Genomic DNA, 57,671 nt, shown 5'->3' on the forward strand with positions numbered 1-57,671 from the left:
ACTGCTCTTCGCCCTGGGCGCCGACCCCAGAGTCGTCCAGGAACGCCTCGGGCACTCCAGCCCAGATGTCACCTACACCACCTACGCGCACCTGATGATCGCCACGCGGCAAGGTGCAACGAAGTGGCCGGACTACCTCGGCGAGGCCGTGTGACCTAGGCGGGCACTTTCCGATCCGTCAGGGGTGCTGTTGACCCGCGACTCCCCGCACCGGTAAGCCAGACCGTTGTTCCAACCCTAGCCATCAAGACCGCGTCGCAGAGACCCCCTGGACTAGAGCGATCAGGGGGTCTCTGCGCTGCCGCGGGGGCGCGTCGGTACTCCAGGGAACGGCCAGGTCCTCGTCGACGCCTCGGCACGAAGCGGGACCTCCAGGCCCATCTGGGGACGTCTCGGCGCATTCAGCCGGCGAGCGCCATGCATCACGCGATGAATCACCTCCCCGCCTTTCGGCCCGTTTTCGGGGCCTAGTCGCCGAGTTCAATGCGTCGAAAAGCGCGTCATTCCGCCAGTTACGGCTCTCAGCAAGCGTCCGTTGATTTCATGTCCCACAGGACGGCCTCGGGCAACGCGGGGACCTCGGGACGCCCGGCAGAGCGCTGACCTGCGGACGTGCTGTCAGGACGAGAAGGCAAAGCGGTCTCCATCAACGGTCATGCGACGAACCCCTGCACCCTCGACCCTAACCGGGCGGCTCCGCTGCGGGCGCGCGCAGCCGTTCTCGGCGTGCGGTGGCGCGCGACGGCTTCTGGCGACGCCGCTCCCGAACCCGCGCGCCGGTCGACAGAAGCGTGCGGCTTCCCTAGGCTGCTGAGCACCCGCCACGGCCGTCGGGCCCGACGAAGGAGTCGCCATGTCCGCACCCCCCGTCCGCCGCCCGCTCGCGCTCGCCCTCGCCGGGGTGCTCGTGCTCGCCGGGACCGCGCTCCCCGCGAACGCCGCCGTCCCCGACCCCGTGGTGACCGGCCCGGTGCCCACGACGACGGCGCCCGGCGACCCTGCCCACGGGTACCCCTTCCTCGCGACCGACTACGACCTGGCCGCGCGCGGCTACGTCGAGGAGGAGTTCTTCGTCGAGGGCGAGGCGACCCGCTACCAGGCGGACGGCGTGACGGACGCGACGGTCCTCAGCACCGGGCACGCGTTCCGCACGCGCGTCGTGGTGCGCCGGCCCATCGACCCCGCGACGTTCAACGGCACGGTGATCGCCGAGTGGTACAACGTCTCGAACCAGTGGGACCAGGAGGTCGACTGGTTCCAGACGCACGAGCACCTGGTGCGCGAGGGCTACGCGTGGGTCGGGGTGTCGGCGCAGCGGGCGGGCGTGCACTCGCCCACCGGCCTGCGGGCCTGGAGCCCCGAGCGCTACGGCACGCTCGACCTCACCGACGGCGGCACCGTGACCGACGACACCCTCTCGTGGGACGTCTTCAGCCAGGCCGTGGCCGCGGTGCGCGACCCCGCGGGCACGGCGCCGCTCGGTCCGCTCGAGGCGGAGCGCGTCGTCGCGACCGGGCACTCGCAGTCGGCGGGGCGGCTGTGGTCGTACGTGAACTCGGTCGACCCGCTCGCGGGGGTCGTCGACGCCGTCGTGCTACACGGCGGGGGCGGGCTGCTGCGCGACGGCCTCGAGACCCCGGTGTTCAAGATCAACAGCGAGACCGACGTCGCGATCGACCTCCTCGGGGCGGCGCAGCGCCAGCCCGACACCGACCTGCGGCGCACGTGGGAGGTCGCGGGCGCGTCGCACGGCGACTGGAAGCTCATCACCGACTACGGGCGGCTGCGGATCCGCGACGTCGGCTCCGCGCCCGGCGGCTACCCCGGGACGCCGCAGACGTGCGAGGAGCCGTCCGGCTCCCGCGTGCCCCAGCACCTGGTCCAGGCGTCGGTGTACGACCACGTGGCCGCGTGGGTCGCGGACGGGACCACCCCGCCGTCGGCGGCCCCCATCACGCTGTCCGACCAGGCGCCGCGCCAGGTGGTGCGCGACGAGCGCGGCTTGGGCCTGGGCGGCGTCCGGCTCGCGCAGCAGGACGTCCCGACGCGGATCAACTCCGGCGCCAACGCCGGGCCCGGGTTCTGCTTCCTCGACGGCGGCTCGCGCCCGGTGGACGACGCCACGCTCGCGGCCTGGTACCCGGACGCCGAGGACTACCGCGACGCCGTCGTCGCGTCGACCCGTGCCGCGGTGGAGGCGGGCTTCGTGGGTGCCGACGTCGCGGCCGACCCCTCCTGGTACACCGACGTCGTCGACCTCGTCGACGAGCGCGTCGCCGCGGGCACGGTCGAGCCGGAGGCCGGGGCGCAGGTCCAGGTCCCGATGCGGCGCGCGCTCGAGGCCGCGGACCGGCGTGACTGGGACGCGGCGCAGACCCTGGTCCAGGAGGCGCTCGCTCTCGGCTCCACGGCGATCGAGGACGCCGGCGCGTCGGCGAGCGTCGTGCGCTCGACCACGGCCGTGCTCGGCGTCCTCGCGCTGTCCGCCGCCCTCGACGGCCCCGACGTCTCCGCGACCGCCGTCCCGCGGTGCCTGGCCGGGCGGGCGTACGTCGCGGTCCGCGCGACGAACGACGGCGCGGTGCCCACGGACGTCACGCTGAGCACGCCGTTCGGCGAGCGCACCGTGGTGGGCGTCGCGCCCGGCGCGTCCGCGTACCAGTCGTTCTCGGCGCGCTCGGACACGCTCGACGCGGGCAGCGCGCGGGTGACGGCCACGGGAGACGGGCGGTCGTCGTCGGACGACATCGCCTACCCGGCGCTCGACTGCGGCTGAGGCGGCTACGCCGGGCGCGAACCCGCCCCGACGCCGCCGGGCCCGGCCGCATAGGCTGGGGTGATGACCGAGAACGCGACCGAGGGCACCCGCCAGACCGTGATGATCGCGGCGTTCGAGGGCTGGAACGACGCCGGGAGCGCCGCCACGGCCGCCCTCCAGCACCTGCACGAGGTGTGGGGCGCCGAGGACGTCGACGAGCTGGACCCGGAGGAGTACCACGACTTCCAGGTGAACCGCCCGGTCGTCACGACCGACGACGACGGCCGCCGCGAGATCACGTGGCCCACGACGACGATCGCGTCGGCGGTCCTGTCGCCGACGGGTCGCCGCGTGGTGCTCGTGCACGGCATCGAGCCGTCCATGCGCTGGCGCCGGTACTGCCGCGAGCTCCTCGACGTCGCGGAGGAGCACGGCGTGCGCACGGTCGTGACGCTCGGCGCGCTGCTCGCGGACGTGCCGCACACGCGGCCCATCCCCATGACGGCGACGTCGGAGAGCGTGGGCCTGCAGGCCGTGCTCGACGTCGAGCCGAGCACGTACGAGGGGCCGACGGGCATCGTCGGCGTCCTCCAGCACGCCGCGGCGGAGCGCGGGATGCAGTCGGTGTCGCTCTGGGCGGCCGTGCCGCACTACGTGGCGCACCCGCCGTCGCCCAAGGCGACGCTCGCGATCCTCGCGCGCATCGAGGAGCTGCTGTCCGAGCCGATCCCGCTGGGCGACCTGCCGGAGGACGCCGAGGCGTGGCAGCACGGCGTGGACGAGCTCGCCGCGGAGGACGCGGAGATCGCGGAGTACGTCCAGCAGCTCGAGGAGGCGAAGGACACGGCCGAGCTCCCCGAGGCGAGCGGGGAGGCCATCGCGCGCGAGTTCGAGCGCTACCTGCGCCGCCGCGACCGCGGCAACCCGGGCAAGGGCCCGACCGTCTGACGCACGGCCCGCCTGGCGGGCGGCGGTGCCAGCGCGGGGCGGCTCGTCAGAGCCGGACGCCCAGCAGGGCGTTCACCGCGCGCGCGACGACGCCCGGGGCGCCCTCCTCGTCGCGCGACGTGTCACGACCGGGCCGCAGCGACTCCGCGGCCCAGGCGTCCACGGCGGCGAGCGCCGTCGGGGCGTCGAGGTCGTCGGCGAGCGCGGCGCGCACGGCCGCGAGCGTCGCGGTCGCGTCCGGGCCACCGTTGCCGGACACGGCGTCGCGCCACGTCTCGAGACGTCGCACGCCCGCGGGCAGGTCGTCGTCGGTCCACTCCCACTCGCCGCGGTAGTGGTGCGCGAGCAGCGCGAGGCGGATCGCCATCGGGTCGACGCCCGTGGCCCGCAGGTTCGACACGAGCACGAGGTTGCCGCGCGACTTGCTCATCTTCTCGCCCTCGTACGCGACGAGTCCGGCGTGCACGTGCGCGCGGGGCGCACCGCCGCCTGCGAGCATGCGGTCGTGCGACGACGACATCTCGTGGTGCGGGAACAGCAGGTCCGCTCCCCCGCCCTGCACGTCGAACGGCAGGCCGAGCCCGTCGCGCGAGATGACGGCGCACTCCACGTGCCAGCCGGGGCGGCCGGTGCCGAGCGCGCCGCCGTCCCACGCAGGCTCGCCCGGGCGCTCGCGGCGCCACAGCAGCGGGTCGAGCGCGTCCTTCTTGCCCTCGCGGTCGGGGTCGCCGCCGCGCTCGGCGAAGAGGTGCTCCATGACGTCGCGCGCGAGGCGTGAGACCGAGCCGAACGCGCGGTCGGCAGAGAGGTCGGCGTAGACGTCGCCCAGCCCGGGGTCCGTGCCGCCGGCGCCGGGCTCGACCGGGACGCGGTACGCGAGGCCCGCGTCGAGGAGCTGGGTCACCGCGTCCACGACGGCGGGGATCGTCTCCACCGCGCCCTCGTAGACGTCGGGCGGGACGACGCCGAGCGCCGTCATGTCCTCGGCGAACAGCGCGGTCTGCTCGACGGCGAGCGCGCGCCAGTCGACGCCGGTCGCGGCGGCACGCTCCAGCAGCGGGTCGTCGACGTCGGTGACGTTCGACGCGTAGCGCACGCGGTGCCCGGCGTCCGTCCACGCGCGCACGAGCAGGTCGAACGCGACGTAGGTGGCCGCGTGGCCGATGTGCGTCGCGTCGTAGGGCGTGATGCCGCACACGTACAGGGTGGCGTCCTCGCCCGCGGCGGCGACGACGAGCTCACGGGTCGACGAGTCGTGCACCCGGACCGGGAGGCCTCGTCCGGGGAGCTCGGGGATCTGCGGGGCGGGCCAGCTGTGCACGCGTCAACCTTAGCCGCCGGGGCGCCGCCGTCGGACCGCCGTCCGGCACGCGAGCGACGCGCGGAGCCGCGCCCGACGGCGACCGGGCAGGTCCGTGCGGGGCGCGGGACAATGCGGACGTGACGAACCCCACCGAGCCGCGGACGGGGACCCCGCCCGACGGCGCACCCGCCCCTGCGCCCCGACGACCGACCGTGCGCGCCGTCGCGGCGTGGACGGTCGAGCCCGGCGCCGACGGAGTGCACCCGGCCGATCCCGACACCTTGGACACGCCCGGCGACCGGCACGCCGCCCGCGCCACGGTGACCTGGGCGCGTCTGGAGGACCTCGACGCGGTGCTCGACGCGGCGGCCCAGGTCACGACCGGGGTGGGCCCGACCCGGCAGGACGTCGCGCGGCACAACCGCCACCCCCTGGCGCACGTGCGCCGCGTCGCGGCGGACTGGCTCCTCCTGGTGACGCCGACGGCATGGTTCACCGAGTCGGACCGCCAGGTGCACACGGGCCAGTTCGCCGCGCTGCTGGGGCCGGGCCTCGTCCTCACCGCCGAGGAGGGCGACGCGGACGTGCACGCGATCATGCTCGACAAGGTCGCCGCGCCCGGCGACCCCCACGGCTCGCCGGTCCAGCGGATCGTCTCCGCGGCGGTCCTCGCCATCGTCGGCGGCGCCTCGCAGGTCGAGCTGGGCCTGGGCGACGCCGTCGCCGACACCGAGCGCGTGGTGTTCGACCAGCAGCGCGAGGACCCGGTCGAGCGCATCTACGACCTCAAGCGCGAGATCACCGAGGCGCGGCGCGCCCTCATGCCCGTCACGGCGGAGCTGCCCGAGCTGCTCGACCCGGACGTCCCTGACCACCTCGGGGTGAACCGGCGCATGCTCGAGCGCGTCGTGACGACGGTCGAACGGATCGACCGGCACCTCGACGCGCACGACGACCTGCTCTCGGACATGCTCCAGGTCCACATGACCCAGGTCTCGGTGCGGCAGAACGAGGACATGCGCAAGATCTCGGCGTGGGCGGCGATCCTCGTGTACCCGACGATCGTCGCGGGCGTGTACGGCATGAACTTCCGCAACATGCCGGAGCTGCACTGGGCGTTCGGCTACCCCTTCGCGCTCGCCCTCATGGCGGGCGGCTGCGTCGTGCTCTACCGCGTCTTCAAGCGCGTCGGCTGGCTCTGACCGCGGCGCGAGAGGCTCACGGCGTCGAGACGGCCGTCCCGCCCGGCTCCAGCACGCCCACGAGCAGGAGCAGCACGACGAGCGCCGCGAGCACGAGGCGGTAGACCACGAACGGCGTGTAGCTGAAGGTCGAGACGATCTTGAGGAACGCGATGATGACGAAGTACCCGACGACGAACGCGACGAGCGTCGCGATGAGGGTCGCCCCGGCGCCGGGGGCCCCGGGGGCCGGCTCGTCCGCAGACTTGAAGAGCTGGTAGAAGCCCGAGCCCATGACGGCCGGGATCGCGAGGAGGAACGAGTAGCGCGCCGCCGCCTCGCGCGTGAAGCCCATGAGCAGGCCGGCGGTGATCGTGCCGCCCGAGCGCGAGACGCCGGGGACGAGCGCGAGCGCCTGCGCGAACCCGAACGCGACCGCCTGCCCGGCCGAGAGCTCGCGCAGCGTGCGGCGCTTGGCGCCGACCCGGTCGGCCCAGCCGAGCAGGAGCGCGAACACCGCGAGCATGAGCGCCGTCAGGTAGAGGTTGCGGAACGTGTTCTCGATCGCGTCCTGGAACAGCAGGCCGAGCAGCACGATGGGCACCGAGCCGAGCGCGATGTACCAGGCCATCGCGGCGTCGTGGTCGTGCCGGCCGAGCCGCGCCCGCCAGTCCGTGCCGTGGTCGCCGCGCACGGAGCGCCACCACGCGGCGCAGATGCGCGCGATGTCCCGCCGGAAGTACAGCAGCACCGCCGTCTCGGTCCCGATCTGCGTGATCGCCGTGAAGGCGGCACCCGGGTCCTGCGACCCGATCAGCTCGCCGACGATGCGCAGGTGGGCGCTCGACGAGATCGGGAGGAACTCGGTCAGGCCCTGGACGAGGCCGAGGAGGACGGCTTCCCACGCGTTCACGAGCGGTCACGATACCCGCTCGGGGCGCCGCAGCCGCGCACGTGCAGGCCCGAGGACGAGCGGGTGAACCTGGGCGGACCCGACCCCCGACCGCGCGCCCCGACGGTCGCCCGCGGGCCCCCGCCGGTACCCTCGGCAACCATGGAGAACCGCCACCTCGGCAGCACCGGCCTGCGCGTGTCCGAGCTCGGGCTCGGCACCATGACGTGGGCCCGGGACACGGACGAGCTCGACGCGGCCGAGCAGCTGCGGGACTTCGTGGACGCCGGCGGCACCCTCGTGGACACGGCCGCCTCCTACGCCGACGGCGACGCCGAGTCGCTCCTGGGGTCGCTCCTCGGGGCGAAGGTCGACCGGCGCGACGTCCTGCTGTGCACCAAGGCGGGGGTGCGCCACACGCCGTCGGGCCCCGTTGTCGACGCGTCCCGCGGTGCGCTCCTCGACTCGCTCGACGACTCGCTCGCGCGCCTGGGCACCGACCACGTCGACCTGTTCCTCGTGCACGCGCCCGACCCGCGCACGCCGTTCACCGAGACGCTGTCGGCGCTGCGCCACGCGGTGACGTCCGGGCGCGCGCGCTACGTCGGGCTGTCCAACCACCCGGGGTGGGCGACGGCGCGGGCCGCGACCCTGCTCGGCGGGACCGACGACGTCGGCCTCGCCGCCGTCCAGCTCGAGTACTCGCTGCTCCAGCGCGGCGCCGAGCGCGAGGTCGTCCCGGCCGCCGAGTCGCTGGGCCTGGGCCTGCTCGCGTGGTCCCCGCTTGGGCGCGGCGTCCTCACGGGCAAGTACCGGCGCTCGCTGCCCGCCGACTCGCGGGGCGCGTCGCCGCACCTCGCCGGGTTCGTCGAGCCGTACCTCGACCAGGCGTCGTCGGGGATCGTCGAGGCCGTCGTGACCGCCGCGGAGGGCCTGGGCCGCGCGCCGCTCGACGTCGCGCTTTCCTGGCTCCTGGGGCGCCCCGCCGTCGCGAGCGCGGTCGTCGGTGCGCGCACCCCTGCGCAGCTGCGCACGTCGCTCGCCGCGACCGACCTCGTGCTGCCCGACGCCGTGCGCGCGGCGCTCGACGACGTGAGCGCGCTCGACGTCGGCTACCCCGAGCGGTGGTGACCCCGCCCCTCCCTCGGCGACCTCGGGCGGCTCAGCGCGCGCCGTCGGTCTCGAGCTCGCCGGAGAGGACGTCGTCGTCGAGCGTGTCGTCGAGGTCGTCGTCCTCCTCCGCGTCGTCGTCCTCGTCGTCCTCGTCGTCGTCCTCCTCCGCGAGGTAGAACGGCGTCGCCTCCCCGTGCACCTGTCCCAGCGCCTCGTCGTACACCTCGAAGGCGTCCCCGAGGACGTAGTAGGCGTCGTCGACCGCGGGGTCGTCCTCCCCGCGACGTGCGGCGACGGCGTTGTAGTGGGCTTCGAGCGCGGCGATGAACCGGTCGAGCGCGGCACGCGGGTCAGCGGTCATACCCTGACCGTAGCGCCGAGAGGGGCACAATGGCACTCGTTGGCCGGGTCGGTCCCACCACCCGGCCCGCGACCGAGACAGGCGAGAGAGGACGGTGGCACGTGGAGGAGAGGCCGACGTCACGCCGGAGGTCCGGATGGGCCGCGCACGGCGGGCAGTACGAGTACCGCGTCCTGACGATCGACCGCTCCACGAGCCGGTCGGACGCGAGCAGGCTCCTCACCGACGAGGCGGAGTACGGGCGCTGGGAGCTGGCCCGCACCCGGCTGTACGTCGGGGGCGAGCGCCGGGTCTGGCTGCGGCGCAAGATCATCCGGGTCAGCTCGACGCTGTGAGCACGATCCGGTGAGCGCGGCCTCATGAGAGCAGCCCGGTGAGAGCGGCCCGGTGAGCGGCGAGCACGAGGCGGCGCCGGCCGTCTTCACGAAGTCGCGCGCCGCGGCCCCGGCGGAGTTCTTCCGCTGCGAGGCCGCCGGGCTGGCGTGGCTCGCCGTCCCGGGCGGGCCGCGCGTCGCCCGCGTGCTCGACGTCGGCCCCGACCACCTCGACCTGGAGCGCGTGCCGACGACCGCGCCGACCCGCGAGGCGGCCCGGGCGTTCGGGCGGGCGCTCGCCGTCGTGCACGACGCCGGGGCGCCGGCCTGGGGCGCGGCCCCGCCCGGGTGGTCGGGCGAGGCGTTCTTCGGCCCGCTCGACGACCCGCTGCCGCTGCCCACGGGTGCGTGGCCGGACTGGCCGACCTTCTACGCCGAGGCGCGCCTCCTGCCGGTCGCGCGGCAGGGCCGCGACCGGGGTGCGCTCGACGCCGAGGACGCGCGGCTCCTCGACCGCCTCGCCGCGCGCCTGCCCGACCTCGCCCGCCCGGCGCTCGACGACGCGCCGGCGCGCGTGCACGGCGACCTCTGGTCGGGCAACGTGCTGTGGGCGCCAGGCCGGGGCGGCGGGCCGGACGACCGCACGGGCGGCTCGGCGGGCGCGGTCGAGGCGGTGCTCATCGACCCGGCCGCGCACGGCGGGCACCGCGAGGCCGACCTCGCGATGCTCGCGCTGTTCGGCGCGCCGTTCCTCGACGAGATCCTCGCCGCGTACGACGCCGCGCACCCGCTCGCGCGCGGGTGGCGCCACCGCGTCGCGCTGCACCAGGTGTACCCGGTCGCGGTGCACGCGGTGCTGTTCGGCGGCGGGTACCGCGCGCAGCTGCGCTCCTCCGTCCGGGCGCTGCTCGGCGAGACCTGACCGCGCGACGCCCTCCGGTCAGCAGGTGCGCAGGAGCCGGTCCAGGACGCGCACGCCGAACCGCAGCGAGTCGACGGGCACGCGCTCGTCGACGCCGTGGAACATGCCGGAGAAGTCGAGGTCGGCGGGCAGGCGCAGCGGCGCGAAGCCGTAGCCCGTGATCCCGAGCCGGGCGAGCGACTTGTTGTCCGTGCCGCCCGACAGCGTGTACGGCAGCACCGTCGCCTCGGGGTCCTCCGCGAGCAGCGAGTCCACCATGGCGTCCACCAGGTTGCCCTCGAACGGCACCTCGAGCGCGATGTCCCGGTGGATCTCCTCGACCCGCACGTGCTCGCCCGCGAGCGCACGGAGGGTCGCGAACCCGTCCTCCTCGTGGCCCGGCAGGAGGCGCGCGTCGATCGCCGCCTCGGCGCGGCCGGGGATGACGTTCGCCTTGTAGCCCGCGGAGAGCTGCGTCGGGTTCGACGTGTGCCGCACCGTGGCCCCGACGAACCGCGACGCCGGGCCCAGCGCGGCCACGAGGGCCTCGATCGACCGGGAGTCCTCGGGGTCGTAGCGCAGGCCCGTGAGGTCCGCGACGCCGCGCAGCAGCTTGTCGACCGTCGGCGTGAGCGTGTTCGGCCAGTGGTGCGTCCCGATGCGCGCCACCGCCTCGGCGAGCCGCGTCACCGCGTTGTCGTCGTTCACCTGCGACCCGTGCCCGGCGCGGCCCTCCGCGACGAGGCGCAGCCAGGCGATGCCCTTCTCCGCCGTCTGGAGCAGGTAGGCCCGCCGCCCCCCGACCTCGACCGAGAACCCGCCGACCTCGCTGATCGCCTCGGTCGCGCCCTCGAACAGCTCGGGCCGGTGGTCGACGGCGTAGCGCGCCCCGTAGGCGCCGCCCGCCTCCTCGTCCGCGAAGAACGCGACGACGACGTCGCGCGCGGGCTTGCGACCCTCGCGCACCATCTGGCGCACGACCGCGAGGACCATCGCGTCCATGTCCTTCATGTCGACGGCGCCGCGCCCCCACAGCAGGCCGTCGATCTCCTCGCCCGCGAACGGGTCCACCGACCAGTCCTCCGCCTGCGCGGGGACGACGTCGAGGTGCCCGTGGAGCACGAGCGCCGGTCGCGTCGGGTCCGCACCCTCGAGCCGCACGACGACGCTCGCCCGGCCGGGCTCCGACTCGAACAGCTCCGGCTCGAGCCCGACCTCGTGCAGCAGCCCCATGACGTACTCGGCGGCGGCCCGCTCCCCCGGGCCCGACCCGTCGCCGAAGTTCGACGTGTCGATGCGCAGCAGCTCGCGGCAGATCCGCACGACCTCGTCCTCGGCGCGGGGCACCGCGCCGGGGGTCGCGTCGGTCGCCGCGGGGGCGCTGGCCAGGGAGTCCGGGTGCGGGGCGGTCATGAGCGACACGCTACCCGCCGCCGTCGGGCGCGCGGACCGCCCCGCCCGACGTCCCGCATCCCGGACGCGCCGTCGCCCGCCGGCCACACGGTCACGGCTCGCGCCCCGGGGCGGACGGCGACCCCTGCGCGACCCAGGTGGGTCAGTGACCGCCGTGCGGGTCGGGGTCGAGGCGGCGGGGTCCCGTGCCGTCGCCGGGGAGCGCGTCGCGGTCGTGCTCGGGGTGGACGCCACCGCCGGGGGCGGCGATGCGCGAGGGCGCCTGCTCGCCCGGGGCGACGACGACGAGCTGGCCCATCATGCCGCGGTCCTCGTGCGTGAGCAGGTGGCAGTGGAACATGAAGGGGGTCGTCGGGTCGGTCGTGCCCTCGGCGGCGTCGAACCGCACGAGGAGGCGCGTCACGCGGCCCGGCTGGACGTAGACCGTGTCCTGCCAGCCGGCGAGGTCCGGCCCCGGCGGTTCGCCGGCGACGTCGAGGACGCGGAACCGGACGTCGTGCACGTGGAAGTTGTGAGGGGTGTCGTCGAGACCGGTGACCTCCCAGATCTCGGTCTCGCCGACGGTGACGACCTCGTCGATGCGGGACATGTCCATCGACCGCCCGTTGATCGCGGTCCCGGCGAGCTGGAAGCGGCGCGTGCGGACGGCGTCGGGCTCGTGGAGCTCGTCTGCGGGGTCGGTGGCCCCGAGCGCCTCGGGGACGGCCGGGCTCGGCGCGAGTGCGACGGCGGCGCGTAGCTCCAGCAGGTCGAAGGTGTCGTCGCCGCCCGAGAACCGCTCGAACAGCGGGTTCACGTCGAGCTCGGGCGGGAAGCTGCGCAGGACGGCGCGCTGCCCGGGCGTCATCGTCACGACGACCTCGGCGCGGTCGCCCGGAGAGAGCCGCACCCGCTCGACGGTCCGCGGTGCCGGGAGCAGGCCGCCGTCGGTGCCGACGAGCTGGACCGTCCCGCCGTCGGCGAGGCCGACGTCGTAGACGCGCGAGTCGGAGCCGTTGAGCAGGCGGAGCCGGACGCGCTCGGTCGTGACGTCGAGGTAGGGGCCCGGGGTGCCGTTGACGAGGATCGTGTCGCCGAGCGTGCCGACGGGCGACAGGAACGACACCGCGTCGTCGAGCCGGCCGTCGGCACCAAAGCGCTTGTCCTGAAGGATCACCGGGACGTCGTCGACGCCGTACTCGTGGGGCAGGTCGGCGGCCGGGCCCTCGGCTCCGGCAGGTTCGTCGAGGAGGAACATCCCGGCGAGGCCGCGGTACACCTGGTCCGCCGTCCGGCCGTGCAGGTGCGGGTGGTACCAGAGCGTCGCGGCGGGCTGGTCGACCGTCCACGTGGGCGACCACGTCTCGCCGGGCTCGACCATCTGGTGCGGGCCGCCGTCCATCACGGGCGGCAGGTGCATCCCGTGCCAGTGCAGCGTCGTCGTCTCGTCGAGCCCGTTCGTCACGTCGACGCGCACCCGCTCCCCGCGCACGGCTCGCAGCGTCGGCCCGAGGTGGTCGCCGTTCAGGCCGATCGTCGGCGTGGGCGCGGACGCGCCGAGGTCCGCGACGCCCGCTCGCGCCTCCAGCGCGAAGACGCGCACGCCGTCCTCCATGCGCGACTCCGCGAGCGGCGGGACGGCGAGGGGACGCGTGAACTCCACGGCGCCGGCCGTGCTGGTCGCCGCGCGCGCCCACGCGACGCCGAGGACGGCGACGACCGCCCCGACGAGCAGGACCGCGAGGAACCCGAGCACCAGCAGGGCACGGGCGAGCGGACCACGGCGCCGACGAGGGAGACCGCCCGGCGGACCGGCGGGCACCGGTGGGACGGCGGGACGCGGGTGGGTGTTCGTGGCCGTCATCGGTCTCTCCCGGGGGGCGGTCGGCGGGGTGGTGCGGTGCGGTGCGGTGCGGTGGGGTGGGGTGGGGGGCGACGGTCGGCGACGGGTCCGAGGGACCGGGAGCGCGTGGCCCGGCCTCTCAGCGCCGCCGGACCGCGAGGACGCCGAGCGCCACGGCACCGGCGAACGCGCCCCAGAGCGCGTTGGTCAGCAGCACGGGGACGATCGCCACGGGACGGGCGACGGGGCCCTGGAGCTCCCCCGTGAGCACGGGCGACAGCGCGGCGCTGAGGACGATCGCCAGCATCCCGTAGACCAGACCGACCGCGACGCCGGTCGCGAGCGGGTGCGCCGGGCGGGCGACGACGATCGCGGCGACCCACACGACGGTGAGGACGAGCGTCACCAGGAGCGGCGCGGCGGGACGACCGATCGCGCCGTCGACGCCGAGGACCATGAGGAGCGGGCGCACGAGCGCGAGCGCACCGAGCCCGAGGACGAGCGGCCAGCTCAACGAGCGCACGGTCTCACCGAGCGTCGGACGAGGAGGCGGGACGGACGGGACGGGCGGGACGGGCGGGACGGGCGGGCGCCGGCGGTCCGGTGCGGGACCAGGAGACGTGTTCATGTCGCCGACGCTACGGAGCGCGGCAGGTCCGCCGCGTCCGCCCTGGCGCCCGACCTGGTGCGTCGTCGCGCGGCCCCGTCGTACGCGTCTCGACGTAGCCGACCCCGAGACGTCCCCGCCCCTCGGCGGACGCGGCCACGAAGGGTCCTTCCTAGACTCGGTGGACGTGGCACCCCTCGAACCGCCGCGGGAGCGGACCGACGACGACCCGGCCCGGCCGCGCGCGTCACGGTCGGCGCCGCCCTCGTGGCTCGTCGACGCGCTGCTGGGGTTTGCGGTGTTCGACGTCGTCGCGTTCGCCATCGCGGCCGACGTCGGCGGCACGGGCGCGGACCCGTGGGCCGCGTACCCGCTCGCCCTGCTGCTCGGGTCGCTCGTGCTCGGCCGGCGCCGTTTCCCGGTCGGCGTCCTCGTCGCGACGGCGCTCGTCATCTGCGCCTACTACACGCTCGACCTGCCCGCGATCGGCCTGGCGCTGCCGGTGTCCGTCGCGCTCTACTCGGCCGCCGCCGCAGGACGCCTCGGGTGGGCGGTCGGGGTCGCGTCCGCGCTCGTCGTCGTCTCGACGTCCTTCCGGCTCGCCGAGGGCGACGACGTCCGGTACGTGGTCGGCTACGAGCTCGCGACCACCGTGGCGCTCATGGCCGCGGCGATCGCGCTCGGGCACGGGTCCTTCGCGCGGCGCGGGCGCGACGAGCAGCGACGGCACGCCGACGCGTTGCGCGAGCAGACGCTCCGGCTCGAGGCGGCGGACCGCCTCGCGCGGGACCGCGAGGCCGTCGCGCGCGACCTGCACGACGTCGTCGGGCACCACCTCGCCGTCGTGTCCCTGCACGCGCACGTCGCGGGCGAGGCGCTGGACGATCTCGCCTCTGCCTGCCCCGACGACGAACACGGAGCCGCGCTCGTCACCGCACGGGCGGAGCTCGGCCTGGTCCGCACCGCGACCTCGGCCGCGCTCACGGACCTGCGGGCCACGGTCCGCGCGCTGCGCGCGACGCCCGGGTCCGAGGGCGTCGCCGAGCAGGCGCGGCTCGACCGGCTCGGTGACCTCGCGCACACGGCCCGCGCCGCGGGTCTGGACGTGACGCTCGACGTCGACCTGCCCGACGCGGCGGTGGACGGGACGGCCGCGGGCGCGGCGGTGTACCGCGTCGTCCAGGAAGGGCTCACCAACGTGCTGCGCCACGCGGGCGCGCGGGTCGCGGTCGTGCGCGTGGCGCTGGAGCCTTCCACCGGCGCGTCGGGCGACGTGCTCGTCGCCGAGGTGCGCGACGACGGCCACGGCGCGCGGGGGGCGGCGGGCGCTCCGGTCCGCGGCGGGTTCGGGCTCCGGGGCCTGCGCGAGCGCGTCGCGGTGCTGGGCGGCACGGTCGAGACCTCCTCGCCCGACGGCGGCGGTTTCCGTCTGCGCGCGCGCGTCCCCGTGGCACCGGGCGCTCCGGCGCACGCGACGGGCGCCACGTCGAGCCCTCGGCTCCCGGGCGAGGGCGCCCCGTGATCCGTGTCGTGCTGGTCGACGACCAGCCCCTCGTGCGGACGGGCATCCGCGCGCTCCTCGAGCGCGCGGACGACGTCGAGGTCGTCGGTGAGGCCGCGGACGGCCGGGAGGGCGTCGCGATCGTCCGCCGCACCCGGCCCGACGTCGTCCTCATGGACCTCCAGATGCCCGTGCTCGACGGGGTCGCGGCCACGCGCCAGATCGCCGGAGCCACGGTCCACCCGGTGCTCCCGGGCGGTGCGACGGGCACGGACGACCGCCCGACCCGGCCGCGCGTCGTCGTCCTCACGACGTTCGACGACGACGCGAACCTCTTCGCCGCGCTGCGGGCCGGGGCCTCGGGCTTCCTGCTCAAGGACGCGAGCCCGGACGAGCTGCGCGCGGCCGTGCGCACGGCCGCCGCGGGCGACGCTCTGCTCTCCCCCACGGTGACGGCACGGGTCGTCGCGCAGGCCGTCGACGCCGGGCGACGAGACGACGCTCTCGTCGCCGCGGTCGCCGCCCGTCTCACGGACCGCGAGCGCGAGGTGCTCGCACACGTCGGGCGGGGGCTGACCAACGACGAGATCGGTGCGGCGCTGTCGATGAGCCCGGCGACCGCCCGCACGCACGTGGGCCGCGTGCTCGCCAAGCTGGGCGTGCGGGACCGGGCGGGTCTCGTCGTCGTCGCCTACGAGGCCGGCCTGGTCCGCCCGGGCACCTCGCCGACGTAGCCGCGAGGTCCGCGAGGTGGAGGCGGCGTCAGGACCACGCCTCCACCTCGCGGTACCGGGCTCTCTCCCGCGTCCCGGCTCAGGCGTCGAGGCCGCGGCGCGCGAGGAGCGGCGCGATGTCGGCGTCGCGGCCGCGGAGCTCACGGAACGACTGCAGCGGGTCCTGCGAGCCGCCGCGCGCGAGCAGCACGCGGCGGAAGCGCTCGCCGTTCTCGCGCGACAGGCCGCCGTTCTCGCGGTACCACTCGACCGTGTCGGCGTCGAGGACCTCGGACCAGATGTAGGAGTAGTACCCGGCCGCGTACCCGCCTCCGAACACGTGGTTGTAGTACGTCGTGCGGTAGCGCGGCGGGACGGGCGCGAAAGCGACGCCCGCCGCCTCGAGCGCGGCGGCCTCGAACGGCACGACGTCCGCCTCCGACGCGGGGACGCCGTCGGGCCCGACCTGGTGCCAGGCCTGGTCGAGCAGCGCCGCGGCGAGGTACTCGGTCGTGCCGAAGCCCTCGTTGAACTGGCGCGAGGCGAGCATCGTGTCGACCCACTCGGCGGGCATCGGCTCGCCCGTGACGTGGTGCACCGCGTAGGAGCGCAGGACCGTCGGCTCCCACGCCCACATCTCGTTGACCTGCGAGGGGTACTCGACGAAGTCGCGCGGCACCTCGGTGCCGGACTGCGACGGGTAGCGCACGTCGGAGAACAGGCCGTGCAGCGCGTGCCCGAACTCGTGGAAGAGCGTGATGACCTCGTCCCACACGAGCAGCGTGGGCTGGCCTGCCGGCGGCTTGACGATGTTGAGGTTGTTGACGACGACCGGCTTCTGCCCGAGCAGGTGGTTCTGGTCGACGAGGTTGTTCATCCAGGCGCCGCCGCGCTTGGACTCGCGCGTGTACCAGTCGGCGAGGAACAGCCCCAGGCCCTGGCCCGGCTCCCCCGGCGTCTCGGCGTCGAACACCTCGAAGACGCGCACGTCCGGGTGGTACCCGACGAGGTCGTGGCGCTCGGCGAAGGAGATGCCGAACAGGCGGTTCGCGGCCAGGAACACGCCGTCGTGCACGACGCGCTCGAGCTCGAGGTACGGGCGCAGCAGCGCGTCGTCGAGCGCGTAGCGGTCCTTGCGCACGCGCTCGGCGTAGAACGACCAGTCGGACGCGCGCAGCGTCGCGCCCGGCTCGTCGGCCCGCAGCGCCGTCTCGAGGTCGGCCGCCTCGCGGTGCGCGTTCGCGACGGCGGCGGGAGCGAGCCGCGCGAGCATCGCGTTCACGGCCTCGGTCGTCTTGGCGGTCGCGTCCTCCGCGACGTACGCGGCGTGGTGCTCGTAGCCGAGCAGGCGCGCGCGCTCGGCGCGCAGCCGCACGGTCTCCAGCACGATCTCGCGCGTGTCGTGGTCGTCGCCGGTCGCACCGCGCGACTCCGACGCCTGCTGCACGCGCTCGCGCACGTCGCGGCGCGCGAGCGAGGCGAGGACGCCCTGCTGGGTGGGGAGCTGCATCTCCAGCAGCCACGCGCCCTCGTGCCCGCGCGCGGCGGCGGCCGCCGCCGCGCCCGCGAGGGCGTCCTCGGCCAGGCCGTCGAGCTCCGCACGGTCGGTGACGAGCACGCTCGCGGCGTTCGCGCCCGCGAGCAGCTTGCGGCCGAACGCGGCCTCGAGCGTGGTGAGGCGGCCGTTGAGCGCGCGCAGGCGCTCCTGCTGCTCGGCGTCGAGCTCCACGCCCGAGCGGCGGAACCGGACGAGCAGCGTGCGGAGCAGCCACGCGGCGTCGGGCTCGAGGGTCTGCTCGCCGGCGTCCACCGCGTCCTGGAGCGCGCGGGCGCGGGCGTAGAGGCGCGCGTCCATGTAGATCGCGTCGTGGTGGGCCGCGAGCTCGGGCGCGAACTCCTCCTCGATCTGCTCCAGGCCCGGCGTCGCGTCGGCCGAGAGCTGGTTGTAGAACGCGTTGAGCACGCGCGCGAGGTCGCGGCCCGACCGCTCGAGCGCCTCGAGCACGCTCGCGGCGGTGGGCGGCGCGTCGTCGGTCGCGATCGTCTCGATCGCCGCGCGCTGCGCGGCCGTCGCGGCCCGCAGCGCCGGGAGGTAGTGCTCCTCACGGATCGCGTCGTAGTCGGGCAGCTCGTACGGCAGCACGGACGGCGCCGCGAACGGGTTGGCGGGGTCGAGGTCGAGGAGGGCCGGCGCGGTGGTGGGCGCGGGCGCGTCGGCGCGCGTCGTGGGCTCGGAGGTCATGGTGCCCATCTTGACCCCGCGGGCAGGCGCGACGGAAACGGACACCCCGCCGTCCGGAGCACGGCGGCGGTAGGGCGTCAGGCCGCGCGGCCCGACGACGGCGCGTCCCCCGGCCACGGCTCCGCGGGCTCGCGCGGGTCGTCGGGCAGGAGCGTGCCGAGCCACGCGTCGCGTCGCTCGCCGCGCTGCAGCGCGAAGCCGCGCACCGTGCCCTCGACCCGGAACCCGAGGCGCCACGCGGTCCGGCGCGAGGGCCAGTTGCCGACGTACGCCTGCCAGAAGAGCCGCGCGAGACCCGCCCCCTCCGGGTCGAACGCCCAGTCCACGACGAGGCGGCCCGCGGCCGTCATGAGGCCCCGGCCCCGGGCGCCGGGGGCGGTCCAGTAGCCGATCTCGGCCGACCGCCGTCCCTCGGGCGCGTCGTCGAGGCTGAGGCCGATCATGCCGAGGAGCGGGCTCACGCCGTCGGGGCCGGGGATGCCCGAGCGGCCCGCGCTCTCGCGCACGCCCCACGTGAGGACGTCCCCGCGCTCCCACCCGGGACCGACGTGCTCCTGCACGAACTGCACCGCGTCCGCGCGCGTGTACGGCGACGGCACCACCGTCCACGCGGCGACGTCCGGGTCCTGGCACGCGGCCGTGATCGCATCGACGTCGTCGAGGGTCGGGGTGGACAGGTGGACGCGGCCGTCGTCGAGGGCGAAGGGGTGCACCCGCCCGAGCCTGGCACGCCGTGCCGCGCGGCGTCACCCGGACTCGCCGCCCGGGTGATCGTAGCGACGGCCGCTCTCGACCGTGCCCGGACCCGCGAGGGTCACCGGGGCAGGGCGTCCTCCACGGGCGTCCACGGCAGGTCGTGCGCGGCGGCCACCGCCGCGTTGAGGAGCGCGCCGCGGTGGGTGGACGCCCCCGACCGCAGGAGCGGGTCCTCCCGCACCGCGTCGACCCCGCCGTCCGCGAGCGCCGCGAGGTACGGGAGCGTCGCGCTGGTCAGCGCGAGCGTGCTCGTCACGGGGACCGCGCCGGGCATGTTCGCGACGCAGTAGAACGTCGTGCCGTGGACGGCGAAGGTCGGGTCGTCGTGGGTCGTGGGCCGCGACCCCTCGAAGCACCCGCCCTGGTCCACGGCGACGTCCACGAGCACGGCGCCGGGCCGCATCCGCGCGACGAGGTCGTCGGTGACGAGGCGCGGGGCGCGCGCCCCCGCGACGAGCACGGCGCCGACGACGAGGTCCGCCTCCAGCACCTCGCGCTCGATCGCGTACGCGTTCGACACCACGGTGCGCACGTGCCCGGAGAACTCTCGGTCGACGGCGCGCAGCACGGGCAGCGCGAGGTCGACGACCGTGACCTCGGCGCGCATGCCCACGGCGATCTCGGCGGCGTGGCGTCCGGCGGTGCCGCCCCCGAGCACGACGACCCGACCGGGTCGCGTCCCGGGCACGCCGCCGAGCAGGACGCCGCGGCCGCCTGCCGGGCGCTGGAGGAGCCACGCGCCGACCTGGGTCGCCATGCGTCCGGCGACCTCGCTCATGGGCGCCAGGAGCGGGAGGGTGCCGTCCGGGGCCTGGGCGGTCTCGTAGGCGACGGCGGTGGTGCCGGCGTCGAGCAGGGCGCGCGTGCACGCCGCGTCGGCGGCGAGGTGGAGGTAGGCGAAGAGCAGCAGGTCGTCGCGCAGGAAGCGGTGCTCGCTCGCGACCGGCTCCTTGACCTTGCAGACGAGCTCCGCCTCGCCCCAGACCTCCTCGGCGGTCGGCACGATGCGCGCGCCCGCGCTCTCGAACTCCGCGTCGGGCAGGTGGGAGCCCGTCCCGGCCCCGGACTGGACGAGCACGTCGTGCCCGGCCCGCACGAGGTGGTGCGCGCCGGCGGGGGTGAGCGCGACGCGGTCCTCGTGGTTCTTGACCTCGGTGGGTATCCCGATCCTCATGGTCCAGTGTGGCCGCAGGCGGCCTTCGTGCGCAGGGTGGCAGGATCTTGTGCCTGCGTGTCTTGACTGCCACTCGTCCGGCCCCGCCGTCGTTGCCAGGGTGGGCGGGTGGACCCGACGACCTCCCGCACGACAGCACTGCCCGCCCCGACGCGCGGCGCGGCCTCCCGCTCCGGACGGGATCTGCCCACCAGCCCGCTCGGCTCCGCCCCGGCCCCGGCCCCGGCCCCGACCCCGACCCAGACCCCGACCCAGACCCCGGCGGGCACGCTGGGCCTCGCGCGCGGCAGCGCGCTGTACGTCGCGAGCGTCCTCGGGACCGGCGTCCTCGCGCTGCCGGGCCTCGCGACGCGCGTCGCCGGGCCTGCGTCCGTGCTCGCCGTCGCGCTCGTCCTCGTGGCGAGCGTGCCGCTCGCGGGGACGTTCGCCGCGCTCGCCGCACGGCACCCGGACCGGGGCGGGGTCGCGAGCGCGGTGCGCGCGGCGCTCGGCCCGACGGCGGCCCGCGCCACCGGGTACTGGTTCTTCCTCGGCGTGTGCGCGGGCGTCCCCGTCGTCGCGGTGCTCGGGGCCGAGTACGTCGTCGCCGTCGTCGGGGCGGACCGCGCCGTCGTCCCGGTCGTGGCGGTCGCGCTGGTCGTCGTGCCGGCGCTCGCCGTCGCGCTCGGGGTGCGCGTGGCCGGTGCCGTCCAGCTCGGCCTGACGACGCTCCTGCTCGGGGCCGTCGTCGTGGTCGTCGCAGCGGCGGCGCCGGCGACGAGCGCCGAGCGCTTCACGCCGTTCCTCAGCGAGGGGTGGTCCGGCGTGGGCTCCGCCGTGAGCCTGTTCGTGTGGGCGTTCGCGGGGTGGGAGGTCGGCACGCACGTCTCGGCCGACTTCCGCGACCCGCGGCGCACGATCCCCGCCGCGACGGGCGTGGCGCTCGTCGTGGTCGGCGTCGCGTACCTGGCGCTCCAGGTCACGACGGTCGGGGTGCTCGGCGCGGACGCGGCGACGGGGACGGTCGCGCTCCTCGACCTCGCGCGCGTGGGCGCACCCGGGGCGGGTCCGGTGCTCGTGGGCGTCGTCGCCGCGGTCGTCACGTCCGGGGTGCTCACCGCCTACCTCGCCGCGTTCGCGAACCTCGGGCAGGCGCTCGCCCGGGACGGCGACCTCCCGCGCCCGCTCGCCGCGCTCTCGGGCCGTGCGGGGGTCCCGCGCCGCGCGCTGGCCGTCACGCTCGCGCTCGCGACGGGCTACCTCGCGGTGCTCGTCGCCACGGGGCTCGACCTCGAGCCGTTCGTCCGGGTCCACACGAGCAGCATGGTGGCCGTCTACGCGCTTGGCATGGTGGCGGCGCTGCGCCTGCTCCCCCGACGCTCTCCCGGCTGGTGGCTCGCCGCGGTCGCGACGGCCCTGACGGCGGTGCTGCTGCTCCTCGCGGGGGCGTCGCTCGTCGCACCGGCACTGCTCGCCGCGGCCGCGGTCGTGGTGACGCTCGTCCGCCGCGGCACCGGGCGCGCACGAGCCGACGGCCGGTCGGCCGGGCCCGAGGCCGGCTGACCGGGCCGCGCGGAAATCGCCCGGGCGGCCCGTTCCCCGCGTCCGCGCTCTCCGCTACGGTCGACGCCATGCCCACGTGGACGGACCCCGGCCCGGTGGAGTTCGACGCCGTGGTGGTCGCCGCCGGGACACGGTCGGGAGCGTTCGTCGCGCTCCCCGTCGACGTCCTCGACCTGTTCGGGACGCGCGGCCGGGTCCCCGTTCTCGCGGCGATCGACGACGTCGCGTACCACGCGTCCCTCGTCGCCTACGGCGGCCCGCACCTGCTCGCCGTGCTCCGGTCCGTGCGAGCCGCGACCGGCAAGGACGTCGGGGACACCGTGCACGTCTCGGTCCGGCTCGACGCGGGGGTCTCCGCCGTCCCGCGGTGATCCCGGTCCCGGCCCCGCGGCGCGGCAGCGCACGGGTCGACGCGTCCCGGCCGGGCGCCGTCCGGGCGGGGACGGCGCGGCGGTCAGCTCGTCGCGCCCTCCGGGGGCGGCGTCACGCCCGGGCCGACGTCCCCGAGGGCGATCTCCTTCGCCGTCGGCAGCTCGTCCTCCATCGGTGGGTCCTTGTGCCGCAGGTGCGAGAACACCGACCACGCGACCGCGACGAGCGGCACCGACACGACCGCGCCGAGGATCCCGGCCAGCAGCGTGCCCGCCGTCACGGCGATCGCGACCACCACCGGGTGGAGCGACACCTGCTTGCCCATGACGAGCGGCTGCAGCACGTGGCCCTCGAACTGCCCGATGAGCGCGATGCCGATCGTCACGATCAGCGCGATGAGGAAGCCCTTGGCCGCGAGCGCGACGATCGCGGCGATGATCATCGCGAGCGGGGCGCCGATGATCGGGATGAACGCCCCGATGAACACGAGGACGGCGAGCGGGGCCGCGAGCGGGACGCCGAGGATCGCGAGGAAGACCCCCGCGAGGATGCCGTCGACGAGCGCGATGATCACCGTGCCGCGCGCGTAGCCGGAGAAGGTGTACCAGCCGGCGCCGCCCGCGATCTTCCAGCTGTCGCGCGAGCGCGACGGGAGCTGGTTGAGGAACCACGTCCACATGTCCTTGCCGCGGGCGAGGAAGAACACCGTGCAGAAGATCGCGAGCGCGATCGCCGCGAACGCCTCGAAGACCGAGCCCGCGCTCGCCGCGGCCTGGCTCGCGATGTCGCCGCCGTGCTCCGTGAGCCACTGGCGCCCGTTGTCGATCCAGCCGTTGACGTCGTCCGCGGTGATCGTGACCGGCAGCGGGCCGTTCTCGAGGAAGTCGAAGATCTGCTCGATGCCCTGGTCGAACTGCTCCGCGAGGCTCTGCCACTGGCCCGCGACCGACGTGATGACGTACGTCAGCAGGCCCGCGAAGAAGAGCAGGGCCGTGAGGATCGCGAGCCCCGTGGCCAGGCCGCGCGGCATGATCCTGCTGTAGAAGTCGGTCACCGGTCGCAGCACGGACGTGATGACGAGCGCGAGGAAGACCGCCACGAACACGAGCTGCACCTGCGCGGTCGCGAAGAAGACGAGCGCGACGGCCGCGACGATCATGAGCAGGCGCCACGACCAGCCGGCCGTCGTGCGCAGCCAGGCGGGGACCGTCTCGTCGTACCCCACCACCGACGGGTTGCGACGCGCCCCGGCGACCTTGCGCGCCGCGCTCGACGCCCCGGCGAGGTGCTTGACCGACGCCGCCGAGCGGTCGGAGCCGGAGCCCGGCCGAGGTGTCGGTGCCGGGCCTGCTGCGGGTCGCTGCTCGTCCGTCACGCGTGCCTCCGTCGCGTCGTGGCCACCATCCGCCCAGTCTGCCCCAGGTCGTCCCCGCACGCCGGGCGCCGCGCACGGCCTCGCCCGAGATCACGTCGAGGTCGCGGTCGAGGTAGCGGTCGAGGTCGCGGCCCTGGTCCGGGCCGTGACGGCGATGTGAGGACCACCCCCGAACCGTGCTATGTTTTTCCCCGCACCCGAACGGCGGAAACGCCGGGAAGGTCCACTCGTCCGGGTGGCGGAATGGCAGACGCGCTAGCTTGAGGTGCTAGTGCCCTTTATCGGGCGTGGGGGTTCAAGTCCCCCTCCGGACACCATGATCGAGGCCTCTGGCCTGCGGAGACGCAGACCAGGGGCCTTCGTCGTCCCCGCGGCGCGCGCCAGTCCCCTGGCGCGCACGTGGTGTCAGCGCCCCGGCGGGAGGACGACGTCGTCGCCCGAGGTGAGGATCATCACGGCCTCGTCCGCGGGCAGGCCGGGCACGACGACGACGCTCGTCGACGGCGCGGTGTCGAGGGTGCAGGGGCGCTCGTCGGTGCCCGCCCGGCGACCGAGGCGGAAGCTCAGCGCGCGCTCCTCGGCGTCCCACGTGTAGTCGACCGGGACGAGCGGGCACGAGCTCGACCCGAACGTCACGACGTTCACGGTCTGCGGCTCGCCGCCGCGCGCGTAGCCGACGGCCGGGGTCTCGGCGTCGGACCACGGGTGCACCTCGCCGCCCTCGGCGGGCAGCCCGAGATACGTGCGGTCCGCGACGGACGGGTCGATAGGGTCGGTGGCTGCCGCGCACGCGACGAGGGCGACCGCCGCGCCGATGCTCAGCACCAAGGTGCCGACGAGACGGGCCGTGCGGACGAGGACGGGCAGCTGCGGGTCGATGGCGGGCATGGTGCTCACGCTCGTCCTGAGGCGCCCCGTCCCGGATCGGTCGAACGCGCCGTCCCGACCCGCCCCGGGGCCTCAGCGCGCGCCGCACCTCCTCAGCCCCGGGTGCTCCGAGCCTGAGGTGCCTGAGCACCGGAGGGGCCGCGCCCCGCGCGTCGGCTCACGCCGTGACGTTGGCGCTGTCGCCGCCGGTGACCGCGAGGCTCGTGCCGCTGATCATGGACGCCTCCGGCGAGGCGAGGAAGACGACGGCCGGGGCGACGTCCTCCGGCGCGAGCCACGGCACCCCGAGGGGGAGCTTGCTCGCCAGCCCGGCGGCGGCCGCCTGCTCGTCGCGGGCGACGTCGCCGGTGGGCGCCTTCCCCGACGACTCCAGGGCCTGGGCGTACCGCTCCTCGTGGCGCGTCAGGGCGGTGTCGATCAGGCCGGGGATCACGGCGTTCACGGTGATCCCGTGGGGGCCGAGGTCGAGCGCCGCGGACTTCATCAGGCCGATGAGCCCCCACTTGGAGGCCGAGTACGCGCTGCCCTCGAGCGTGCCGTGCTGACCCTGGGTCGACGAGGTGAGGATGATCCGCCCGCCGCCGCGCTCGACGAGCAGCGGCGCCGCGGCGCGCAGCACGTTCGCGGTGCCGGTGAGGTTGACGTCGATCGTGTCGTGCCAGAGCTCGTCGCTCATGTCGAGGACCGAGGCGAAGCCCTGGATCCCGGCGTTGGCGAACACGACGTCGAGGCCGCCGAACCGCTCGACGACCTCCCCGAGCGCCGCGCGCACGGCAGCGAGGTCGCGCTGGTCGGCGACCAGCGGCAGCCACGACGCCCCGGCCTCCTCCACGAGCTCGCCGGTCCGCGCGAGGTCGGCCGGGCTCGCGGGCTCGTACTCGAGCGCGCGGCTCGCGACGGCCGCGATGTCGAGGCCGGCGACCCGGTAGCCCGCCCGCGCGAACGCGACCGCCGTCGCGCGCCCGATCCCGCGCGCCGCGCCGGTGACCACGACCACTCGTCCCTGGCTCATCCCGCTCTCCCTCCGAGGGTGCCGTCCCGCGAGGCTAGCCGCGGGACCGAGGGCTGGCAGCCGGAGCGCGGCTGAGGCGCCCGGCGAGTCCGTCGGGCGCGTCAGCGCGGCGCCACGGCGTCGTGGCGGCGGGCCAGGGCGAGCGTCGTCGTGCCGACCGCGACGAGGAGGCCCGCCAGCAGCAGGCCGGCCGCACCGGACCACGACCGCACGACGACGGCGCCGACGGCCGCGCCCGTGCCCATCGCGAGCACGGCCCCCGCGCGTCGGGCCGCGCCCTCTCCGGACCCGCCCGCGAGCGGCCTGCTGAGGGCGAGGTTCACGAGCGTCGTGGTGACGACGACGGTCGAGACGTCCTGGACGTGGGCGCCCCGCGCGGCGACCGCCTGGGCGCCCATCACGAGCGCGAGGGCGGCGGTGAGGGCCAGGACCGCGGGCGTGGGCAGGCGCCCGACGGCGAGCCACAGCGCGCCGCCCGCGACCACGAGCACCGCTCCCCCGGCGAGCACGCCGAGCGCGCGCCGCGGCATCCGCGCGTCGTCGGCGCGCCCGCGGAGCAGCGCCCCGCACAGGGCGGCGCCGAGGACGAAGGCGACGAGCGCGACGACGTTGTTGAGCAGCGGGATCCCGCCCGCACCGGCGGCGGCGAACCCGACGAAGAGCACGTTGCCCGTCATGTTGCCGGTGAACACCTGGTCGAGCGCGAGGTAGCTCACCGCGTCGACGACGCCCGTCGCCACGGTCAGGACGAGCAGGCCGGCCACGTACGGCCGGTCGCGCGGGTCGGTCATCGTCCGACCGTACGGGCCCGGTCCGGCCGCGGCGCGTCGGCCGGGCGCCGCCCCGAGCCCGCGTGCGGCGTCACGCGCCGGCCGCGCGGTCCTCCACGTCGTCCGCCGGACGGTCGGCGATGACGACGGCGTCGTCGACGAAGCGGGGTCGGCAGGCGAACCAGCCGGCCACGACCCCGGGGACGGCGGTCGCGGCGAGCACGACGAGCGGGACGGACCACGAGCCGGTCGCCTCGCGCAGCAGGCCGAGCCCGAGGGGCCCGAAGCAGGCGATCCCGTACCCGATGCCCTGGACGAAGCCGGACACGGCCGACGCCGCCTGGGCCGTCCGCGTGCGCCGGTTGATGAGCGTCATGCACAGGGGGAAGGTGCTCACCCCGATGCCGAGGGCGCACACCCACACCACCGTGCCGTCGAGCGGGGAGAGCAGGAGACCCAGGTACCCGGCGACGAGCACCACCGAGCACGCGACCACGACGACGAACGGGTTCGTCATCCGGGTGGCGACCTGGGGCACCACCAGCGCCGCGAGCACTCCCCACGCCGAGTACAGCGCGACCATGGAACCGCCGAGCGCCGCGCTGCCCCCGGCGTCGGTGAGGACGGCCGGCACCCACGTGATGATCGCGTAGTTCGACAGCGACATCATGGCGAAGAGGCCGACGAGGCCCCACGCGGTGGACGACCGGCCCACCCGGAGGCGCGTGCCGGCCGCCGCGGCGGGTGCGGGCGCGTGGTGGGCGGCGGGCAGCCGGAGCGCGAGCAGGAGCCAGACGACGGCGGCCACGGCGGCGGGCCCGGCCCAGAGCCCCACGGACAGGCGCCAGCTGCTCGCCTCGGCGACCGGGACCGCGAGCAGCGGGGCGACGAACTGCCCCGTCTGCATGAGGAGGAGGTAGAGCGAGGTCCACAGCGCGAGCCGGTCGGAGAACCACGCTTTCACCAGCGGCACGATGACGACGTTGGCCGCCCCGATGCCCGCGAGCGCGAGCACCGTCGACAGGACGAGCACGGTCGTCGTCGGGGAGGCCGCGCGCAGCACGAGGGACAGCGCGGTGAGACCCAGCGCCACGGTGGCCGTGCGCTCAGGCCCGAACCACCGCGTGACCGCGGGCGCGAGGAAGCCGAACACGGCGAACGACGCCGCGGGGACCGTGCCGAGCAGCCCCGCGACGGCGACCCCGAACCCGAGGTCGGCGCCCACCGTCTCCAGCAGCGGGGTGAACCCGGTCACCGCCGTCCGGAGGTTGAGGGCCGTCAGCGCGACGGCGAGACCCGCCCAGAGAGTGAGGCGTCCGGGGCGCACGCGGGGCCGGGAGGGAGAGAGGGTCGTCACGCTACACTCCACACTGAGGTCGGCGGATGATGGGATCATGGGATGAATCTGGAGCAGTCTGGCACAGGCGGACCGATGCGTCGAGTAGGCCTCATCGACCAGGCCGCGGCGCGCTTCCGGGACGAGATCGTCTCGGGTCGCTGGGCGGTCGGCGAACGGATCCCCACGGAGGCCGCGCTCGTGGCGGAGTTCGGCGTCGGGCGCAACACCGTGCGCGAGGCGCTGCAGTCTCTCGTGCACGCCGGGCTGCTGCGCCGCGAGCAGGGCCGCGGCACGTTCGTCATCTCGAGCTCCGAGCTGACCGGCACCCTGGAGCGCCAGCTCGCAGGCGGCAGCCGCCGCCACTACCTCGAGCTCCGGCTCGCCCTCGACAGCACCGCCGCCTCGCTCGCCGCGGCGAGCCGCTCGGACGACGACGTCGAGCACCTGCGCGAGCTGCGCGACCGGCGGGAGGCGGCCTGGGAGGCCGACGACCGCGACGCCCGCGCGCGCGCCGACCTCGACCTGCACCGCGCGATCGTCGCCGCGACGCACAACCCGCTCTACGTCACGCTCTACTCGAGCATGCTCGACGTCTTCACCGTGCACATGCGCGACGAGGAGAACGAGGACGACGAGGCGGCGCACCGCCACCACCACGAGCTGGTCGAGGCCGTCGCGCGGCAGGACGCCGCCGGGGCCGCCGCAGCGGTCGCCGCCATCTTCGGCCCGTTCCTGCCGGGAGCGGACGCCGCGCCCTCCCCTGTCCGGTGAGGCACGGCACCCGGCCGGGCGGCAGGACGCGCCGGGACAGCGAGAGGCCCCGTCGTGTGGAGCGACGGGGCCTCTCGATCCGCTGTCTCATTCGGATCCCGCCGGCGCTCTCACGCCGGAAGCATGCCCCCGAGCCTACCGCTCCCGCGCGGACCCGGGTGCCGTAGCGTCGGGGCGTGACCGCGACCACGCCCGGCGACGACCGGGCGGAGCTCCTCTGGCTGCCCGTCGGGGCGGGGGGCCACGTCGTCCGCCGCACGAGCGCCGCGTGGGAGCGCGCCGCCGCGCTGCTCGCGCGGCGGCGTCCCCGCCCGCTGTTCCACGCGGCGCTGGGCCTGCGCTGCGACGGGGTGCCGTACGTCGTCGAGATGACCCCCGCGTGGGGCGGCCCGGTGTGCGACCGGGGCGTCGTCGTGACCGGCCCCGTGGGTCTGCGGCCGCTGGGCCGCTCCCGCTGGTTCCGGTACGAGGTGCGCTGCTGGGCGCACGGCGCCATCCCCGACCGGGAGCACGCCGTCGGGCGACCCGTCGTCGTCACGCGCGACGCCGCCGCGGTCGTGCGGATCCTGCGGGCGGTGCGCGGCGTCCCGCCGCTCACGTGGGGTCGGCGGCCGCCCGGCGGGGGCGAGATGTGGAACTCGAACTCGCTCGTCGCGTGGTCCCTCGCCCGGGCAGGGCTCGCGACCGACCACGTCCCCCCGGGCGGCGGGCGCGCACCGGGATGGGACGCGGGCGCCCGGGTAGCGGCGAGGACCGCCACCGCCTGACCGTCGTCGTGCGCGCCCGCGCCGCGCCCCGTCCGCCCGGGCAGGACCGTCCCACCTGGGCACGCTCGTCCCACCCCGGCACGACCTCCTCCTCCCCGAGGAGGAGGCGGGAGGGTCGCGGATCTCGGCCGACCGCCCGAGCCGGGGCCCCGCAGGCGTCCGTAGCGTCGACGACGGCGGTGCCCGACGACCAGGCCCGCGGACGACGGGAGGACCGATGATCCAGGTGGAGGCGCTGACGAAGCGCTACGGACCCACGACGGCGGTGGACGGGCTGACGTTCACGGCGCGGCCCGGGACCGTGACGGGCTTCCTCGGCCCGAACGGTGCCGGGAAGTCCACGACGATGCGCGTCGTCGTCGGGCTGGAGCGCCCGACCTCCGGCACGGCGACCGTGGACGGCCGCCGGTACGCGGACCTGCCGGCGCCCCTGCGCGCGGTCGGGGTCATGCTCGACGCGCGCTCCGTGCACCCGGGCCGCACGGCGTTCCGCCACCTGACGGCGCTCGCCCGCACCCACGGGATCGGGCGGGCGCGCGTGGACGAGGTGATCGGGATGACCGGCCTCGAGAGCGTCGCGGGGCGACGCGCGGGCACGTTCTCGCTCGGGATGGGCCAGCGCCTCGGCATCGCGGGCGCGCTCCTCGGCGACCCCGGCACGCTCGTCCTCGACGAGCCCGTCAACGGCCTGGACCCCGACGGCGTGCTGTGGGTGCGCGGGCTCGTGCGCGGTCTCGCGGCGGAGGGCCGCGCGGTGCTGCTGTCGTCGCACCTCATGCACGAGCTCGCGCTGTGCGCCGACCGCGTCGTCGTCATCGGCCAGGGCCGGCTGCTCGCCGACGCGCCGGTGCAGGAGCTCGCGGGCGAGGCGGGCTCGCTCGAGGAGGCGTACCTGCGGCTCACCGCCGACGCCGTCCAGTACCGCGGCCGCGCCGCGGGCGAGACCGGCCTGGCGTCGGCCGGAGGTGCCCGATGACCGCCCCCACCGCACCGACCGCGTCGTCGCGACGTGCGCACCCGGCGCCCCGGCCCGCGAGCGCCGGTGGCCCCACGCTCCGCCGCGCCGTCGCCGCGGAGTGGACGAGGCTGACGAGCCTGCGCTCGTCGTGGTGGGCGGCCGCGCTCACCGTCGTCGTCTCGGCCGTGCTGACGTACCTCTCGGCCCAGGCGTCGTCCGTGGACCCGGGGTTCGACCCGCTCGGCTCCCTCACGTCGGGCCTGCTGCTGGCCCAGGTGCCGCCGCTCGTCCTGGGCGTCCTCGTCGGGACGGGCGAGTACAGCACGGGCACGTTCCGCACGACGTTCGTCGCCGAGCCGCGGCGCTGGCCCGTGCTCGTCGGGCAGACGGCGGCGACCGCCGCGTTCGCGCTGCTCACCGCGGTGCTCGCGGTCGGGGCGGCGGTGCTCGCGCTGCTGCCGTCGGCCCGTGCGCGCGGCCTCGCGCTCGACCTCGGCCGGGACGGCACGCCGCAGGTCCTCGTCGGGATGACGCTCCTGCTCGCCGGCATGGCGCTGCTCGGCCTCGCGATCGGCGCGCTCGTGCGGCGGCCCGTCCCCGCGCTCACCGCGGCGGTGCTCGTCGTGCTCGTGCTGCCGGTCGCGCTCGTGCTGGCGGCCGACCTGTCGGGCGACCCGCTCGCGGCACCCGCGGGCGTCTCGTCGGCGCAGGCGGCGGTGAACACCGTCGTCACGTTCCTGCCCACCGGGGCGGCGTCCCTGCTCACGGGCGAGGGCCCGGTCGAGGGCGCACCCGACCTGGGTGCCGTCGGCGGGGGGCTCGTCCTCGCGGCGTGGGTCCTCGTCCCGCTCGCCCTGGCCGCCGTCCGCCTGCGCACGCGGGACGTGGTCTGACGTGGCCGCGACGATCCCCCCGACGGCCCCGGCGCCGACCCGCACCGCGCCCGCGCCCGACCGGCCGCAGGTGACCCTGCCCCGCGTGCTCGCGGCGGAGTGGGACAAGCTGACGAGCCTGCGCTCGACGGCCTGGCTCGCGCTCGCGACCGTCGCCGCGGCGGCGGGGACGGCGTGGGCGCTGGGCGCGTTCGCCCGGCCCGACACCGGGTCCTCCGGGGCGCCGCTCGCCGTCGCGGGGTCCGTGCTCGCCCAGCTCGGCTTCCTCGTGCTCGGCGCGGGCGTCGGCGCCGGAGAGTTCCGGACCGGCACCGCGCGCGTGACGTTCGCCGCGGTCCCCCGCCGCCTGCCCGTGCTCGCGGCACAGGCGCTCGTGACGACGGCGGCCGCGCTCGCCGTCGCCGTGCTCGCGCTGGGCGCGGCGCTCGCCGCGACCGCCGGGCAGCGCGCGGACGCCGCGCTCGTGCTCGATCTCGCGGACCGCGAGACGCTGCGCGTGCTGGCGGGCTTCGTGCTCTACCTGACCGGGGTCGCCCTCGTGGGCCTGGGCCTGGGGTCGCTCGTGCGGCGGCCGGACGGGGCGCTCGTCGGCGGGGTCGTGCTGCTCGTCGTGCTCGACCACCTGCTCGCGACGAACCCGGGACGCGTCGCGGACACGGCGCGCGCCCTCCTGCCCGGTGCGGGGGCGCGCCTGCTGCAGGACGACGCCCGGCTCGCCGCCCTCGACGCGACGGCCCTGGGACCGCACCTCGGCACGTGGGGCGGGGGTCTCGTCCTCGCGGCGTGGGCCGCCGCGCTGCTCGCGGCGGCGGCGTACCGGCTGCGGCGCCATGACGTCGTCTGACGCGCCGCGCGACGGCCGATGGGAGAGTAGGCCCGTGCCCTCGTCGCCCCTCGCCCTCCCGTCCGCGCCCGGGGCGCACGACGGCGGCCCGCGCGCCGAGCCCGACGTGCGGCGGCGCGGCGCCGTCGGCCGCGTGCTCGCGCGGCACCCGTGGGCGACGGACCTCGCGCTCGCGAGCGCGGTCGCGCTGCTCGGGCTCGTCACCGCGGCGGTCGCGCTCACGACGGTCGAGGGGTCCACCGGGCTGGGGCTGTTCCGCCCCGACGAGCCCGTGGCCCAGGTGGTCGTCACGGCCTGGCTCGTCGGCGCCGTCCTCGGGGCGGGCCTGCTCCTGCTCCGGCGGTCGCGCCCGCTGACCGTCACGGCGGCCCTCACCGTGCTGGCCGTCGCGTCGCTCGCGACGGCGGGCGTGCTCGGGGTGCTCGGCGTGTGCCTCGCGTGCGCGGTGCACACCGTGGCCGCCGAGCGCGCGCCCCGCACGGCGTGGGTCGTGTGCGGGGCGGTGCTCGCCGTCGTCGTGGCCGCGCTGTGGTGGTGGCAGGACATCGGCCTCGCCGAGATGCTGCTGTGGAGCGACCCGATCGTCCTGCCGGACGGCGACCCGGTGCGCGACCTCGCGCAGCCGCCCTTCTCCCCCGGCCGGCGCTCGGTGTCGGTCCTGCTCCTGCTCGCGCTCCTGCTGCTGGGGATGGCCACGGGGTCGGGAGCACGGGCACGACGGCTGCACGACGAGGACCTCGTCGCGCGCTACCGCGCCATGGCGCGCGACCGCGACCAGAGCGCGGCGCTCGCCCGGGCCGCCGAGCGCGCGCGGATCGCGCGCGAGATGCACGACGTCGTCGCGCACAGCGTGTCCGTGATGGTCGCGCTGTCCGACGGCGCGGGCGCGGCGCTCGACCGGGCGCCGGACCGCTCGCGCGAGGCCCTGCACGAGCTGTCCCGCACGGGACGGGACGCGCTGGCCGACATGCAGCGCGTCCTCGGCGCGCTCGACCCCGAGGAGGGCGGCGACGGGCCCGGCACCCCGGTCGAGCCGACCGGGACGGACCTCGCGGCCGTCGTCGCACGGTTCCGCGCTGCGGGCGTGCCCGTCGCGGCGACCGGCCTCGACGTCGCGCTGCCCGCGGACACGTCGCTGCGCCTCGGGGCCGTGCGCATCGTGCAGGAGGCCCTGACCAACGTGCTGCGGCACGCGCCCGGGACGCCCGCGGCCGAGGTCGTGGTGCGGCGCACCGCGCGCGCGGTCGAGATCGACGTCCGCGACGAGGGCGGCACGCGTCCGGCGACCGGCGGCGGGACCGGGCGCGGGATCGTGGGCATGCGCGAGCGCGCCGCGCTGCTCGGCGGCGTCGTCGAGGCGGGGCCGCGACCGGGCGGCGGCTGGGCGGTGCACGTGGTCCTGCCCTGCGACCCGGGCGAGGTCGGGGCCCGGAGCGCCCCCGAGCAGGAGCACCCGCACCGCGACGTGCACGACGACGAGGGAGGACGACCGTGACGACCGTGCTGCTCGTCGACGATCAGGCGCTGCTGCGGATGGGCTTCCGGCTCGTCATCGAGTCCGAGCCCGACCTCGAGGTGGTGGGCGAGGCCTCCGACGGACGCCTCGCGCTCGACCAGGTCGCGGCCCTCGCCCCCGACGTCGTCGTCATGGACGTCCGGATGCCCGGCATGGACGGCATCGAGGCGACCCGGGGCGTCGTCGCCGAGCACCCCGGGACGCGCGTGCTCGTGCTCACGACGTTCGACGTGGACGAGTACGCGTTCGCGGCGCTGCGCGCCGGGGCGAGCGGGTTCCTGCTGAAGAACGCGCGCCCGCACGAGCTCGTCGAGGCGATCCGCACCGTCGCGGCAGGGAGCTCGGTCGTCGCGCCCCGCGTGCTGCGCCGCATGCTCGACCTCTTCGCGCCGCACCTGCCCGCGGGCGAGCAGCCGGCCGTCGACGACGGCCTCGACCCCCGGCTGCGCTCCCTCACGCCGCGCGAGCTCGACGTCCTGCGGTGCGTGGCCGAGGGGATGTCGAACGCCGAGATCGCCGACCGCCTCGTGCTGTCCGCGACGACCGTGAAGACGCACGTCGGCAACCTGCTGGCCAAGCTGGGCGTGCGCGACCGGGTGCAGGCCGTGATCGTCGCGTACGAGAGCGGGCTCGTGGGGTCGCGCGGCTGAGGGCCGGGCGGCACGCGCGTCGGGCGACCGCGTCGGCGGCACGTCGAGCACCGGTGCCGCGCCGCCGCGAGGCGTTCACCCCCGCCGGGTGAGGACCCCGCGTGGGCCCGCTGCGACGGTGGGACGAGCGCCCGAGAGGAGCCGAGGATGACGGCTGCACCGATCCCCCGACAGCAGGCACCGGCCCCCACGGGCCCCTGGCACACGGCACCGCCCGAGGCGGTGTGCGCGGCGCTCGACGTCGACCCGGCCGTCGGGCTGACGTCCGCGCAGGTCGCCGAGCGGCGCGCGCGCTACGGGCCGAACGCGCTCGCGCAGGAGCGCAAGGAACGGCCGTGGCAGGCCTTCCTGCGCCAGTACCGCGACCTCATGCAGCTCGTCCTCGTCGGCGCGGCGGTCGTGAGCATCATCGCGCTCGGGGACGTGACGACCGGCGTCGTCGTGCTCGCCCTCACCGTCCTCAACGCGCTCATGGGCCTGCACCAGGAGGGCAAGGCGGCCCAGAGCGTCGCCGCGCTCCAGCAGATGCTCGTCATGACGGCCACCGTGCGCCGCGACGGGCGCCAGGAGCAGGTGCCCGCCGAGGAGCTCGTGCCGGGCGACGTCGTCGGGTTCGAGGCGGGCGGCAAGATCCCCGCGGACGGGCGGCTGCTCGTCGCCGCCTCGCTCGAGATCGAGGAGGCCGGGCTCACCGGCGAGAGCACGCCCGTCGCGAAGGGCGTCGCGGCGGTCACGGCGGACGACGCCCCCCTCGGCGACCGCACCGACATGGCGTACATGAACTCCCAGGTCACGCGCGGGCGCGGCGAGATGGTCGTGACCGCCACGGGGATGACGACCGAGGTGGGCCGCATCTCCGGGATGCTCAGCGGGGTCGAGCAGGACAGGTCGCCGCTCACGCGCCAGCTCGACCGCATCACCGTGATCATCACGGTCATGGCGGCGGTCGCCCTCGTCGTGGTCGTCGTGCTGGGGCTCGTGCGCGGCGAGGACTTCGACAGCCTCTTCGTGGTCGGGATCAGCCTGGCGATCGCCGCGATCCCGACGGGGCTGCCCGCCGTCGTGACGATGCTCCTGTCGCTCGGCACCCGCCGGCTCGCCGACGAGGGCGCGATCGTCAAGCGCCTCAAGTCCGTCGAGACGCTCGGGTCGACGTCGGCGATCTGCTCCGACAAGACCGGGACGCTCACGCTCAACCAGATGACGGCGCGCCGGCTCGTGCTCGCCGGGCGCCGGTTCTCCGTCGACGGCGAGGGGTACTCCACGACCGGCCGCATCCTCGCGGCGGCCGGGTCCACCGACGTCCCGCTCGAACCGGTCGCGCTCCCGCTCGCGCTCGCGAGCGACGCCGTCGTGCGCGACGGCGAGTGCATCGGCGACCCCACGGAGGGCGCGGTCGTCGTCCTCGCGGCGAAGGCCGGGCTCGACGTCGAGGAGACGCGCGCCGAGCACCCGCGCGTCGCGGAGGTCCCGTTCGACGCCGCGTACAAGCTCATGGCGACGTTCCACGAGATCGACGGCGAGCTCGTGTGCTTCGTCAAGGGCGCCCCGGACGTGCTGCTCGCCCGCTCGGCCCGGTACCTCACGGCCGACGGCGGGTCGGCGCCCCTCGACGACGAGGGCCGCGCGCGCGTCCTCGCGGAGAACGACGCGCTCGCGGGCGAGGGCATGCGCGTCCTGGCCGTCGCGCGGCGCACCGTCGCGCGCGACGAGCTCCGGGGCGACCTGCTCGACGCGGTGCGCGACCTCGAGCTCCTCGCGCTCGTCGGGATCGTGGACCCTCCGCGCCGCGAGGCGCGCGACGCCATCGCCGAGTGCCGGGACGCCGGCATCCGGGTGCGGATGATCACGGGGGACCACGTCACCACGGCGGCGGCGATCGCCGGGCAGCTCGGGATCGAGGGGCGCGCGCTCACGGGCGCCGAGTTCGCCGCGATGTCCGACGCGCGGCTCGAGGCGGAGGTCGGCGAGATCGGCGTGGTGGCGCGCGTGGCGCCGGAGGACAAGGTGCGGCTCGTCGACGTGCTCAAGCGCAAGGGCGACGTGGTCGCGATGACGGGCGACGGCGTGAACGACGCCCCCGCCCTGACGCGCGCGGACATCGGCGTCGCGATGGGGATCACGGGCACCGAGGTGACGAAGGACGCCGCCGAGATGATCCTCACCGACGACAACTTCGCCACGATCGTGGCGGCGGTCGAGGGCGGCCGCGGCCTCTACGACAACCTCATGAAGTACATCCGCTTCCAGATGGTCGTTCTCGTCGGGTTCATCCTCACGTTCGTCGGCGCGGGCATCTTCACCGTGGCCGGGGGCACGCCGCTCACGCCGCTGCAGATCCTGTGGGTCAACTTCGCGATCGACGTGCTGCTCGCCGTCGGCCTCGGCTTCGACGCCGCGACGCCCGGCCTCATGCGGCGTCGGCCCCGACCGCCCACCGAGCCGGTCATCGGGCGTGCGCTCGGCGTGCGGCTCGCGGTCGGGGGCGTGCTCATCGCCGTCGGCACGCTCGTCGCCGTCGCGTGGGGCGAGGCCGACGCCGACCTCGCGGTCGCGACGACGATGGGCCTCACCGCGATGTCGCTCCTGCACGTCGTCGCCGCGCTCGAGTGGCGGGACCCGCGGGCGAGCATCCTGTCGTCCGAGACGCTCGCGAACGGTCGCTTCGTCGTGCTCCTGCTCGCATCCCTCGGGCTCACGTTCCTCGTCACGACGCTCGACGGGCTGCAGCGGATCTTCGGCACCGTCGACCTCGACGGCGGCCAGTGGGGGGTGTGCGCGCTCGTCGCGCTCGCCTTCCTCGTCCTCGTCGAGCTCGGGAAGCTCGTGCTGCGCACGGTGGACCGGCGCCGCGCCTGAGCGCGTCTCCTCGGAAGACCCGTCAGGGCACGACGCCGAGCTCGCGGCCGCGCCGCACGGCCTCGCGCCGCGAGCCGACGCCGAGCTTGCGGTAGACCGACTTCAGGTGCGCCTTGACGGTGTTGACCGACACGAAGAGGTCGGCGGCCACCTCGGCGTTGCTCGCCATCGACGGCAGGACGGCGAGGACCGCGAGCTCGCGCTCGGTGAGCGGCTCGACGAGCGGGACCGGCTCCGGTGCCCGGCCCGGTGCGTCCAGGTGGGTGCGCAGCAGCGCGGCGAGCGCGTCGTCGCGGCGCGCGACCGCGCGCGCGAGCGGCTCGTCGAGCTCGGTGCCCCGGACGGCGAGGAACGGCCGGACGACCCGCTCGGCGGCGGCCAGGTCGAGGGCCCGCCCGAGCGGGGCGTCGACGCGGCACGTGCCCGCCCGGGCGAGCGCGGACGCCTCGACGAGCGCCGCCTCCACCCGCACGACGACGTCCGCCTCCTCCCCCGGCGCGTCCCCGAGGCCCGCCACGGCACGCTCCGCCGCCCCGGTGCGCCCCGCCGCGAGGAGCTCGCGCGCACCGCAGACCGCGACGACCGCGGCGCTCCCGAGGCGTTCGCGCGCGAGGCGCGCCCCGAGCGCCGGGCCCGTACCGTCGTCGACCAGACGCGCGGCCGCCGTGGCGCGCACCCACAGGTCCGCGAGCACGGGGGGCGTCGCGGACCGCCCCAGGGCGCGGTCCGCGGCGACGAGCGCCTGCCGCGCGGCGCGCGCGTGCCCGCGGTCCGCGGCGACGAGCCCCTGCAGCAGCCGCACGGCCGCCTCGGACGCGGGCTCGCGCCCGCCGGCGTCCGCCGCGAGGGCGTGCGCGAGGTGCCGGTCGAGCCCGTCGTCCGACGCCCGGAGATACCGCACCCACGCGCGCGCCGCGTGCGCGGGCCGCACGTGCGCGTACCCGTCCCAGCCGCGGCGCTCCGCCTCGACGAGCACCTCGCGCGCGGCGCCGTCCCCCGCGTCGAGCCGACCGGCCGCGACGGCGAGGAGCGCCGCGGCGGCGCGCGCCCCGAGGACGTAGAGCTGCGGGGCGCGCCACGACCGGCCACCAGGGGCGGTGAGCGTGCCCGACGTCGTCTCCCCCGCCGGCTCGGGGCCGACCGCGCACCACGCGAGGCCCGCCGCGCGGTGCGCCCGCGCGAGGCCCCGGTACGTCTCGAGGGCGGGGAACGGGTACGGCACCGCGTCCGCCGCGGCGAGCGCGGCGCCCGCGGCCGTCGCGAGGGCCCGCACGTCGCCGGTCGAGCGCGCGGCGGACGCGGCGAGCAGCTCGAGGAGCACCGCGGCGGCGGGGTCGGCCACCGGGTCCGCGGCCGGGGCGAGGAGGTCGCGCGCCCGCGCGACGTGGAGCCGGACGGCGTCGAACCGCTCGTCGACGGTCGCGAGCGCGCCCGCGCACAGGTGCAGGCGGGCATCGGGCCGCAGGGTCGCGTACGGCACGCGCCGCAGGACCTGGGCGACGGTCTCGCGGTGCGGCCCCGCGAGCTCCGCCGCCGCGCCCTCGACGAACACCTCGCCGAGCAGCGGCCAGTCCTCCGCGGCCGCCGCGTGCTCCAGGGCGCGCAGCGCCTGCCCGTCCTGCGCGAACCAGCGCGCCGCGGCCTGGTGCGCCTCGCGCAGGCCCGCCGGGTCCTCGGTGCGCAGCTGGTGCAGGAGCATCTCGCGCAGCAGGGGGTGGTAGCGGTACCAGGTGCGCCGGCCGCCCGACGTCATGACGAAACCGTCCGCCGCGGCGAGGCCGGGGAGCAGCCGGTCCGTCGGCGCCCCCGGGTCGAGGACGGCCGCGAGGTCGGGGCACACCGCCGACGCCACGCTCGTGCGCAGGAGGAACCGCCGGGCCTGGGGCCCCTGGCTGTCGAGGACCTCGGCGAGGAGGAACTCCGCCGCCGAGCGGGCGGCGCGCGCCCGGCTCGTCGCGTCGTGCTCCTCGACGCGCAGCCGCACCCCGACGGCCCAGCCGCCGGTCTCGCCGACGACGCGCCCGGCGTCGTCCGCCGCCAGGTCGCGGCCCTGCGCCGTCGCCAGCGCCGCGACCGCGGGGGCGTCGAACGCGAGCTCGGCGGCACCGACCTCCGTCATCTCGCCCTGCGCGCGCAGACGCTGCAGGCGCAGGAGCGGGTCGACACGGGTGAGGACCACGAGGTGCAGGGGCAGCCGGTAGCGCAGGAGGTCGTCCACCGTCGCCGCGACCTCGGCGCACGCAGCGTGGTGGAAGTCGTCGAGCACGAGGACCACGGGCTCGGGCAGCGCCTCGATCGCCGCGAGCACGCGGCGCAGGAGGGCCGGCGTGAGGCGCGGCGGCACGACGAGGGTGTCGAGCGGGTGCCCGGCGGGCACCGCCCCGGCCGCCCGCAGCGCCGCGAGCACGTCGGCCCAGAAGGCGGCCGGCTTGTCGTCGAACGGCTCGAGCGTCAGCCACGCGACCCGCGGGCCGGTGCCGCCGCGCGCCCACCGCGCCGCGGCGGTCGTCTTCCCCCAGCCCGGGCCCGCCGACACGAGGGTGAGGCGGCGCGTGGCCGCCGCCGCGACGAGCGCCTCGACCTCCGGGCGGCCCACCGTGGACGGTGGCAGCTCGGGGACGGTGGTGCGGGCGCGCGAGGTCCCGGAGGCGTCCGTGACGTGCGTCACGTCCTCCGGCTCGGCACGGGGCTCGACCGAGGCCATGGGGGCAGGGTATTCCCGGGGCCCCCGGACCGCAGGGCGAGCGGAGCGCGGGCTCGCCACGCGCCTCAGGCCGGCCCGGGACCGGGCGGCGGGGCGACGACGGCGGGCGGCCGGGCGAGGATCTCCACGACGACGAGCACGAGGCCGGCGACGAGCGCGACCCCGACGACGAGGCCCGGCGTCGGCGTGCCCGCGACCAGCAGGACGAGCGCGGCGGCCGCCACGACGACGACGCGCACGAACGCCTTGTGCCGGCCGAGCCAGTCGCCGACGGGACCCGTCGAGACGCCCCGGCCCTCGCCCCAGCCGCGCGCGGCGGCGCCCGCGCGCCCGAGCCCCGCGCGCAGGCTGCGGGCCGAGGCGCTCGGCCCGCCCACGTACGCGGCGAGCGCGACCACGAGGCCCAGCACGCCGACGGTGCGCAGCGTGAGGCGCAGGTAGCCGACGGCCTGGTCGAACACGACCTCCGCGGCGTCGAGCCGCAGCACCTGCCCCGAGAGCGCGCCGAGGTACAGGCCGCGCGCGACGGCGAGCCCGACGCCCAGCGCGACCATCGCCCCCGTGAGGGCGAGCCCGGCCACGACGAGCGCGCGCGAGCGGTGGTTCGCGACGAGGACGCCCGCGGCCAGCAGACCGAGCACGACCCAGGGCAGCCACGTCGTGAGCGTCACGACCTGGGCGTACCGGTTCTGGAGCATGACGAGCTCGGCGGACTGCGCGACGGTGAACGTCGCGTCGACCGACGGGATGCGGGCCGCGACGTCCAGGCCGCGGTCCACGAGACGTTCCTTGAGCAGGTCGATCAGGCCGGAGAGCTGGATGGACAGGCGGCCGTCGTCGCTCACCTGCAGGACGTCGCCGTCCTCGCCGCGCATCACGGCGACAAGCTGCTCGTGCGCCACGCGGTTCGCCTGGAGCCAGGCGCCCTCGAACGCGTCGCTCTCCACGAGCCGCGTCGCCGTCTCGTGCACGAGCGACTCGACGCCGCTCGTGAGCGGCGCCTCCAGCGCGGCGAGCGCGCGGGTCGCGCGCGGCGGGACGTCGCGCTCCTCGAGCCCGCCGACGAGGTCGTCGACGAGCGCGGCCACGTCGATGCGCGACATGACGACCTCGGTGAGCCGCCCGGCGACGGCGGACTGCACGACGGGGTCGCCCGCGAGCGGTCCGACCGTCGCGACGTAGCGGTCGGTGTCCGTGAGCTCGCGCTGCGCCCACGCCGACACCGCGCCGAGCGGCGCGAGGAGCGCCCCGAGCGTGATGAGGACCGCGCACGCGGCGGCGCGCAGCCCCCGCCGGGGCCGCCGCGCCGCCTCCGGCGGGGTCGCGTCGCCGTCCGGGCCCGCGGGCACCGCGGCGGCCGGCCGCTCCTCGAGCCGGCGCCGCAGCTCCGCGTTCTCGCGCTCCAGCGCGGCGAGGCGCGCGGCGACGTCGGACGCCTCGCGCCCCGGCGCGGTCTCGTCGGCCATCGCGCGTCCTCAGGCGAGCGCTCGGGCCTTGAGCCGGGCGAACTCGTCGGCGTCGATCGTGCCGGCGTCGTACAGCGCCTTGGCGTCCGCGATCTCGCTCGCGGGCGACCTGCCGGAGCCGGCCGTGGCCCGCACGTAGTCGTCCATGACCTGCCGACGCGCCTGCTGCTCCTCCGCGTGCCGCTCCGCCATGCCCCGCCCGCGCGCGATGACGTAGATCAGCGCGGACAGGTACGGGACGAAGATCAGCGCGACGATCCACAGCGCCTTCCACCAGCCGCTGAGCGTCTTGTCGCGGAACAGGTCCGCGACGATCTGGAACAGCACGACGAGGTAGGCGATGAAGAAGAACCACCACACCATGAGCCAGAACCAGTCCCAGAATCCGTCCATCGGGCACCCCTCGTGTCGGGTCACGGCGGTCCCGTGACGCTCCCACTGTGGAGCGGTCCCGGTGTCCGCGTGCTCACCCGTCGGGGGTAGTCGGCCGCCCGGCGCCGCGGGCCACCCCCGCCGGGTGATCCCGCCCGGGTCCGTGCCCGCGCATCCTGGACCGACGTGGGCGAGCCGGGAGAAGGACGCATGGACCGCACGACGCTGGTCGAGGTGACGGTGCTGGGGCCGGTGGTGCTGCCCGAGCCCGACCTCGCCGAGCTCGGCGTGCGCCGGTCCGTGGAGTGCACGCGGCTCGAGGCCCGGGTCCGCGACCAGGCCGCGCTGTACGGCCTCCTCCAGCGGCTCGCGGCGCTGGGGCTCGACCTCGTCGAGCTGCGCACGGCGGCGCCCGACGACCGGCCCGACGTCGAGCTCGTCGTCCGCGGCCCCGTGGGCGCGCTCGTGCAGCAGATGCTGGACGACGTCGGGCGTGCCCACCCGGCGTCGAGCACGACGTACCGCGTGCAGGACACCGACCTCGTCGGCGTGCTCGGCGCCGTGACCGGGCTGCCCGACGACGACCGGTCCGGCGCGCACATCGGGGCGCACGGCGGGGCGCACGACCCCGGGCACGGCGAGACGGCCTCCGGGGGCGCGTCCGCGATGGACGTGCGCATCGCGCAGCTGCGCGACCTCGCCGCGCTGCGGGACCGGGGCGTCCTCACCGACGCCGAGCTCGCGGAGCAGAAGGCGCGCGTCCTCGAGCCCTGAGGACGGCAGGCCGGGCGGGCGGGCCGCGCCCGGCCGGCCGATGCCCCGTGCGGCGTCGTTTCGCGTTACGTCGTCCCACTGAGCGAGACGATGAGGACCACGCTGGGGCCAACTGATGCACTAGCGCATAGTGGCAAGCACATCACGGCGCGCTTGCTCGTGTGTCAGACCCCAGGAGGACTCATGGCCATCTCACGCCGCTCGTCGGTCACCATCTCGCTCGTCGCGGCGGCAGGGATCCTGGCGGGCTGTGCGGGCGGGAGCGACCCGTCCGGCGGCGGGGACGACGCCGCGCCGCAGATCTCGTTCCTCTACTCCCCCTACGCGGACTACGCGCCGTTCTTCCTCGCGGAGGACAAGGGGTACTTCGAGGAGGCGGGCGTCGACGTCGAGCTCCTCGCCAAGGGCGGGACGTCGGGCGAGACCTACCAGCTCGTCAGCACGAACAACGTCACGGCGGGTGGCGCGACGTGGGGCGCGGGCCTGTTCAACGCGACCGAGGCCGGCGCGTCGCTCTCGGTCATCGCGAGCGTCTCGCGCGTGCCGGAGAGCGGGCCGAACCCGGCCCCGTTCGTCGTCGCGGCCGACTCCGGCATCACGTCGATCGAGCAGGTCGCCGGCAGCCGCGTCGGCATCCCCGGCGACGGCGGCTTCGGCATCTACTCGGTGGCCAAGGCACTGGAGGCCGGCGGCCTCACGCTCGACGACGTCGAGCTCGTCAACGTCGGCCCGCCGGAGACGGGCCCCGCGCTCGTGGGCGGCTCGGTCGACGCCGCCTGGTCGATCGAGCCCATCTCGTCGTCGCTCGAGAGCGAGGGCATCGCGTCCGAGATCCTCCCGATCGACTACCACGCCGGCACCGAGCTCGGCGCCCTGGTGTTCAGCACCGAGTACGTCGACGAGCACCCCGACGCGGTCGTCGCGTTCACGGCCGCGTACCTGCGCGCCGCCGCGGAGCTCGAGGCGGGCGGCTGGGACGACCCGGCGAACCAGGAGATCATCGCGCGGTACACCGAGCTGCCGGTCGAGACGCTCACGTCGCTCGCGCTCACGGAGCAGGACCCGACGGGCGAGATCGACTGGGAGGACGTGCACGCCCAGGAGCAGTTCTTCCGCGACCGCGGCACGCTCGAGTACGAGGGCGAGGCGGACGTCGAGAGCATCTTCCGCGCTGACCTCCTCGAGCAGGCGCGCGAGCGGGCCGCGGAGCTCGGCTCGTGACGGCCGTCTCCGTCGAGGGCCTCTGGAAGGGGTTCCACGACCGTCGCCGCGACGACGTGCTCGTCGCGCTCCAGGACGTGTCCCTCACCATCGAGGACAACGAGTTCGTCTGCGTGCTCGGACCCTCCGGGTGCGGCAAGAGCACCCTCCTGCGCATCCTCGCGGGCCTGGAGGAGGCCGACCGCGGCACGGTGACGATGGCGGCGCGCCCGTCCGTCGTCTTCCAGGACCACGGCGTGCTGCCGTGGCTCACGGTCGAGCAGAACGTCGAGTACCCCCTGCGCCTGCGCGGCGTGCGGCGCTCGGCCCGGCGCGAGCGCGTCGCCCCGCTGCTGGACATGGTGGGTCTCACGGAGTTCCGCGGCTTCTACCCGCACCAGCTCTCGGGCGGCATGCGGCAGCGCACGTCGGTCGCGCGGGCGCTGGCCGACGACGGCGCGACCCTCCTCATGGACGAGCCGTTCGGCGCGCTCGACGAGCAGACGCGCGTCGTGCTGCAGCAGGAGCTGCTGAAGATCTGGTCGCAGACCTCGCGGTCGGTGCTCTTCATCACGCACAGCGTGGACGAGGCGCTCGTGCTCGCGGACCGCGTCGTCGTCATGTCCGCCCGGCCCGGGCGCATCCTCGCCGACGTGCGGGTCCCCTTCGACCGACCGCGCGACATCCTCGAGCTGCGCCGCGACCCGCGCCACGGCGAGATCACGTACGAGCTGTGGCGGCTGCTGCGGGACGCGGAGGCGCAGGACGCGGCGGGGGCGGACGAGCGCTCCGCCGCGGGCGTCCGGGAGGCGGTCGCATGACGACCCCCACGGACGAGCGCGCCCCCGTCCGCCCGGGCGGCCACGCCGCGCCGGGCGGCGCCCCGGACGCGCCCCACGACGCGGACGACCGCACGGCCGAGATCACGCGCGAGCTGACCGAGGAGCTGCGCCGTCGGCGGACGGGTCGCCTCGTGCGGGTCGTCGGGCCCTTCACGCCGCTCCTGCTCCTCGCGGTGTGGGAGCTCGCGAGCCGGACGAACGTGCTCGACGCGCGGTTCTTCCCGCCGCCGTCGTCGATCGCCGAGACGTTCGCGCAGCTCGTCGGGAGCGGCGAGCTCTTCGAGCACGCGGGCATCACGCTCACGCGCATCGCGATCGGGTTCGTGCTCGGCGCCGTGCCCGGGCTGGTCCTCGGGATCGCGCTCGGGTCGGTCACGACCCTGCGCACGCTCCTCGGGCCGATCTTCGCGAGCCTGCTGCCCGTGCCGAAGGTCGCGATCTTCCCGCTGCTGCTCCTCGTGTTCGGCCTCGGCGAGGCGAGCAAGTACGTGATCGTCGCGATCGGCGTGTTCTTCTACGTCTTCTACAACGCGATGGGCGGCGTGCTCCAGACGCCGCAGATCTACTTCGACGTGGCGACCGCCAACGGCGCGGGCCGGCTCCAGCGCTGGCGCACGGTCGCGCTGCCCGCCGCGCTGCCGAGCATCTTCACCGGGCTCAAGCTCGCGGTGGGCGGCGCGTTCGTCATCATCGCGGCCTCGGAGTTCGTCGGGTCGCGCAACGGCCTGGGCTACCTCATCTGGAGCTCGTGGACGACGTTCGCCGTCGCCAAGATGTACGTGGGCATCGTCACCATCTCCGTGCTGGGCTACCTCTCCACGACCCTGGTCACGGTGCTCGAACGACGTCTCGTGCCCTGGTCCCGTCAGTAGGAGGCAGCATGAACCCACCCCACCCCGACCCGTCCCGCGTGCCCGGGGCCGGCGCATGAGCGTCGTCCCGGCCGCGGACCGGATCTACCACGAGCTGCGGCGCCGGATCATCTTCACCGAGCTGCGCCCCGGCGAGGAGATCGACGTCACGGAGACGGCGTCCGAGTTCGGGACGTCGCGCACGCCGGTGCGCGACGCGCTGCACCGCCTCGACCACGACGGCCTCGTGGACGTGCGCCCGCGCGCCCTGTGCCGCGTCGCCCCGGTCACCCTCAAGACGCTCGTCGACGTGCTCGACGTGCGCGAGGCGACGGGACCGATGGCGACGCGCCTCGCGGCCGCCCACGCGAGCCCGGCCGAGATCGACGAGCTCGCGGCGATCGCCGAGGGCACGTACCCGCAGGCGCAGGACGTGCAGTCGATCCTGTCGGCGTCGCACCTGTTCCACTGCCGGGTCGCGAAGTACTCGCGCAACCCCCGCCTGCACGCGATCACCGAGCTCGCGCTCGAGGACCTGGAGCGGGCGTTCCGGCTCTGCGGCCGCCAGCCCCTGGAGCCCGGGCCGCCGCTCGACGACCACCGGCTCCTCATCGAGGCGCTCCGCGCGGGCGACGGCGAGCGCGCGGCTCGCCTCGAGCTCGAGCACATCCGTCGCGGTCGCAGCGTCGTCATGGGCCTCGCGATCGACTCCGGGGCGTTCTTCGGCGACGACTGAGCGTCTCTCCCGCGTGACGACCTGCGCGTCCCGCCCGACCCACCCGCACGACCCGACCCACCGCCACGACCCGAGAGGACCGCCGTGCCCGCCACCCCCACCGTGCGCGTCGACGCCGCGGACGCCCGCGCCCGGGCCCGCGCGGCGCTCGCCGCCCACGACCCCGCCGACGCCGACCTCGCGGCCCGCGCCGTCGTCGCGGGGGACGCGTCGGGGTGGCCGGAGTTCGGCCTCGCGCTCCTCGTCCGCGAGCTGCGGGACGCGTACGAGCGGACGACGACGGGGCGGCCTGGGACCGGGGCGCCGTCCGCCGTCGTGACCGGGGCGACCGCGACGCTGGACGCGTACGACCTCCCCGGGCCGGTCGCGCTCGCCGCGGCGGTCCGCCGGGCGGCGGGGCTCGCACGCGCGCTCGGCGTCGGCGTGGTCGCCGTGCGCCACGCGGGCGGGACGGGGCGCGTCGGCGCGTACGTCCGCGCGCTCGCCGAGGACGGGCTGGTCGGGGTCGCGCTCGCCCAGTCCCCCGCGACCGTCGCCCCGTACGGCGGGACCGCCCCCGTGGTCGGCACGAACCCGCTCGCCGTGGCGGTGCCGCGGGCCGGGCAGGCTCGTGCGCTCGTCGTGGACGCCGCGACGAGCGCCGTCACGCTCGCCGACGCGCGGCGCCGCGCCCGGGAGGGCACGCCCCTGCCCGACGGCGCGGCGCTCGGCCCCGACGGCGAGGCCACCCGGGACGCGGGCGCCGTCGGCGCGCTGCTCCCCGCGGGGCTGCTCGGGTCCCTCCTCGGTCTCACGGTGGAGGCGCTCGCCGGGCTGCTGACCGGGGCGCGCGGCGACGCCGTGGGGCGCGGGCTCTGGGTGCTCGCGCTCGACCCCCGCGCGTTCGGCGCCGAGGACCTCGCCGACCGGGCCGACCGCCTCGGCGACGACTGGGCGCGCGCCGGGGGCCGCGTCCCGGGCGCCCGGCCGGACGCGGAGGCGTTCGACGTCGACCGCGACGTCTGGGACGCGCTGGACCCGACGACGGGAGGCACGCCGTGACGCTCCGGCTCACCGTCAGCCCCGCCGACGACCTGCTCGACGTCCCCCGCCGCATCGAGGTGAGCGGCGCCGCCCCGGGCGCGCTCGTCACGGTCCGCGCGACGACGGACCGCTCCGGGACCGCGTGGTCCGCCCGCGCGACCTACCGCGCGGACCGGTCCGGCACCGTCCGGCTCGACCGCGACCCGCCGATGTCCGGCGACTACGGGCGCGTCGACGGGATGGCGCTCCTCACGTCGCAGCGGCCCGACCCGACGCCCGCCCCGACGGTCGGCACGGCGCCCGGCCGGCCGGCCCCGACCGACGTCGAGCATCCGCTGCGCACGCGCCTCGAGGCGTGGGACGAGTCCGACGCCACGCAGCGCGCGACGGCCGACCTCGTGCAGCGCTGGACCGGGCCCGGGGTGCGACGGCGCGAGGTCCGCGAGGACGGGCTCGTCGGCACGCTCTTCGTGCCGCAGGGCGACGGTCCGCACCCGACGATCGTCGTGCTCAACGGCTCCGGCGGCGGGATCAACGAGCAGCGCGGCGCGCTCTACGCGTCGCGCGGCGTGCAGGCGCTCGCGCTCGGCTACTTCGGTGTTCCCGGGCTGCCCGACCACATCACCCGCACGCCGCTGGAGTACTTCGAGACCGCGCTGCACCACGTGCACCGCGAGCTCGCGCCGCGCGGTGGCGTCGTCGTGGTGAGCGGCCAGTCGCGGGGCGGCGAGCTCGCGCTCCTGCTGGGCGCCACCTACCCCGGCCTGGTGGGCGCCGTCGTCGCCTACGTGCCCGGGGCCCACGTGCACGGCTCCCAGGGCGCCGCGGACCCCGCGCAGGGGTGGGACTCCCCCACGTGGACGCTCGACGGCGAGCCGCTCCCGCACCTGTGGCAGGACAACCCCGGCGTGACGTGGCAGCCGTGGACCGGCGGGCCGCCCCCGGACCGGTACCGCGACGTCTACGTCGACGGCCTGCGCGACCGCCGGTTCGCCGCCGCGTCGCGCATCCCCGTCGAGCGCATCGCGGGCCCCGTCGCGTGCGTCTCCGGCATGGCCGACGGCCTGTGGCCCTCGAGCATGTACGCCCGCCAGGTCGTCGAGACGCTGCGCGCCGCGGGCCACGCCCACGAGACGCTGCTGCTCGACTACCCCGATGCGGGCCACTCGATCGCCCTGCCGCACCTCCCCGTCGCGCAGGGCCCGACGCGCCACCCCGTCTCCGGCATCGAGCTGTCGGCCGGCGGGACCCCCGCGGGCAACGCGTTCGCCGACGCCGACTCGTTCGCGCAGGTGCGCGCGTTCGTGGAGCGCGCGACGCGCGTGCCCTGACCTGCACCCCGGACCCTGTCCAGACCTGTGACCCGACCCGTGACCCGAACCATCGACGAGAGGACCGACATGTCCGCAGTGAGCGCCGAGTACCGCCAGGAGTGGGAGCGGTGGCACCGTGCCCGGATCGACGAGCTGACGAGCCCGTACGGGTGGATGTCCATGGTCAGCCAGGACTGGCTGACGGGCGACGAGCCGCTGCAGGTCGAGGGCGTGCCCGGCACCTGGTCGGTCCAGGACGACGAGGTCGTGTACACGCCCGACGGCAGCGGGGAGACGGTCACGCTCGACGGCGCCCCCGTGACCTCGCCGACGCCCGTGTCGACCGGCCACAAGTACTCCCTCGTGCCCGCGTTCTACGGCGACCTGCGCGTCGAGACCATCCGCCGCACCGACGCGACCGGCCGTCGGATCTTCGGCGTGCGCGTCCGCGACCCGCGCGAGGCGGCCCGCAAGCGCCTCGATGACATCGAGACGTTCCCGCTCGACGAGCGGTGGGTCCTCCCGGCGCGGTTCACGCGGACGGCCGAGCAGGCGTCGGACTACCCGACGGTGGAGCGGGGGGTGTTCGAGGAGCAGCGCGTGATCGGCACCGTGACGTTCACCCTGGACGGGACGGAGCACACGCTCCTCGTCGCCGGGCGCCCCGACGACGACACGGGCATCGAGCGCGGCAACGCGCACTTCACCGACACCACGAGCGGCAAGGAGACCTACGGCAACGGCCGGCTCGTGCGCATCCCCGACACCGAGCGGGACGGCGACACCGTGGTCGACCTCAACCGCGCCTTCTCCTTCCCGTGCGCGTTCACGAACTTCGTCACGTGCCCGCTCGCCCCGGCGCAGAACCGGCTGCCGGTCGCGGTGACCGCGGGCGAGAAGAAGCCGCCGCTCCAGATCGACCGCATCCAGACCTTCGCGCAGGCCTCCTGACCCGTCCGCGCGACGCCCCCGACGGCGGGCGACCGGCACGTCCGGTCGCCCGCCGTCGTCGTCCCTGCGGCCTCCTCGGCGCCGCGCGCACGGATCTCTTGACACTCGGAAAGCGCTTCCCTACGCTGCGAGAGTCGCGCACACGGACGTGCCGCTCGAGAGCAGGACGGGAGAGCAGGACGCGGCGACCGCCGAGGTCACCGACCGTGCGCCCGGCCCGGACGGGCCTCGCCGCAACGACGCGGGGACGAGGACCGACGGCGTGCAGGAGGGCCGGCCCGGCGGCGGACGCCCGGCGGGTCGGTCGCATGACAGCGCTAACCAGCGTCGTGCCAGCACCATCCGACGAAGTGGAGCAGACGATGACGTCTACGCATGCGAGCCGACGAGGCAGGGCGGCGCTCGCCCTGTCCCTCGCGGCCGTCCTGGGAGGGACCCTCCTCGGACCACCGGCGGCCGCAGAGGAGGCCGCGGACGAGTTCAGCGAGGTCCTCAGCTTCGAGTCCTACCAGCGGACCGCCCTGAACGGCCAGGACGGCTGGTCCGCCTCCTCCGCCGCCCGGGTGATCGCCGACCCGCTCAACGGCAACAACCAGGTGCTCGAGATGGTCGGGGGGACCCAGCGCGCCCACCGCGCCGTCCCCGGCATCGCCGACGGGACGACGGGGACCGTGTTCTTCCGCTTCCTGCGCACGGGGAGCGTGGACACGTCGTTCGGGATCACGGACCACGACGCGCCGTCCGACTACGCGCACAGCCGCGCCTACGTGAACAACCAGAACAACGACGTCATGCTCGTGCGCGACGGCGGCGCCTTCAAGCCCGCGGGCGTGTGGTCGCGCGACACGTGGCAGTGCGTCTGGATCGTCGCGGACAACGCGACCGACAAGGTCAGCGTGTACAGCCAGGGCGGCCCGTACGACGAGGTCACGCGGCTGCCCGCGGGCACCGAGCAGCAGTTCGGCTTCCGGCAGGGCGTGAGCGGGGCGCTCGACCGCTTCTTCTGGATCAACGGCGCGAGCAGCGCGGGCCGGCTCATGCTCGACGACGTCGCGGTCGACACGACCGGGCAGAACCTCGCCGTCCCGACCGGCAACCCGGCCGACTGCGCCGGGGGCGGCACCGCGCCGAGCGAGCCGCTGCTCAACCCGCTGCCGGACCCGACGCCGTCGACCCTCGGCATCGAGGTGACCGAGCTGGCCCAGCTCCCCGAGTCGTCGACGACACCGGCGACGCAGGACCAGCGCCTCGTGCGGCACAACCGGATCACGCACCTCGACGAGATCCCGGACGGCTCCGGCCGCCTCATGGTGCCGGACAACAACGCGGTGCTCTACACGGTCGACAAGGACACCGGGGAGCACGTGGCGTACCTCGACGTGCGCCAGCAGTTCCGCGACAACTTCCACAACAGCGCGGGCCTCGGGACCGGACTCGGCTCCGCCGAGTTCCACCCCGACTTCGCCGAGAACGGCCTGTTCTACACGGTGCACACCGAGGGCGGCACCGCGCTGACGCAGGACACGCCGGACTACCCGGCGTACGGCAACACGCAGTTCCACAGCGTCGTCACGGAGTGGAAGGCCACCGACCCGTCCGCACCGGTCTTCGCGGGCACGAGCCGCGAGGTCCTGCGCGTGCCGTTCGCCGGCCGCGTGCACACGGTGCAGCAGATCGCGTTCAACCCCACGGTGACCGAGGGTGACGCCGACTACGGAAACCTCTACGTCCTCGTGGGCGACGGCGGCAACGGCGTCGGCAACGGCAACCCGCAGGACCTCGCGACGCCGCAGGGCAAGGTCTTCCGCATCGACCCGCTCGGCGACGACAGCGCCAACGGGAGATACGGGATCCCCGCGGACAACCCGTTCGTCGGCACCCCCGGGGCGCTGCCCGAGATCTACGCCCTCGGCCTGCGCGACCCGCACCGCATCAGCTGGGACCCCGAGGGCGACCACACGATGTACCTCGGGCACATCGGCGAGTGGCAGGTCGAGTCGGTGTACGCCGTCGAGCCGGGCGACAACTTCGGCTGGTCCGTGCGCGAGGGACCGTTCCTCGCGGACAACCGGCAGATCTTCCCCCTGCCCGCCGACGACGCGCAGCACGGCTTCACCTACCCCGTCGCCGCGTACGACCACAACCGCGACCCGGGCCAGACCGGCGACGCGGGCGTCGCGCTCAACGGCGGCTTCGTGTACCGCGGGGACATCCCGGAGCTACGCGGCCGCTACCTGTTCACCGACCTCGTGCGCGGGTGGGTCCTGGGCACCGAGGCCGACGAGATGGTCCGGAACGACGGCGACCCGGCCGACCTCGCCGAGATCGAGCACCTGCGCGTGTTCGCCGACGGCGCGGAGACGACGTTCCAGGAGCTCGTCGGCGACCAGCGGGTCGACCTGCGGTTCGGCGCGGACGCCGACGGGGAGCTGTACCTCGTCTCGAAGGCGAACGGGAAGATCTGGAAGGTGACCGGCGCGCGGCGCGCGACGGCCGCCTCCCCCGTCGCGCTGCCCGAGCTCGCCCCGAACCTCGTCGCGCACTACGACTTCGACCACCCCGTCCCGGGTGCGCCGACGTGGGAGGCGGACCAGGGCTGGTCGGGGACCGACATCGAGCTCGTCAACGGCGGCGTCGAGATGCGCGTGGCGGACCGGGCCTACCCCGGTGCGGGCGAGGCGCTCCAGACGCAGCAGATGAGTCCCCGGACGGCGTCGAACGACGACTGGAAGGCCGGCGTCTACGACCCCGACGGCGTCGACTCCCTCGGTGCGTTCGCCGGGGCGGACGAGATCTCCGTGATGGGCTGGTTCAAGCCGACCGGCGAGCACCCCGCCCTCAACTCGGGCACGGCGAACCCCGACGACCGCTACAACGCGATCGGGCTCGCCGGAGTCCTGACCGGGACGTCGGACGGGCACGCGGTGCGCGCGCTGCTCGAGGTCATCACGGTGGACGGCGAGCTGCGGCTCGTCGCGCTCGGGCGCCGCCTCGACGGCGGCGGCTCGTGGACGTTCGCGGCCGACCTGCCGTGGGACCAGATCCTCCAGCGCAACCAGTGGGTGCACCTCGCCGCGACGTTCGACTTCGCGGGCGGGGAGATGAAGCTGTACCGCAACGGCGAGGAGCTCGAGGGCCGGTACACGGCCTCGAACCCGTGGGGCGCGGGCGCGACGTCGCCCACCGACCCCGCGGGGATCAAGATCGGCGGGAGCTTCCCGCAGGACACGCGCGAGGCGAACCCGTTCCACGGCCGCATGGACGACCTCATGTTCCTCGACGTCGTCCCGACGCCCGAGCAGGTCGCCGCGCAGTACGCGCTGTTCGGCGCCCAGCCGGTCGAGCCTCCGGCGCCGCCGTCGTGCGCGCCGGGGGGCGAGCCGATCACCGACGTCCTCGGTGCCGAGCACTGGGCGCCGCGCACGCCGTCGAAGTGGCAGTTCCCGGGCGACGCGGTCGTGCTCGCGCAGGCGGGCGACAACCCGGACGACGGCATCCGCCGTCCGTTCGAGTACGCGGTCCTCACCGAGGGCCCCGAGCTCGGGTCGTTCGCGCTCGACGCCGAGGTGCGGCTCGACGCCCCCGCGTCCGTGAACAACCGCGACGTGATCGTGGTGTTCGGCTGGCAGTCGGACACGCAGTACTACTACGCGCACCTGTCGCAGGACAACACGATCTACGCGCACAACGGCATCTTCAAGGTCGACGGCAAGGACCGGGAGCGGATCGACGACCAGTGGGACGGCGCCGTCGGGGCTCCCCCGGCGGTCACCGACGAGGAGTGGCACGACGTGCGCGTCGTGCGCTGCGCGGACAGCGGCGACGTCGCCGTCTACGTCGACGGGCTCGACACACCGCTCCTCACCGCGAACGACACGACGTTCGGCACGGGCCGCGTCGGGTTCGGCTCGTTCGACAACACCGGCAGCCTGCGCGACCTCGTCGTCACGCCGGCGCAGGAGCCGGCCGGCGTGGCGCTCGACGTCGTCGTGACGCCGCGGTGCCTCGCGGGCAAGGCGTACCTCGCGGTCGCGGCGACGAACGCGTCCGACGTCGTGGCGGACGTGACGCTCACGACGGCGTTCGGGTCGCGCACGGTCGCGGGCGTCGCGCCCGGGGCGGCGGCCTACCAGTCGTTCGCCACGCGCGCGACGACGCTCGACGCAGGGGCCGTCACCGTGTCCGCCACGGCGACGGTCGACGGCGAGGAGGTGACGAGCGAGGAGGTGGTCGAGCACGCGGCGCACGCCTGCGGCTGACGCGCCCCTGAGCACCTGAGCTGACGACCCGAGCCGCCCCGGCTCCCACGGCTGCGTCCGACCAGCCTGCGGGACCGGGGCGGCTCTGCGCCCGGTGTCACCCGGCCGTCAGCACCGCCACGCCGCGCCGCAGGGCGAGCACGACCGCGCCCGCGACGAAGTAGTCCCGGTCGTCCTCGCGGCGCGCCGCCCGGACGCCGTCGTGCAGCTCCTGCGTCCGCGCGGAGACCTCGCGCAGCGCCTCCGCGTCGGCGGGCTCCGTGCCGACGGACCGCAGCGCACCGGCGTAGGCGTCCAGGGCACGGGCCGTGAGCGGCCGCAGGCGGGCGCCGAGTGCGAGGTCGTCGCGGTCCTCGCGCTCCCACTCGACGAGCAGCCGCACGAGCGACTCGACGACGTCGGCCGACCCCTCGAGCTCCTGCGCGCGCCGCACCTGCGACGCGGCCCAGTCGCGGTGGCGACGCAGCCGGATGTTGGCGCGCGCGGCCTCCCGGGTCCGCGCGACGGCGTCGCGCGCGCGGGTGAGCGTCGGCTCCACCTCGCGCCGCCGCTCCTCCCACTCCTCCGCCGACGGCGGGCGCTCGCCCGCGAGACCGTCGCCGAGCGCCTCGACCTGGTCGACGAGCGTGTCGCGCAGCCCGTCGAGGGCCTCCTCGGTCGGGGTGAGGGGCAGCGGGGGCACGAGCAGGTTGATGACGACGCCGATGCCCGCACCCACGACGACGAGACCGGCGTACGCACCGACGAACTCGACCTTCGCGTCGTTGCCGATGATGAGCACGAACAGGGCCGACGTCACCGCCCACGTGCCCATCTCGCCGAACCGCCGCCAGCCCGCGCACAGGAGCGCGAGGCCGACGACGACCGCCACGGACAGCGCGCTCGGGGCGAGGACGAGGTCGACGCCCCGGGCGATCGCCGCGCCGACGAGGATCGCGAGGATCGCCTGGGTCGACTCGCGGACGGAGCGCGCGAGCGTGCTCGTCGTCGCGACGACCGCGCCGAGCGGGGCGTAGTAGGGGTACTCGGAGAACGGGGCCGGGGCGAGCACCCCGACGTACCACGCGACGGCCGCCGCGAGCGCGCCCTTGACGGCCAGCGACCACCGGGGGTGGCGCACCCACTGCCGTTGCGCGGCCGTGACCGCGCGGCGCGCCCGTGTCCCTGCCTCCACCACCCGGGGTGCCCGGGCCGCGGGCGCGGTCGGTCCCGTCCTGCTCTCGTCTCGTGCCACGGGACGAGGGTGCCCCGCCCGGCGGGCGCCCGCACGCGCGCCTGCCGTGCACGCGCCGGGCACCGGGCGGGAGCAGCGGTTCGACGTGTGAGCGGACAGAGCCGGTGCTTCACTGGCGGCGTCGGTGCAGCCAGACGCCGACGCCGTCGAGCACCACGGTGGCGTCGCGCACCCCTGCCGTCCGCCCCGTGGCTCCCACGAGGAGGCAGATGATGGTCCGCCGACGCGGCGCGGCAGCCGCAGGAACGAGCATGGTGGTCGCCGCCCTGGCCCTGACGGGCTGTGCGCAGGGCACCGGTGACGACGGCTCGGACGTCGACTTCACGGCCGACGGGTCGCCGTCGGGCGAGCTCTCGGTCATGGGCTTCGGGACCGGCGACGAGATCGGCGAGGTCCGCTACGACCGCGCCGTGGAGGGCCTCGACGGCGTCGACGTGCGCCTCTCGGAGGGCGAGCTCGACATCCAGGCCTTCCTCTCGGCGGTCGCGTCGGGCAACCCGCCGGACGTGGTGTACGCGAACCGCGACCAGATCGGCACGTTCGCGTCGCGCGACGCGATCCTCCCGCTCGACGAGTGCGTCGCGGCCGAGGAGATCGACCTGGACGCGTTCGTGGACACCGCCGTCGACCAGGTGACGTTCGACGGCAGCGTGTACGGGATCCCGGAGTTCAACCAGGTCCAGGTGACGATGGCGAACGCCGACCTGCTCTCCGCGGCCGGGCTCACCGTCGAGGACGTCAACGGCTCGGACCGCGAGGCCGTCACGGCGGCGAACGAGGCGCTCCTGCGCACCGACGGCGGGACGCTGAGCGTCATCGGGTTCGACTCGAAGCTGCCGGAGTTCCTCCCGCTGTGGTCGAAGGCGGTCGGGGCCGACCTGCTCTCCGAGGACGGCCGCACCGCGCAGCTCGACGCCCCCGAGGTCGTCGAGTCGCTCGAGTGGGCGGTGGGGATCTACGACGCCCAGGGCGGGTTCCCGGCGGTCAAGACGTTCCGCGACTCCGCCGACTTCTTCGGCGCCGGGAACCAGTTCGCGACCGACGCCCTCGGCGCGATGCCGATGGAGCAGTGGTACATCAACGTGCTCAACGAGTCGTCCCCGGACGCCCCCATGGCGTTCGACGCCGTGCGCACGCCCGACGGCGACGCGATCGCGTTCGCGTCCGGCTCCGCCTGGGCGGTCCCGCGCGGGAGCGAGAACCCCGCGGCGGCGTGCCGGTTCGCCCGCCTCATGACGGAGACGGACGCCTGGGTCGAGGCGGCGCAGGCGCGCGCCGACGCGCGTGCGCAGGACGGCCTGGTCTTCACGGGCGTCCTCACCGGCAACGAGGAGGCGGACCAGCAGATCCGTGACGACCTCGTGCCCGACGACGCGCCCCAGCCGTGGCAGGACGCGATCGACGCGATGTACGAGGCGAACGACGCGACCTTCGCGCTCCCGGCGAACCCCGCGGACAACGAGTTCGAGACCGCCTGGCAGGACGCGGTGAACCGCGTCCTCAACGGCCAGCAGGAGCCGGCCGAGGCGCTCGCGCAGGCCCAGGACGAGGCGCAGAAGGCGCTCGACGACGCCTGGGCGCAGTGGGACGAGGAGGACTGAGGTGGCGGCAGCCGACGTCGCGCCGACCCTGCCGACCCCTCCCCCGGCGTCGGACGGCCACCGCACGGCGCCGGGCGGTCGCCGCCCGCGCCTGAGCGCGTCCGCGCGGCGGGAGCGCAACGCGGCGCTGCGCTTCATCAGCCCGTGGATCGTCGGGTTCCTCGTGTTCACGGCGTGGCCGATCCTCTACAGCGCCTACCTGTCGCTCACGGACTACGACGTCATCAACGACCCGACGTTCGTCGGTCTCGACAACTACCGCGAGATGGCGCAGGACCCGAAGGTCGCGCTGTCGCTGTGGAACACGCTCGTCTACACGGTGGTCCAGGTGCCCCTCTACACGGTCGTGGCGCTCGCGCTCGCGCTGCTCCTCAACCAGGCGGGCCGGACGGCAGGCTTCTTCCGCACCGCGTTCTTCATCCCCAAGATGACGCCGCCGGTCGCCGTCGGCGTGCTGCTCCTGCTGCTGTTCAACGGCCAGTACGGCGTCGTCAACCAGGTCCTGTCGTGGTTCGGCGTCCAGGGACCGTCGTGGACGACCGACCAGGCCTGGATCAAGCCTGGGCTCGTGCTCATCAGCCTCTGGACCGTCGGGTCGGCCGTGATCATCCTGCTCGCGGCCCTGCGCAACGTGCCGAACGACCTGTACGACGCCGCGCGCGTCGACGGGGCGGGGTTCTGGCGCCGCACGCGCGCCGTCACGGTTCCGATGATCAGCGGCGCGCTGTTCTTCGTCGTCGTGATCAACACGATCGCCGGGTTCCAGATGTTCACCGAGGCGTACTCGGCCTACTTCGGCGCCGGCAACTCGACCTACCGCAACGACGCCGCGCTGTTCTACGTGATCTACCTCTTCCAGGAGGGGTTCCAGGAGCTCCACATGGGGTACGCGTCGGCGCTCGCGTGGCTGCTGTTCGTCGTCATCATGCTCGTCACGCTCGTCCAGCTCGTCGTGTCCCGACGGCTCGTCTACTACGAGGGGGAGCAGCGATGACCACCGCGCCCTCGTTCCCCCGCCCCGCCGTGAGCGGCCCGGGCGCCGCGCCGGACCCGGCCACGGGTGCGCCCGAGGCGCAGGGCCCGCCGCCCCCCGCCCGGACGCGCGGCGCCGGGCGCGGGCCGCGCCGCCGGTGGCTGCGCGCCGTCGTGCTCGCCGCGCTCGTGCTCGCCACGGTCGCGTTCGTGTACCCGCTGCTGTGGCTGCTCTCCGCGTCGTTCAAGCCGCGCGCCGAGGTGTTCGACAACCGGCTCGTGCCGCGCACGTTCACGCTCGACAACTACGTGACCGTCTGGCAGGAGGCACCGCTCGCGCTGTGGCTCTGGAACACCGTCGTCGTCACCGTGCTCGCCGCGGGCCTCGTCACGGTGTCGAGCGCGCTCGTCGCGTGGGGCTTCGCGTTCTTCCGCTTCCGCGGCCGGGGCGCCCTGTTCGCGCTCGTGCTCGCGACCATGATGCTGCCGGGCGCCGTGACGATGATCCCCACGTTCCTCATCTGGAACCAGCTCGGGCTCGTGGGGACGAACGTGCCGCTGTGGGCGGGGAACCTGTTCGCGAGCGCGTTCTACGTGTTCCTGCTGCGGCAGTTCTTCCTCGGCCTGCCGCGCGAGCCGTTCGAGGCCGCGCGCCTCGACGGCGCGAACAACTGGCAGATGTTCTGGCGCATCGCGGTGCCGCTGTGCCGGCCCGCCCTCGTCCTGACGCTCCTCTTCGAGGCCCAGGCGGCGTGGACGGACCTCATGCGCCCGCTCATCTACCTGCAGGACTCCTCGACGTTCACCATCCCGCGCGG

The 57,671-nt window shown here is 75.6% G+C and carries 50 protein-coding genes and 1 tRNA gene (2 of these 51 only partly in view); 32 read left to right on the forward strand and 19 right to left on the reverse strand.

What is annotated here, in order from left to right:
* The 3 genes from B9L22_RS11985 to B9L22_RS11995 all read left to right on the forward strand — a co-directional run.
* On the forward strand, positions 1–154 hold the 3' portion of the coding sequence (locus B9L22_RS11985; protein WP_158097203.1) for a site-specific integrase. It extends 584 nt beyond the left edge of the window; 154 of the gene's 738 nt are visible here — the last part of the coding sequence; its start codon lies beyond the left edge, outside the window; the stop codon is at positions 152–154.
* Positions 155–853: 699 nt separating this feature from the next.
* Entirely contained in the window at positions 854–2,776 is a 1,923-nt protein-coding gene (locus tag B9L22_RS20070) for an alpha/beta hydrolase domain-containing protein (RefSeq protein WP_086150523.1), read from the forward strand.
* A 63-nt stretch (positions 2,777–2,839) separates the two neighbouring features.
* Entirely contained in the window at positions 2,840–3,706 is an 867-nt protein-coding gene (locus B9L22_RS11995) for a PAC2 family protein (RefSeq protein WP_021482086.1), read from the forward strand.
* A 46-nt stretch (positions 3,707–3,752) separates the two neighbouring features.
* Here the strand turns inward: B9L22_RS11995 and mshC are convergent, their stop codons facing one another.
* Positions 3,753–5,027, reverse strand: a complete 1,275-nt coding sequence (gene mshC, locus B9L22_RS12000) for a cysteine--1-D-myo-inosityl 2-amino-2-deoxy-alpha-D-glucopyranoside ligase (RefSeq protein WP_085387864.1) — start codon at positions 5,025–5,027, stop codon at positions 3,753–3,755.
* A 119-nt stretch (positions 5,028–5,146) separates the two neighbouring features.
* On the opposite strand from mshC, the gene B9L22_RS12005 reads away from it, so the two are divergent.
* Positions 5,147–6,211, forward strand: coding sequence for a CorA family divalent cation transporter (locus B9L22_RS12005; RefSeq protein WP_086150524.1), 1,065 nt, complete (start codon positions 5,147–5,149; stop codon positions 6,209–6,211).
* A gap of 16 nt (positions 6,212–6,227) precedes the next feature.
* Here the strand turns inward: B9L22_RS12005 and B9L22_RS12010 are convergent, their stop codons facing one another.
* Positions 6,228–7,103: an undecaprenyl-diphosphate phosphatase gene (locus tag B9L22_RS12010; RefSeq protein WP_034651390.1), complete on the reverse strand. Its 876-nt coding sequence runs from the start codon at positions 7,101–7,103 to the stop codon at positions 6,228–6,230.
* A 141-nt stretch (positions 7,104–7,244) separates the two neighbouring features.
* Here B9L22_RS12010 and B9L22_RS12015 point away from each other — a divergent pair, with 141 nt between their 5' ends.
* Positions 7,245–8,213, forward strand: coding sequence for an aldo/keto reductase (locus tag B9L22_RS12015; protein ID WP_086150525.1), 969 nt, complete (start codon positions 7,245–7,247; stop codon positions 8,211–8,213).
* Between the two features lie 31 nt (positions 8,214–8,244).
* Here the strand turns inward: B9L22_RS12015 and B9L22_RS12020 are convergent, their stop codons facing one another.
* The gene (locus tag B9L22_RS12020; RefSeq protein WP_034651396.1) at positions 8,245–8,556 is read right to left on the reverse strand and encodes a hypothetical protein; all 312 of its coding nucleotides are present in this window, start codon (positions 8,554–8,556) and stop codon (positions 8,245–8,247) included.
* Positions 8,557–8,657: 101 nt separating this feature from the next.
* On the opposite strand from B9L22_RS12020, the gene B9L22_RS12025 reads away from it, so the two are divergent.
* Together B9L22_RS12025 and B9L22_RS12030 are read left to right on the forward strand one after the other, a co-directional pair.
* Positions 8,658–8,891, forward strand: a complete 234-nt coding sequence (locus B9L22_RS12025; RefSeq protein WP_009861400.1) for a DUF5703 family protein — start codon at positions 8,658–8,660, stop codon at positions 8,889–8,891.
* A 52-nt stretch (positions 8,892–8,943) separates the two neighbouring features.
* On the forward strand, positions 8,944–9,792 hold the full coding sequence (locus B9L22_RS12030) for a fructosamine kinase family protein (RefSeq protein ID WP_086150526.1): 849 nt from the start codon (positions 8,944–8,946) through the stop codon (positions 9,790–9,792).
* An 18-nt stretch (positions 9,793–9,810) separates the two neighbouring features.
* Here B9L22_RS12030 and B9L22_RS12035 read toward each other — a convergent pair whose 3' ends face one another.
* The 3 genes from B9L22_RS12035 to B9L22_RS12045 all read right to left on the reverse strand — a co-directional run bounded on the left by B9L22_RS12035 (position 9,811) and on the right by B9L22_RS12045 (position 13,634).
* Positions 9,811–11,184, reverse strand: a complete 1,374-nt coding sequence (locus B9L22_RS12035; RefSeq protein WP_086150688.1) for a M20/M25/M40 family metallo-hydrolase — start codon at positions 11,182–11,184, stop codon at positions 9,811–9,813.
* 142 nt (positions 11,185–11,326) lie between these two features.
* Positions 11,327–13,027 carry a multicopper oxidase family protein gene (locus B9L22_RS12040; protein WP_086150527.1) on the reverse strand — a complete coding sequence of 567 codons (1,701 nt, stop codon included), beginning with the start codon at positions 13,025–13,027 and terminating at the stop codon, positions 11,327–11,329.
* A gap of 118 nt (positions 13,028–13,145) precedes the next feature.
* Positions 13,146–13,634 (reverse strand): hypothetical protein, encoded by a 489-nt coding sequence (locus B9L22_RS12045; RefSeq protein ID WP_198947285.1) that lies wholly within the window; start codon positions 13,632–13,634, stop codon positions 13,146–13,148.
* A 166-nt stretch (positions 13,635–13,800) separates the two neighbouring features.
* Between B9L22_RS12045 and B9L22_RS12050 the strand changes: the two genes are divergently transcribed.
* Both B9L22_RS12050 and B9L22_RS12055 read left to right on the forward strand, forming a co-directional pair.
* The gene (locus B9L22_RS12050) at positions 13,801–15,135 is read left to right on the forward strand and encodes a sensor histidine kinase (RefSeq protein WP_198947286.1); all 1,335 of its coding nucleotides are present in this window, start codon (positions 13,801–13,803) and stop codon (positions 15,133–15,135) included.
* The gene (locus B9L22_RS12055) at positions 15,132–15,848 is read left to right on the forward strand and encodes a response regulator transcription factor (protein WP_086150529.1); all 717 of its coding nucleotides are present in this window, start codon (positions 15,132–15,134) and stop codon (positions 15,846–15,848) included. Before B9L22_RS12050 ends, B9L22_RS12055 begins: the two co-directional genes overlap by 4 nt.
* 79 nt (positions 15,849–15,927) lie before the next feature.
* Here the strand turns inward: B9L22_RS12055 and B9L22_RS12060 are convergent, their stop codons facing one another.
* The 3 genes from B9L22_RS12060 to ald all read right to left on the reverse strand — a co-directional run bounded on the left by B9L22_RS12060 (position 15,928) and on the right by ald (position 19,999).
* Positions 15,928–18,069: a M3 family metallopeptidase gene (locus tag B9L22_RS12060; protein ID WP_086150690.1), complete on the reverse strand. Its 2,142-nt coding sequence runs from the start codon at positions 18,067–18,069 to the stop codon at positions 15,928–15,930.
* Positions 18,070–18,146: 77 nt separating this feature from the next.
* On the reverse strand, positions 18,147–18,782 hold the full coding sequence (locus tag B9L22_RS12065; RefSeq protein ID WP_086150530.1) for a GNAT family N-acetyltransferase: 636 nt from the start codon (positions 18,780–18,782) through the stop codon (positions 18,147–18,149).
* 101 nt (positions 18,783–18,883) lie between these two features.
* Positions 18,884–19,999, reverse strand: coding sequence for an alanine dehydrogenase (gene ald, locus B9L22_RS12070; RefSeq protein WP_086150531.1), 1,116 nt, complete (start codon positions 19,997–19,999; stop codon positions 18,884–18,886).
* Positions 20,000–20,107: 108 nt separating this feature from the next.
* On the opposite strand from ald, the gene B9L22_RS12075 reads away from it, so the two are divergent.
* Both B9L22_RS12075 and B9L22_RS12080 read left to right on the forward strand, forming a co-directional pair.
* Positions 20,108–21,541 carry an APC family permease gene (locus tag B9L22_RS12075; protein WP_233140063.1) on the forward strand — a complete coding sequence of 478 codons (1,434 nt, stop codon included), beginning with the start codon at positions 20,108–20,110 and terminating at the stop codon, positions 21,539–21,541.
* 68 nt (positions 21,542–21,609) lie between these two features.
* Positions 21,610–21,912, forward strand: a complete 303-nt coding sequence (locus B9L22_RS12080) for a DUF1905 domain-containing protein (RefSeq protein WP_086150532.1) — start codon at positions 21,610–21,612, stop codon at positions 21,910–21,912.
* 83 nt (positions 21,913–21,995) lie between these two features.
* Here the strand turns inward: B9L22_RS12080 and B9L22_RS12085 are convergent, their stop codons facing one another.
* A complete protein-coding gene (locus tag B9L22_RS12085) occupies positions 21,996–23,138 on the reverse strand; it encodes an AI-2E family transporter (RefSeq protein WP_086150692.1) in 1,143 nt (380 codons plus the stop codon).
* A gap of 379 nt (positions 23,139–23,517) precedes the next feature.
* Between B9L22_RS12085 and B9L22_RS12090 the strand changes: the two genes are divergently transcribed.
* Positions 23,518–23,605, forward strand: a tRNA-Leu gene (locus B9L22_RS12090).
* Positions 23,606–23,693: 88 nt separating this feature from the next.
* Here B9L22_RS12090 and B9L22_RS12095 read toward each other — a convergent pair.
* The 4 genes from B9L22_RS12095 to B9L22_RS12110 form a co-directional block, all read right to left on the reverse strand.
* Complete coding sequence (locus B9L22_RS12095) at positions 23,694–24,185, reverse strand: hypothetical protein (RefSeq protein WP_143317268.1); 492 nt, start codon at positions 24,183–24,185, stop codon at positions 23,694–23,696.
* A gap of 148 nt (positions 24,186–24,333) precedes the next feature.
* Entirely contained in the window at positions 24,334–25,188 is an 855-nt protein-coding gene (locus B9L22_RS12100) for an SDR family NAD(P)-dependent oxidoreductase (RefSeq protein WP_086150534.1), read from the reverse strand.
* A 101-nt stretch (positions 25,189–25,289) separates the two neighbouring features.
* Positions 25,290–25,979, reverse strand: coding sequence for a YoaK family protein (locus B9L22_RS12105; protein WP_086150535.1), 690 nt, complete (start codon positions 25,977–25,979; stop codon positions 25,290–25,292).
* A 70-nt stretch (positions 25,980–26,049) separates the two neighbouring features.
* Positions 26,050–27,315, reverse strand: a complete 1,266-nt coding sequence (locus B9L22_RS12110) for a CynX/NimT family MFS transporter (RefSeq protein ID WP_158097204.1) — start codon at positions 27,313–27,315, stop codon at positions 26,050–26,052.
* A gap of 75 nt (positions 27,316–27,390) precedes the next feature.
* Between B9L22_RS12110 and B9L22_RS12115 the strand changes: the two genes are divergently transcribed.
* From B9L22_RS12115 to B9L22_RS12150, 8 genes are all read left to right on the forward strand, one after another.
* The gene (locus tag B9L22_RS12115; protein WP_043652628.1) at positions 27,391–28,068 is read left to right on the forward strand and encodes a FadR/GntR family transcriptional regulator; all 678 of its coding nucleotides are present in this window, start codon (positions 27,391–27,393) and stop codon (positions 28,066–28,068) included.
* 176 nt (positions 28,069–28,244) lie between these two features.
* Positions 28,245–28,835 carry a hypothetical protein gene (locus B9L22_RS12120; RefSeq protein ID WP_086150537.1) on the forward strand — a complete coding sequence of 197 codons (591 nt, stop codon included), beginning with the start codon at positions 28,245–28,247 and terminating at the stop codon, positions 28,833–28,835.
* Positions 28,836–29,052: 217 nt separating this feature from the next.
* Entirely contained in the window at positions 29,053–29,811 is a 759-nt protein-coding gene (locus B9L22_RS12125; RefSeq protein WP_086150538.1) for an ABC transporter ATP-binding protein, read from the forward strand.
* Positions 29,808–30,686, forward strand: a complete 879-nt coding sequence (locus B9L22_RS12130) for an ABC transporter permease subunit (protein ID WP_086150539.1) — start codon at positions 29,808–29,810, stop codon at positions 30,684–30,686. Before B9L22_RS12125 ends, B9L22_RS12130 begins: the two co-directional genes overlap by 4 nt.
* A 1-nt stretch (position 30,687) precedes the next feature.
* Positions 30,688–31,530 (forward strand): hypothetical protein, encoded by an 843-nt coding sequence (locus tag B9L22_RS12135; protein ID WP_233140068.1) that lies wholly within the window; start codon positions 30,688–30,690, stop codon positions 31,528–31,530.
* A 34-nt stretch (positions 31,531–31,564) separates the two neighbouring features.
* Positions 31,565–33,025: a sensor histidine kinase gene (locus tag B9L22_RS12140; RefSeq protein ID WP_233140069.1), complete on the forward strand. Its 1,461-nt coding sequence runs from the start codon at positions 31,565–31,567 to the stop codon at positions 33,023–33,025.
* Entirely contained in the window at positions 33,022–33,696 is a 675-nt protein-coding gene (locus tag B9L22_RS12145) for a response regulator transcription factor (protein WP_086150541.1), read from the forward strand. The genes B9L22_RS12140 and B9L22_RS12145 overlap by 4 nt, the downstream gene beginning before the upstream one ends.
* A 147-nt stretch (positions 33,697–33,843) precedes the next feature.
* Positions 33,844–36,555 (forward strand): HAD-IC family P-type ATPase, encoded by a 2,712-nt coding sequence (locus B9L22_RS12150; RefSeq protein WP_086150542.1) that lies wholly within the window; start codon positions 33,844–33,846, stop codon positions 36,553–36,555.
* Between the two features lie 22 nt (positions 36,556–36,577).
* On the opposite strand, the gene B9L22_RS12155 is transcribed toward B9L22_RS12150, so the two are convergent.
* The 3 genes from B9L22_RS12155 to B9L22_RS12165 form a co-directional block, all read right to left on the reverse strand.
* A complete protein-coding gene (locus B9L22_RS12155; protein ID WP_086150543.1) occupies positions 36,578–39,259 on the reverse strand; it encodes a LuxR C-terminal-related transcriptional regulator in 2,682 nt (893 codons plus the stop codon).
* A 65-nt stretch (positions 39,260–39,324) separates the two neighbouring features.
* Positions 39,325–40,725, reverse strand: coding sequence for a hypothetical protein (locus B9L22_RS12160; RefSeq protein WP_086150544.1), 1,401 nt, complete (start codon positions 40,723–40,725; stop codon positions 39,325–39,327).
* 9 nt (positions 40,726–40,734) lie between these two features.
* A complete protein-coding gene (locus B9L22_RS12165) occupies positions 40,735–41,118 on the reverse strand; it encodes an SHOCT domain-containing protein (RefSeq protein WP_086150545.1) in 384 nt (127 codons plus the stop codon).
* Positions 41,119–41,307: 189 nt separating this feature from the next.
* On the opposite strand from B9L22_RS12165, the gene B9L22_RS20525 reads away from it, so the two are divergent.
* From B9L22_RS20525 to B9L22_RS12210, 9 genes are all read left to right on the forward strand, one after another.
* Entirely contained in the window at positions 41,308–41,871 is a 564-nt protein-coding gene (locus tag B9L22_RS20525; RefSeq protein ID WP_086150546.1) for an SHOCT domain-containing protein, read from the forward strand.
* A gap of 183 nt (positions 41,872–42,054) precedes the next feature.
* Positions 42,055–43,092: an ABC transporter substrate-binding protein gene (locus B9L22_RS12175; protein WP_021482976.1), complete on the forward strand. Its 1,038-nt coding sequence runs from the start codon at positions 42,055–42,057 to the stop codon at positions 43,090–43,092.
* Positions 43,089–43,892, forward strand: a complete 804-nt coding sequence (locus B9L22_RS12180) for an ABC transporter ATP-binding protein (protein ID WP_086150547.1) — start codon at positions 43,089–43,091, stop codon at positions 43,890–43,892. The genes B9L22_RS12175 and B9L22_RS12180 overlap by 4 nt, the downstream gene beginning before the upstream one ends.
* Entirely contained in the window at positions 43,889–44,785 is an 897-nt protein-coding gene (locus B9L22_RS12185) for an ABC transporter permease (RefSeq protein ID WP_081600323.1), read from the forward strand. The genes B9L22_RS12180 and B9L22_RS12185 overlap by 4 nt, the downstream gene beginning before the upstream one ends.
* Before the next feature lie 55 nt (positions 44,786–44,840).
* Positions 44,841–45,500 (forward strand): GntR family transcriptional regulator, encoded by a 660-nt coding sequence (locus B9L22_RS12190; RefSeq protein WP_086150548.1) that lies wholly within the window; start codon positions 44,841–44,843, stop codon positions 45,498–45,500.
* A gap of 84 nt (positions 45,501–45,584) precedes the next feature.
* Positions 45,585–46,541 carry an Ldh family oxidoreductase gene (locus tag B9L22_RS12195; protein ID WP_158097205.1) on the forward strand — a complete coding sequence of 319 codons (957 nt, stop codon included), beginning with the start codon at positions 45,585–45,587 and terminating at the stop codon, positions 46,539–46,541.
* Positions 46,538–47,854: an acyl-CoA thioester hydrolase/BAAT C-terminal domain-containing protein gene (locus tag B9L22_RS12200; protein ID WP_086150550.1), complete on the forward strand. Its 1,317-nt coding sequence runs from the start codon at positions 46,538–46,540 to the stop codon at positions 47,852–47,854. Before B9L22_RS12195 ends, B9L22_RS12200 begins: the two co-directional genes overlap by 4 nt.
* Before the next feature lie 69 nt (positions 47,855–47,923).
* Positions 47,924–48,787 (forward strand): DUF1684 domain-containing protein, encoded by an 864-nt coding sequence (locus B9L22_RS12205; protein WP_086150551.1) that lies wholly within the window; start codon positions 47,924–47,926, stop codon positions 48,785–48,787.
* Between the two features lie 362 nt (positions 48,788–49,149).
* The gene (locus tag B9L22_RS12210; RefSeq protein ID WP_233140070.1) at positions 49,150–53,046 is read left to right on the forward strand and encodes a PQQ-dependent sugar dehydrogenase; all 3,897 of its coding nucleotides are present in this window, start codon (positions 49,150–49,152) and stop codon (positions 53,044–53,046) included.
* A gap of 97 nt (positions 53,047–53,143) precedes the next feature.
* On the opposite strand, the gene B9L22_RS12215 is transcribed toward B9L22_RS12210, so the two are convergent.
* Positions 53,144–54,166, reverse strand: a complete 1,023-nt coding sequence (locus tag B9L22_RS12215; protein WP_158097206.1) for an aromatic acid exporter family protein — start codon at positions 54,164–54,166, stop codon at positions 53,144–53,146.
* 223 nt (positions 54,167–54,389) lie between these two features.
* On the reverse strand, positions 54,390–54,533 hold the full coding sequence (locus tag B9L22_RS20245) for a hypothetical protein (protein WP_163187287.1): 144 nt from the start codon (positions 54,531–54,533) through the stop codon (positions 54,390–54,392).
* On the opposite strand from B9L22_RS20245, the gene B9L22_RS12220 reads away from it, so the two are divergent.
* The 3 genes in view from B9L22_RS12220 to B9L22_RS12230 are tightly spaced (at most 1 nt apart) and all read left to right on the forward strand, a layout consistent with a single transcriptional unit that may run on beyond the window.
* Positions 54,532–55,881: an extracellular solute-binding protein gene (locus B9L22_RS12220; RefSeq protein WP_233140071.1), complete on the forward strand. Its 1,350-nt coding sequence runs from the start codon at positions 54,532–54,534 to the stop codon at positions 55,879–55,881. The two genes, B9L22_RS20245 and B9L22_RS12220, sit on opposite strands and share 2 nt — an antisense overlap.
* A 1-nt stretch (position 55,882) precedes the next feature.
* Entirely contained in the window at positions 55,883–56,875 is a 993-nt protein-coding gene (locus B9L22_RS12225; protein ID WP_233140072.1) for a carbohydrate ABC transporter permease, read from the forward strand.
* On the forward strand, positions 56,872–57,671 hold the 5' portion of the coding sequence (locus B9L22_RS12230) for a carbohydrate ABC transporter permease (RefSeq protein ID WP_086150553.1). It continues 160 nt past the right edge of the window; the window shows 800 of its 960 coding nt (coding positions 1–800); its start codon is at positions 56,872–56,874; its stop codon lies off the right edge, out of view. The genes B9L22_RS12225 and B9L22_RS12230 overlap by 4 nt, the downstream gene beginning before the upstream one ends.

The sequence above is a fragment of the Cellulosimicrobium sp. KWT-B genome (genome assembly GCF_002127155.1).
Lineage (GTDB): Bacteria > Actinomycetota > Actinomycetes > Actinomycetales > Cellulomonadaceae > Cellulosimicrobium > Cellulosimicrobium funkei.

Bases quoted from the DNA above. Each gene is read 5' to 3' on its own strand.
- B9L22_RS20070 (WP_086150523.1), top strand. From the start codon at position 854: ATGTCCGCACCCCCCGTCCGCCGCCCGCTCGCGCTCGCCCTCGCCGGG.
- B9L22_RS11995 (WP_021482086.1), top strand. From the start codon at position 2,840: ATGACCGAGAACGCGACCGAGGGCACCCGCCAGACCGTGATGATCGCG.
- B9L22_RS12015 (WP_086150525.1), top strand. From the start codon at position 7,245: ATGGAGAACCGCCACCTCGGCAGCACCGGCCTGCGCGTGTCCGAGCTC.
- B9L22_RS12020 (WP_034651396.1), bottom strand. From the start codon at position 8,556: ATGACCGCTGACCCGCGTGCCGCGCTCGACCGGTTCATCGCCGCGCTC.
- B9L22_RS12035 (WP_086150688.1), bottom strand. From the start codon at position 11,184: ATGACCGCCCCGCACCCGGACTCCCTGGCCAGCGCCCCCGCGGCGACC.
- B9L22_RS12040 (WP_086150527.1), bottom strand. From the start codon at position 13,027: ATGACGGCCACGAACACCCACCCGCGTCCCGCCGTCCCACCGGTGCCC.
- B9L22_RS12045 (WP_198947285.1), bottom strand. From the start codon at position 13,634: ATGAACACGTCTCCTGGTCCCGCACCGGACCGCCGGCGCCCGCCCGTC.
- B9L22_RS12060 (WP_086150690.1), bottom strand. From the start codon at position 18,069: ATGACCTCCGAGCCCACGACGCGCGCCGACGCGCCCGCGCCCACCACC.
- ald (WP_086150531.1), bottom strand. From the start codon at position 19,999: ATGAGGATCGGGATACCCACCGAGGTCAAGAACCACGAGGACCGCGTC.
- B9L22_RS12080 (WP_086150532.1), top strand. From the start codon at position 21,610: ATGCCCACGTGGACGGACCCCGGCCCGGTGGAGTTCGACGCCGTGGTG.
- B9L22_RS12100 (WP_086150534.1), bottom strand. From the start codon at position 25,188: ATGAGCCAGGGACGAGTGGTCGTGGTCACCGGCGCGGCGCGCGGGATC.
- B9L22_RS12105 (WP_086150535.1), bottom strand. From the start codon at position 25,979: ATGACCGACCCGCGCGACCGGCCGTACGTGGCCGGCCTGCTCGTCCTG.
- B9L22_RS12115 (WP_043652628.1), top strand. From the start codon at position 27,391: ATGCGTCGAGTAGGCCTCATCGACCAGGCCGCGGCGCGCTTCCGGGAC.
- B9L22_RS12125 (WP_086150538.1), top strand. From the start codon at position 29,053: ATGATCCAGGTGGAGGCGCTGACGAAGCGCTACGGACCCACGACGGCG.
- B9L22_RS12130 (WP_086150539.1), top strand. From the start codon at position 29,808: ATGACCGCCCCCACCGCACCGACCGCGTCGTCGCGACGTGCGCACCCG.
- B9L22_RS12150 (WP_086150542.1), top strand. From the start codon at position 33,844: ATGACGGCTGCACCGATCCCCCGACAGCAGGCACCGGCCCCCACGGGC.
- B9L22_RS12155 (WP_086150543.1), bottom strand. From the start codon at position 39,259: ATGGCCTCGGTCGAGCCCCGTGCCGAGCCGGAGGACGTGACGCACGTC.
- B9L22_RS12160 (WP_086150544.1), bottom strand. From the start codon at position 40,725: ATGGCCGACGAGACCGCGCCGGGGCGCGAGGCGTCCGACGTCGCCGCG.
- B9L22_RS12165 (WP_086150545.1), bottom strand. From the start codon at position 41,118: ATGGACGGATTCTGGGACTGGTTCTGGCTCATGGTGTGGTGGTTCTTC.
- B9L22_RS20525 (WP_086150546.1), top strand. From the start codon at position 41,308: ATGGACCGCACGACGCTGGTCGAGGTGACGGTGCTGGGGCCGGTGGTG.
- B9L22_RS12175 (WP_021482976.1), top strand. From the start codon at position 42,055: ATGGCCATCTCACGCCGCTCGTCGGTCACCATCTCGCTCGTCGCGGCG.
- B9L22_RS12185 (WP_081600323.1), top strand. From the start codon at position 43,889: ATGACGACCCCCACGGACGAGCGCGCCCCCGTCCGCCCGGGCGGCCAC.
- B9L22_RS12190 (WP_086150548.1), top strand. From the start codon at position 44,841: ATGAGCGTCGTCCCGGCCGCGGACCGGATCTACCACGAGCTGCGGCGC.
- B9L22_RS12205 (WP_086150551.1), top strand. From the start codon at position 47,924: ATGTCCGCAGTGAGCGCCGAGTACCGCCAGGAGTGGGAGCGGTGGCAC.
- B9L22_RS12210 (WP_233140070.1), top strand. From the start codon at position 49,150: ATGACGTCTACGCATGCGAGCCGACGAGGCAGGGCGGCGCTCGCCCTG.
- B9L22_RS12220 (WP_233140071.1), top strand. From the start codon at position 54,532: ATGGTGGTCGCCGCCCTGGCCCTGACGGGCTGTGCGCAGGGCACCGGT.
- B9L22_RS20245 (WP_163187287.1), bottom strand. From the start codon at position 54,533: ATGCTCGTTCCTGCGGCTGCCGCGCCGCGTCGGCGGACCATCATCTGC.